The 54,501-nt window shown below is 70.0% G+C and carries 50 protein-coding genes and 1 pseudogene; 9 read left to right on the top strand and 42 right to left on the bottom strand.

Features of this window, described 5'->3' with window-relative positions; genetic code table 11:
- From VGV06_18700 to mmsB, 11 genes are all read right to left on the bottom strand, one after another.
- Positions 1–445, bottom strand: a 445-nt coding sequence (locus tag VGV06_18700) for an aldo/keto reductase (protein ID HEV2057174.1), incomplete at its 3' end; no start/stop codon positions are given.
- Positions 446–461: 16 nt separating this feature from the next.
- Complete coding sequence (locus tag VGV06_18695) at positions 462–848, bottom strand: copper resistance CopC family protein (GenBank protein HEV2057173.1); 387 nt, start codon at positions 846–848, stop codon at positions 462–464.
- 13 nt (positions 849–861) lie between these two features.
- Complete coding sequence (locus tag VGV06_18690; protein HEV2057172.1) at positions 862–1,878, bottom strand: GNAT family N-acetyltransferase; 1,017 nt, start codon at positions 1,876–1,878, stop codon at positions 862–864.
- An 8-nt stretch (positions 1,879–1,886) separates the two neighbouring features.
- A complete protein-coding gene (locus VGV06_18685) occupies positions 1,887–2,777 on the bottom strand; it encodes a 2-hydroxy-3-oxopropionate reductase (GenBank protein HEV2057171.1) in 891 nt (296 codons plus the stop codon).
- A gap of 131 nt (positions 2,778–2,908) precedes the next feature.
- Entirely contained in the window at positions 2,909–3,478 is a 570-nt protein-coding gene (locus tag VGV06_18680) for a DUF2939 domain-containing protein (protein ID HEV2057170.1), read from the bottom strand.
- Positions 3,478–3,804 carry a MoaD/ThiS family protein gene (locus tag VGV06_18675; protein ID HEV2057169.1) on the bottom strand — a complete coding sequence of 109 codons (327 nt, stop codon included), beginning with the start codon at positions 3,802–3,804 and terminating at the stop codon, positions 3,478–3,480. The genes VGV06_18680 and VGV06_18675 overlap by 1 nt, the downstream gene beginning before the upstream one ends.
- Positions 3,792–5,702 carry an aldehyde ferredoxin oxidoreductase C-terminal domain-containing protein gene (locus tag VGV06_18670; GenBank protein HEV2057168.1) on the bottom strand — a complete coding sequence of 637 codons (1,911 nt, stop codon included), beginning with the start codon at positions 5,700–5,702 and terminating at the stop codon, positions 3,792–3,794. Before VGV06_18670 ends, VGV06_18675 begins: the two co-directional genes overlap by 13 nt.
- Positions 5,699–7,042: an FAD-dependent oxidoreductase gene (locus VGV06_18665; protein HEV2057167.1), complete on the bottom strand. Its 1,344-nt coding sequence runs from the start codon at positions 7,040–7,042 to the stop codon at positions 5,699–5,701. The genes VGV06_18670 and VGV06_18665 overlap by 4 nt, the downstream gene beginning before the upstream one ends.
- Complete coding sequence (locus VGV06_18660) at positions 7,042–7,515, bottom strand: 4Fe-4S dicluster domain-containing protein (GenBank protein HEV2057166.1); 474 nt, start codon at positions 7,513–7,515, stop codon at positions 7,042–7,044. Before VGV06_18660 ends, VGV06_18665 begins: the two co-directional genes overlap by 1 nt.
- Positions 7,516–7,538: 23 nt before the next feature.
- Entirely contained in the window at positions 7,539–10,514 is a 2,976-nt protein-coding gene (locus VGV06_18655; GenBank protein HEV2057165.1) for a DUF748 domain-containing protein, read from the bottom strand.
- A 9-nt stretch (positions 10,515–10,523) separates the two neighbouring features.
- Positions 10,524–11,540, bottom strand: a complete 1,017-nt coding sequence (gene mmsB, locus VGV06_18650; GenBank protein ID HEV2057164.1) for a 3-hydroxyisobutyrate dehydrogenase — start codon at positions 11,538–11,540, stop codon at positions 10,524–10,526.
- On the opposite strand from mmsB, the gene VGV06_18645 reads away from it, so the two are divergent.
- The gene (locus VGV06_18645; GenBank protein HEV2057163.1) at positions 11,491–12,432 is read left to right on the top strand and encodes an EamA family transporter; all 942 of its coding nucleotides are present in this window, start codon (positions 11,491–11,493) and stop codon (positions 12,430–12,432) included. The two genes, mmsB and VGV06_18645, sit on opposite strands and share 50 nt — an antisense overlap.
- Here the strand turns inward: VGV06_18645 and VGV06_18640 are convergent.
- From VGV06_18640 to VGV06_18620, 5 genes are read right to left on the bottom strand one after another with little or no spacing between them, the layout of a single operon-like run.
- The gene (locus VGV06_18640; protein HEV2057162.1) at positions 12,415–14,826 is read right to left on the bottom strand and encodes an adenylate/guanylate cyclase domain-containing protein; all 2,412 of its coding nucleotides are present in this window, start codon (positions 14,824–14,826) and stop codon (positions 12,415–12,417) included. The genes VGV06_18645 and VGV06_18640 overlap by 18 nt on opposite strands.
- 44 nt (positions 14,827–14,870) lie before the next feature.
- Complete coding sequence (locus tag VGV06_18635; protein ID HEV2057161.1) at positions 14,871–15,932, bottom strand: hypothetical protein; 1,062 nt, start codon at positions 15,930–15,932, stop codon at positions 14,871–14,873.
- Between the two features lie 47 nt (positions 15,933–15,979).
- Positions 15,980–16,183 (bottom strand): hypothetical protein, encoded by a 204-nt coding sequence (locus VGV06_18630; protein ID HEV2057160.1) that lies wholly within the window; start codon positions 16,181–16,183, stop codon positions 15,980–15,982.
- A gap of 39 nt (positions 16,184–16,222) precedes the next feature.
- A complete protein-coding gene (locus VGV06_18625; protein ID HEV2057159.1) occupies positions 16,223–16,510 on the bottom strand; it encodes a hypothetical protein in 288 nt (95 codons plus the stop codon).
- A 19-nt stretch (positions 16,511–16,529) separates the two neighbouring features.
- Positions 16,530–16,742: a hypothetical protein gene (locus VGV06_18620; GenBank protein HEV2057158.1), complete on the bottom strand. Its 213-nt coding sequence runs from the start codon at positions 16,740–16,742 to the stop codon at positions 16,530–16,532.
- A gap of 77 nt (positions 16,743–16,819) precedes the next feature.
- Between VGV06_18620 and VGV06_18615 the strand changes: the two genes are divergently transcribed.
- Positions 16,820–17,767: an FGGY family carbohydrate kinase gene (locus VGV06_18615; GenBank protein HEV2057157.1), complete on the top strand. Its 948-nt coding sequence runs from the start codon at positions 16,820–16,822 to the stop codon at positions 17,765–17,767.
- Between the two features lie 33 nt (positions 17,768–17,800).
- The gene (rpiB, locus tag VGV06_18610) at positions 17,801–20,185 is read left to right on the top strand and encodes a ribose 5-phosphate isomerase B (GenBank protein ID HEV2057156.1); all 2,385 of its coding nucleotides are present in this window, start codon (positions 17,801–17,803) and stop codon (positions 20,183–20,185) included.
- 62 nt (positions 20,186–20,247) lie between these two features.
- Here the strand turns inward: rpiB and VGV06_18605 are convergent, their stop codons facing one another.
- Positions 20,248–20,652, bottom strand: coding sequence for a hypothetical protein (locus VGV06_18605; protein HEV2057155.1), 405 nt, complete (start codon positions 20,650–20,652; stop codon positions 20,248–20,250).
- On the opposite strand from VGV06_18605, the gene VGV06_18600 reads away from it, so the two are divergent.
- Both VGV06_18600 and VGV06_18595 read left to right on the top strand, forming a co-directional pair.
- Entirely contained in the window at positions 20,651–21,967 is a 1,317-nt protein-coding gene (locus tag VGV06_18600) for a tetratricopeptide repeat protein (protein HEV2057154.1), read from the top strand. The two genes, VGV06_18605 and VGV06_18600, sit on opposite strands and share 2 nt — an antisense overlap.
- Complete coding sequence (locus VGV06_18595) at positions 21,964–22,617, top strand: YdcF family protein (protein HEV2057153.1); 654 nt, start codon at positions 21,964–21,966, stop codon at positions 22,615–22,617. The genes VGV06_18600 and VGV06_18595 overlap by 4 nt, the downstream gene beginning before the upstream one ends.
- 13 nt (positions 22,618–22,630) lie before the next feature.
- On the opposite strand, the gene VGV06_18590 is transcribed toward VGV06_18595, so the two are convergent.
- The 14 genes from VGV06_18590 to VGV06_18525 form a co-directional block, all read right to left on the bottom strand.
- The gene (locus tag VGV06_18590) at positions 22,631–23,059 is read right to left on the bottom strand and encodes a phosphomannose isomerase type II C-terminal cupin domain (protein ID HEV2057152.1); all 429 of its coding nucleotides are present in this window, start codon (positions 23,057–23,059) and stop codon (positions 22,631–22,633) included.
- Positions 23,056–24,651, bottom strand: a complete 1,596-nt coding sequence (gene serA / locus VGV06_18585; protein ID HEV2057151.1) for a phosphoglycerate dehydrogenase — start codon at positions 24,649–24,651, stop codon at positions 23,056–23,058. The genes VGV06_18590 and serA overlap by 4 nt, the downstream gene beginning before the upstream one ends.
- A 66-nt stretch (positions 24,652–24,717) precedes the next feature.
- Entirely contained in the window at positions 24,718–26,196 is a 1,479-nt protein-coding gene (gene hpnJ, locus VGV06_18580; GenBank protein HEV2057150.1) for a hopanoid biosynthesis associated radical SAM protein HpnJ, read from the bottom strand.
- Between the two features lie 50 nt (positions 26,197–26,246).
- A complete protein-coding gene (locus VGV06_18575) occupies positions 26,247–28,010 on the bottom strand; it encodes a glycosyltransferase family 39 protein (GenBank protein HEV2057149.1) in 1,764 nt (587 codons plus the stop codon).
- A complete protein-coding gene (locus VGV06_18570) occupies positions 28,007–28,705 on the bottom strand; it encodes an ABC transporter ATP-binding protein (protein HEV2057148.1) in 699 nt (232 codons plus the stop codon). The genes VGV06_18575 and VGV06_18570 overlap by 4 nt, the downstream gene beginning before the upstream one ends.
- A 79-nt stretch (positions 28,706–28,784) precedes the next feature.
- Positions 28,785–29,969, bottom strand: a complete 1,185-nt coding sequence (locus tag VGV06_18565) for an ABC transporter permease (protein ID HEV2057147.1) — start codon at positions 29,967–29,969, stop codon at positions 28,785–28,787.
- Positions 29,966–32,296 (bottom strand): tryptophan 7-halogenase, encoded by a 2,331-nt coding sequence (locus tag VGV06_18560; GenBank protein ID HEV2057146.1) that lies wholly within the window; start codon positions 32,294–32,296, stop codon positions 29,966–29,968. The genes VGV06_18565 and VGV06_18560 overlap by 4 nt, the downstream gene beginning before the upstream one ends.
- Entirely contained in the window at positions 32,293–33,423 is a 1,131-nt protein-coding gene (locus tag VGV06_18555; protein ID HEV2057145.1) for a beta-ketoacyl synthase N-terminal-like domain-containing protein, read from the bottom strand. The genes VGV06_18560 and VGV06_18555 overlap by 4 nt, the downstream gene beginning before the upstream one ends.
- Complete coding sequence (locus VGV06_18550; GenBank protein ID HEV2057144.1) at positions 33,420–34,607, bottom strand: beta-ketoacyl-[acyl-carrier-protein] synthase family protein; 1,188 nt, start codon at positions 34,605–34,607, stop codon at positions 33,420–33,422. Before VGV06_18550 ends, VGV06_18555 begins: the two co-directional genes overlap by 4 nt.
- Positions 34,604–34,873, bottom strand: a complete 270-nt coding sequence (locus tag VGV06_18545) for an acyl carrier protein (protein HEV2057143.1) — start codon at positions 34,871–34,873, stop codon at positions 34,604–34,606. Before VGV06_18545 ends, VGV06_18550 begins: the two co-directional genes overlap by 4 nt.
- Entirely contained in the window at positions 34,870–35,706 is an 837-nt protein-coding gene (locus VGV06_18540; GenBank protein HEV2057142.1) for a beta-ketoacyl synthase N-terminal-like domain-containing protein, read from the bottom strand. The genes VGV06_18545 and VGV06_18540 overlap by 4 nt, the downstream gene beginning before the upstream one ends.
- Positions 35,706–36,881 (bottom strand): beta-ketoacyl-[acyl-carrier-protein] synthase family protein, encoded by a 1,176-nt coding sequence (locus VGV06_18535; GenBank protein HEV2057141.1) that lies wholly within the window; start codon positions 36,879–36,881, stop codon positions 35,706–35,708. The genes VGV06_18540 and VGV06_18535 overlap by 1 nt, the downstream gene beginning before the upstream one ends.
- Before the next feature lies 1 nt (position 36,882).
- Positions 36,883–37,659 (bottom strand): hypothetical protein, encoded by a 777-nt coding sequence (locus tag VGV06_18530; GenBank protein HEV2057140.1) that lies wholly within the window; start codon positions 37,657–37,659, stop codon positions 36,883–36,885.
- 20 nt (positions 37,660–37,679) lie between these two features.
- The gene (locus VGV06_18525) at positions 37,680–38,444 is read right to left on the bottom strand and encodes a glucose 1-dehydrogenase (GenBank protein HEV2057139.1); all 765 of its coding nucleotides are present in this window, start codon (positions 38,442–38,444) and stop codon (positions 37,680–37,682) included.
- 134 nt (positions 38,445–38,578) lie between these two features.
- Between VGV06_18525 and VGV06_18520 the strand changes: the two genes are divergently transcribed.
- Both VGV06_18520 and VGV06_18515 read left to right on the top strand, forming a co-directional pair.
- Positions 38,579–39,043 (top strand): MOSC domain-containing protein, encoded by a 465-nt coding sequence (locus tag VGV06_18520; protein ID HEV2057138.1) that lies wholly within the window; start codon positions 38,579–38,581, stop codon positions 39,041–39,043.
- A 16-nt stretch (positions 39,044–39,059) separates the two neighbouring features.
- Positions 39,060–39,893 (top strand): metal-dependent hydrolase, encoded by an 834-nt coding sequence (locus VGV06_18515; protein ID HEV2057137.1) that lies wholly within the window; start codon positions 39,060–39,062, stop codon positions 39,891–39,893.
- Positions 39,894–39,960: 67 nt separating this feature from the next.
- Here VGV06_18515 and VGV06_18510 read toward each other — a convergent pair whose 3' ends face one another.
- From VGV06_18510 to VGV06_18495, 4 genes are all read right to left on the bottom strand, one after another.
- Complete coding sequence (locus VGV06_18510; protein ID HEV2057136.1) at positions 39,961–40,749, bottom strand: DUF169 domain-containing protein; 789 nt, start codon at positions 40,747–40,749, stop codon at positions 39,961–39,963.
- Positions 40,750–40,810: 61 nt separating this feature from the next.
- On the bottom strand, positions 40,811–41,764 hold the full coding sequence (locus tag VGV06_18505; protein HEV2057135.1) for a hypothetical protein: 954 nt from the start codon (positions 41,762–41,764) through the stop codon (positions 40,811–40,813).
- 103 nt (positions 41,765–41,867) lie between these two features.
- Positions 41,868–42,902, bottom strand: coding sequence for an NADP-dependent oxidoreductase (locus VGV06_18500; GenBank protein HEV2057134.1), 1,035 nt, complete (start codon positions 42,900–42,902; stop codon positions 41,868–41,870).
- Positions 42,899–44,029: an HRDC domain-containing protein gene (locus tag VGV06_18495; protein ID HEV2057133.1), complete on the bottom strand. Its 1,131-nt coding sequence runs from the start codon at positions 44,027–44,029 to the stop codon at positions 42,899–42,901. The genes VGV06_18500 and VGV06_18495 overlap by 4 nt, the downstream gene beginning before the upstream one ends.
- Before the next feature lie 56 nt (positions 44,030–44,085).
- Between VGV06_18495 and VGV06_18490 the strand changes: the two genes are divergently transcribed.
- Positions 44,086–44,853, top strand: coding sequence for a 3-hydroxyacyl-CoA dehydrogenase (locus VGV06_18490; protein HEV2057132.1), 768 nt, complete (start codon positions 44,086–44,088; stop codon positions 44,851–44,853).
- Positions 44,854–44,867: 14 nt separating this feature from the next.
- Here the strand turns inward: VGV06_18490 and VGV06_18485 are convergent, their stop codons facing one another.
- Positions 44,868–45,266 (bottom strand): type II toxin-antitoxin system VapC family toxin, encoded by a 399-nt coding sequence (locus tag VGV06_18485; GenBank protein HEV2057131.1) that lies wholly within the window; start codon positions 45,264–45,266, stop codon positions 44,868–44,870.
- The gene (locus VGV06_18480) at positions 45,263–45,550 is read right to left on the bottom strand and encodes a prevent-host-death family protein (protein ID HEV2057130.1); all 288 of its coding nucleotides are present in this window, start codon (positions 45,548–45,550) and stop codon (positions 45,263–45,265) included. The genes VGV06_18485 and VGV06_18480 overlap by 4 nt, the downstream gene beginning before the upstream one ends.
- Before the next feature lie 32 nt (positions 45,551–45,582).
- On the opposite strand from VGV06_18480, the pseudogene VGV06_18475 reads away from it, so the two are divergent.
- Positions 45,583–45,750 (top strand): annotated as a pseudogene (locus VGV06_18475) (3-hydroxyacyl-CoA dehydrogenase).
- A 12-nt stretch (positions 45,751–45,762) separates the two neighbouring features.
- Here the strand turns inward: VGV06_18475 and VGV06_18470 are convergent.
- From VGV06_18470 to VGV06_18450, 5 genes are all read right to left on the bottom strand, one after another.
- The gene (locus tag VGV06_18470; protein ID HEV2057129.1) at positions 45,763–49,146 is read right to left on the bottom strand and encodes an adenylate/guanylate cyclase domain-containing protein; all 3,384 of its coding nucleotides are present in this window, start codon (positions 49,144–49,146) and stop codon (positions 45,763–45,765) included.
- 43 nt (positions 49,147–49,189) lie between these two features.
- A complete protein-coding gene (locus tag VGV06_18465; GenBank protein HEV2057128.1) occupies positions 49,190–49,600 on the bottom strand; it encodes a HEPN domain-containing protein in 411 nt (136 codons plus the stop codon).
- The gene (locus VGV06_18460) at positions 49,597–50,097 is read right to left on the bottom strand and encodes a nucleotidyltransferase domain-containing protein (GenBank protein HEV2057127.1); all 501 of its coding nucleotides are present in this window, start codon (positions 50,095–50,097) and stop codon (positions 49,597–49,599) included. The genes VGV06_18465 and VGV06_18460 overlap by 4 nt, the downstream gene beginning before the upstream one ends.
- A 41-nt stretch (positions 50,098–50,138) precedes the next feature.
- On the bottom strand, positions 50,139–53,321 hold the full coding sequence (locus VGV06_18455; GenBank protein HEV2057126.1) for a tetratricopeptide repeat protein: 3,183 nt from the start codon (positions 53,319–53,321) through the stop codon (positions 50,139–50,141).
- Between the two features lie 226 nt (positions 53,322–53,547).
- The coding region (locus VGV06_18450) for an FAD-binding oxidoreductase (GenBank protein HEV2057125.1) at positions 53,548–54,501 on the bottom strand (954 nt) is incomplete at its 5' end.

The raw sequence follows: 54,501 nt of genomic DNA, 5'->3' as shown, positions 1-54,501 counted from the left end.
CCCGGCTGCGCTCGATCTGGTCCTCCAGATAGCGCGGCGTCATGCAGTGGCAGCCGGCGACGAGATCGCCGGGCCTCAGCAACCCCGGCGGCGCGGGCCCGTCGAAGGGCAAGAAGCCGCCCTTTGTCGCGACCACGACGCCCTCGCGCGCCGCGCTGCCGGCGCGCACGAGGCGGCCGAGCGCCCGGCCGACAGCGCGCTCGCTCCGCTGGCGCCGATAGTTGACCGCGGAGTCGACGACATTGATCCCCGACGCGACGGCCTGGTCGACGGCGGCCTCGTACAGCGCGTCCGTGGCGTCGTCGTCAGGGCCCAGGTAGGTCCCGATACCGACCGAGGAGAGCGACAGTCCGCGCCACTCGCGGAAGTGGTCGTCTGCCGCCCCGGCGCCCTGGGCCGCGCGATAGGCCGCGGTGCCCTCGGACGTCGCCCTGCCCTTGAGCATCGGGAACTCTCCGTCGCTACTTCGGCTCGAGCACGGTGAAGCGCAGGGCGCCCTCCGTGATGTGACCGTCGGCTGCGAGAACCTTGTAGCGGACCACGTAGGCGCCGGGGCGGAGCGACCCGAGCGGCAGCACGATCCGGTCCGGCTTCTCGCTGCCGTCGGCCTTGACGGCCACGGGCACCGGCCGGCCGTCTGCGGCGGTGAGCGTGACGTGGCTGAGGCGCTTCTCGATCTTGCTGTTGAAGCGGAGGTAGATGCGCGTGGGCGGGTCCGCGACCTTCGCGCCTGCCGCGGGATCGGACTCGAGGATGATGGCATGCGCCCCCGCGGCCCCGGGATTCTGCGCGAGCAACGCGGCGCAGAGCGCCCAGGCGCGCAGGGTCGCGTCGCGTCCGCAGATCACCCGCCTCAATGCGCTAGCGCCAGTCGTCGAGCACCAGGCCGTCCGGGTGCTCGTAGTCTTCCTGCTTGCCCCGCTTCATCCGGACCATGGTGAAGTCCGGATGGTAGCCGCGCTCGAGGAGCGTCTGGTACGCGGTCCAGTAGTACGTATAGACCGGCGCCACCACGCGCTGAAGCTGGGCCGCATGCGCCATCTCTTCGACGGCCGCGAGCAGAGCGTGCAGGTTCTCGGGCTTGCGCTGCCGGGAGTCGACCGCGAGGAACTTGACGTAGACGCTGCCGTGCGGCGCCTCGCTGACACCGGGCATGTGGACGATGGCAAAGCCGATGACGTCGCGCCCCTTCTCCAACAACAGGGTGTCGCCGAGCGCCAGGCCGTCGACGATCTCGACCTCTTTGCCCAGGTCCATGCCGCGCCAGATGCCGTTGGTGATGCGCCGCACGCGGAGCATGGCGGCCTTCTTCCTGGCCTCCTCGAGCGAGGAGTAGCGACGCACGGCGAGGCCGGGCCTGGGGGGCCGCGTCGCCTGGACGATCTCGCGCCGGTCCATGGGCTTCGCGGCGATCACCACGAGCCCCTTGGGCTTGTAGCCGAACTTTTGGTACAGGGTGATGTGCTTCGGGCTGTACGGGTAGGTCGATACGCCTTCGAGTGTCGCCTTGTTCTCGCTGAAGAAGCCCTGGCAGGCCGTCAGCAGCTGCTGGCCGATGTCCTGGTTCTGGTAGTTGGTCAGCACGGCGAGAGGACCGACGAGCCCGACCGTGCCCCACATCACCGCCAGCGCCGCGCCGACGATCTTGCCGTCACCCTCCTCGGCGACGAAGCAGCCCCACGGCTCCATGAGCCAGCGGTGATGGACGTACTGGGCGCCGCCGAAGACCTGGCGCGGCCGCGTGCCCATCTGCCGCTCGAAGAAGTCGCCGAAGGCCTGCTCGATGACGTCGCGGACCTTTGCGAGATCGCCCTTGCGCACGCGGCGGATCTTGATGAGCGGCGTGCGTCCCTGGTTGTCGAGCCCGGGCCGATCCACGGTCGCCCTCATGACCGGGTCGGGAGCCCTGCCAGCTCCTCGAGAAGTGTGATCACGCCCGAGTGATCGAGGCCGCCCTTGCCCTTGACTCTCATCGCGTTGAACAGCTCCTGGACGACCGCCGTGCACGGCAGCGGGACGCCGAGCGCCCGCGACGATTCCATGATGAGGCCCAGGTCCTTGAAGTGCAGGTCGATCTTGAAACCGGGGTTGTAGGTGCCAGAAACGTAGTTCGGGCTCTTCTGGTCGAGGCACTTGGAGCCAGCGAGCCCGCCGCCGAGCGCCTTGAGCGTGAGCGCGCGATCGAGGCCGGCCTTCTTTGCGAGCGTCAGGGCCTCGCCGAGCGCCGTCAGGTTGACCGCGACGATGATCTGGTTGGCGAGCTTGGTGAAGCCGCCCGCGCCCAGCGGCCCCAGGAGCGTGATCGTCTTGCCGAGCGCCTGGAAGACGGGCAGCGCCGCGTCGAAGTCGTCCTTCTCGCCTCCCACCATGATGCTGAGCGCGGCGTCGATGGCGCCCTTCTCGCCGCCCGACACCGGCGCGTCGAGCATCCTCACCCCCTTGGCGCCGAGGGTATGCCCGACCTTCTGCGACACGAGGGGAGAGATCGTGGACATGTCGAGGTAGAGCAGGCCCTTCCTGGCGCCCTCGACTATTCCGTCCCGGCCCAGCGCCACCAGCTCCACGTCGGGAGAGTTGGGCAGCATGGTGATGAGCACATCCACCTGCCCCGCTACGTCCTTGGGAGAAGCGGCCGCCTTGGCCCCGGCGTCGACCAGCTCCTGCACGGGTCCCTGGCTCCGGCTGTGGACAACCAGTGGGTAGCCGGCCTTGAGGAGGTTCTTGGCCATGGGGCGGCCCATGATTCCAAGCCCAATCATTCCAACGGTTTGCGCCATGGTCACCCTCGCGCGGGGAAGAGAATGGGGAATTGCGTCGAGCCCGCAACGCGTCAAATAACACGGGTCGTCGCAGTGAGTCAAGCCAGATCTGCCAAAAACGCCTGAAAACGCGGGTTTGAGCGCGGGGACTATCCCGCTGAACCGTCCTTCAGGTGGTGCCGGACCCACGCAGGGTCAAACTCCGTAATCCTCCACGAGCGGTCCGGCTGCTGGCTCATCCTGAACCTGGTCTGTCCACGGCGCGGGTCCGTGTAGGTCAGCCAGGCATCCGCCGCGTTCCGCTCGACGGCGAACTCGCGGAAGGCCACAACCATGCCGGCAGGCAGCACCAGAACACCGGGGCCCAGCCCGCCGGTCTCGGCCATCTTCCGGATCTCGCTGCGCACGCGGGCGGCCACCAGGGGCTTCATCGCCTGCCCCGCCACGGAGCGCGCCGCGCCCTGCCCGAGGCCCTCGATGGCGTTCGCGGCCTTGGCATTCGACCGGAGGTACTCCGCGACGATCACGTCGCTGGCGGCAAGGGCGACGCGGTCGACGTCGACGAAGCGCTCCGCCGCCGCCGCGTCGTGAGCGTCGATCGCGAGTGCGAAGCGGTAGAGCGAGTACTGCGGGGCGCCCATCAGGTAGTACCAGACGAGGAGCAAGGCGAGAACGAGCGTGGCCGCGGCCAGCAGGCCGCAAAGGGCTCTGCTCGACACTAGCCGCCCATGAACTGGCCGAGCAGCGTGATGCGGTCGCCGTTCTTCAGCGGGGAGTCAAGCCCGTGCGTGACGCCCAGCACGGCATCGTTGACCACGACCTCGAGATGCTCGCCCAACTCGGTGCGGTCCGGGCTCCAGAGCGCCGCGTCGAGCTCGGGGAAGCGCGCAGAACAGCGCCGCAGGACGTCCCGCACTGTCTCCCCCGGCGCGAAGGTCTCGGTGAAGACCTTGCTGCCGGAGCCGTCACCGCCCACGTGCTTCGTCACCCACGTGGTGACCTCCACGGTAACGCTGAGCGCAGGCGTCGAGCCTACTTGCGCCACAGATCCTTCGCGAGGGAGTCAAGACCGAGCGTCTTGAGCGTCTCGCGCGTGGGCTTGCCGGTCTTGATGTCGTAGCCGACCGTCTCGTACCAGACCTCGCGCATGCGCTCCCACTGGTCCATGACGTTGTGCTCTTTCGCCGGGCCGTCCACGGGCCTGGAGCCGTAGCGCGCCGAGGGGTACTCGACATCCGTGCCGATGCCGCAGCGCAGGTTGAAGGCCCGCAGGATCGCGGCCGTCCGCCGGCCCATCCGCATCGCGTCGGCCAGCGTGTAGGTCCAACCCGTCGCGGCCGAGAGCGCGCGCGCCAGGTTCTCGATCCGCGTGCGGAAGGTGAAGATGCAGCCGCCGAGGGAGTCCTCGAAGTGCTTCCGCCCTAGGATGCCGCCGACCATCCGCGCCACTTCCTCGCCGTTGAAGGGGTTGATGCGCCCGGGCAGGCCGATCTCGGTCTGGTGCGTCGCATTCGCGCTCTCCATGGTGCCGTTAGAGGAGGTACAGGTGTCCAGCATCTCCTCCCACCGGGCCCGGTGGTCGTGGCCGCGCGGCGAGGCGCCTTTCTTGGTGTAGACGGCGCACTTGGCGGCCTCGCCGCCGATCTTTTCGGACGCGCGCTTGACGCCCTCCGCCAGCAGGTCGCCGAACCCCTCGCGGTGGCTGATCATCTGGAGTAGGCGGTACGCGCCGTCCACGTCGCCCCACGCGAGCTTGAAGCCGACCTGCTTCTCGGTGAGATGGCCCTTCTCCATGCACTCCATCACCCAGCCGCAGACCCAGCCGAACTCGTTGACGTCCACGCAGGCGCGGTCGAGGCGCGTATTGAGCCAGGTGATGGCTTCCTTGTCGGTCAGGCCGATCTGCCAGCCGGCGCCGGACCAGCCTTCGTATTCCGGTTCGTCGACCAACTCGCCGGCCTTCGGCCCCTTGCCGATCACCTGGATGTGACAGTGGTGCATGCCGCAGGCATTGCACTGGTGTCCCCGGTGGTCGAAGCCCGCGCGGAGCTTGGCGGGCTCCCACGTCGTCATGTCCACCGTCGTCAGGTTCGTCGTGTAATTCTTGATCGGCAGGATGCCCAGCTTGTACAGGTTGGAGACGCCGGGAAGCGTTCCCCATCGGTAGAGCGTCGAGGTCGCCGGATCCGTCTTCAGGTCATGCGCGATATCGTCCGCCGCCTGGACGAGCCCGCGCGGGTCATGGGGCGTGAGCGCCTTGGTGCCGCGCACGATGCACACGGCCTTGAGCTTCTTCTTGCCCATGACGGCGCCGCAGCCGTTCTTGGAGGCGACGTGACCGTAGTCACCCTGGATCGCCGCGAAGCGGACGAGGTTCTCGCCGGCGGGGCCGATCGAGTAGACGGAAAGCCGGTGCCCCGAGAGCGCGTGCTCGGCCTCGAGCGCTTCCTGGGTCTCCCAGGTGTCCTTGCCCTTGAGGTGCGCTGCGTCGCGGATCTCCACGACGTCGTCGTTGATGTAGAGGTAGGAGAGCTTCTTGGCCTGGCCTTGGGCCACGATCGCGTCATAGCCCGAATACTTGAGCGCGGCGCCGAAGAAGCCGTTAGCCTGGGTCGAGGTCGCGCCGTCGGTCTGCGCGCCTCGCGTGACCACGGTCAGCCCGCCCGTGCCCCAGACCGGCAGTCCCGCCAGCGGTCCCGTGGCCAGGACGAGCCGGTTGTCCGGATGGTCCCAGTGGACCTTGGGGCCGACTTCCTCGTAGAGGATCTTCGCCCCGAGACCAACGCCGCCGAGATACTCGCGCATAACCGAAGCCCAGGGCTCTGTCCAGATCTTGCCCGTCGAGAGGTTGACCCGCAGGAGCTTGCCCGCATACCCGGGCACCGAGGCGGGAACAGCCGCGGGTTTCTTGGCTGGACGACTTGCCGTCGCTGTCGGGCTCATTGGACCATCACCGAGTGGGGAAGCTGGGGTGATTGGGAGGCCCGCCCGAGGACCGTCTGCGGCAGAAGCTTCCCGGCCGTGTGGGTCGCGAGGTAGGCGGGCTTGATGTCGAAGGGGTTTTTCTTCAGGTGCACTTTCCAGCGGGAGAGGTCCGCGCCCGAGTAGACGAGGCCCTTGAGCATCCCGACGTCGTTCGTGGCCCAGATTTCGGCCGCAGGGCCGCAGATCATGGCGCCGTTGAGCTTGCCGCCGCGGAAGAGGAGCTTGCGGTACTGCGAGCGGTCGGCCTGCGTCGCCGTGAAGACGTCGGCCTTCGGATCGTCCCACTGGCCGAAGGAGGCGACGTCGAGGTGGCACACCTCGACGATGTTCATGATGAGGCTGCCGCGGTACGCGAGGTCGCGGCCTGCCATGTTGGCGCCGACCACGCGTCCATGCTCCTGGGCGGTCGGCTCGATCGCGTGGACCTCGAGGGTGCCCGTGAGCAGGTTCGGTCCGCGCGCGACGTCCCCAGCCGCGTACACGCTCTTGACGCTCGAGCGCAGATGGTCATCCACGAGGATGCCGCCGCCGGGCTCGGCCGAGACCTCGATGCCCGAGCCCTCGAGCCACTCGAGGTTGGTCCTGATGCCGGTCGCCATGATGACGACGTCGGCGAAGATCGGCTCGCCCTTCTTAAAGGAGAGCTTCCGCTTGCCCTTCCATTCCTCGATCTTCGTCATCGTCGCGCCGACTCGCAGCGTCACGCCGTGGCGCTCGAGCCAGCCGGCGACGATTCGGGCGCAGGCCGGGTCCACCATGCGCGGCAGGATCCGCGGCGCGACCTCGACGATGGTGAGCGAGGCGCCGCGGGCCAGGATGGCGTTCAGGATCGTGAACGAGATGAAGCCTGCGCCGACCATGACGACCTTCGTGCCGGGCTGGACGCCCGCGATGACGGCCCGCGCCTCGTCGAGCGTCCAGAAGGAGTGGACACCGGGCCCCTCGGCGCCCGGGATGGGCGGCCGCGCCGCGCGCGAGCCGGTCGCGATCAGGCAGTCGTCGTACTCGACCGCCGATCCGTCGTCGAGCGTCAGCTTCCGGGCCGCGGTATCGAGCGACTTGGCGCGGCGGCCGAGCGTGGCCTTGACCTTCCACGCGGCGAGCGAGGCGGGCGTGGCGGTGTAGACATGGGACTCGGCGATGGTGGCGCCGAGGTAGTACGGCAGGACCATGCGGGAATAGGGGCGTTCGGCCGACACGAGGGTGATCTCGGAGGCGCCGCCGTCCTCTTCCCGGATGGTCCGGATCGCGTTGAGGCCCGCTGTGCCGCCGCCGATGATCAGATGGCGGGGGGCCATCACACGGCCTCGCGGGCCAGGACGCGGGTGGTCCGCTCGGCGGCGAAGTCGCCGATCCAGTCCGCCGTCTCACCCTCGACGAAGGTGATCGCCTCCGTCGGGCACGCCTCGGCGCAGGCCGGGTGCCCCTCGCAGAGGTTGCACTTGTAGGCCTTGGTGGTGTCCGGGTCGTAGAACATCGTCCCGTAGGGACACGCGATCGTGCACAGCTTGCAGCCGACACACTTGTCGTCCACGACGTCCTTGGCGCCCGCGGCGTTGATCCGGATCGCCCCCACCGGGCAGGCCGTCATGCACCAACCCTCCGCGCACTGCGTGCACGTGTAGGGAGCGTAGGACGTGTAACCCTCGAAGGGCGAGACGCGGATCACGGACTTGGACGGCTGGTAGGTGCCCGTCTGCATGTAGGAGCAGGCCAGCTCGCACCGGAGACAGCCGGTGCACCTGTCGGGGTGAAGCGCGAGGACTCTCATGGCGCGGGATTATAGCAGAGAATTTACTCCTCGCCCTCGCCGATGGCGAACTCGACGCCGCCCTCACCGGTGGCGGACCTCTTGGCCGCGCCCCCCGGCAGCCGCTTCTCCTGGATGCCCTCCTTCTTGACCAGGCGCTCTTTCGTCACGGCGAGCCGTTTATCCTCGAGCTCCTTGACCTTGGCCTCCGGTACGGGCTCGCGGTCCCGCAGGAGCGCCAGCTGGGCATCGGGCGTCGTCGGCAGCTTCTCGCTCGGCAGCCGGACGGCGAAGTAGCCGCGGATGGCCATCACCTGCTCGGCGATGCCGCGCTCCTTCGCGAACTGCTGGACCTTGGCCGCCACGGCTTCGGCCTTGATCGCGTCGAGGTCGCCCGGCACCACCACCGGGTGCAGGGTCAGCGCGATATAGGGCGTCTGTCGCATGAAATCGGCCACTCGCAGGAGGTGCTGCTCCATCGACGGCGCGAGCACGGCGCTGCCCGCCGGGAAGGTGACGGGGTTGACCTTCGGCTCCTCGATCTTGTCCTCGCTCGAAAAGAGCCGCCCGATCAGCCGAAATGGCGAGGCCAGCACGTTGACGAGGACGTTCTTGATGGCGGACCAGATGGTCTCGGACAGGTCGAACTTGGGATCCTTGAGCGAGCCGGAGACCGGGACCTTCACCGCGATGTTGCCGTTGCCGTCCTTGATGAGCGCGACGATGAGACCGAGCGGCAGCCCGAGCCGCGCCTTGACGTTGTCGTCGGGCCGGCTCGACTTGGCCACGCGGAGCTTCTCCACGAGAACCTCGTTCATGGCGGTGATCTGGTCGTTCTCGATTTTGAGGTTGAACTTGTACTTGAGGTTCCCCTGCTGGATCAGCCATGCCATAGTCTGGTCGGAGTACGGGTTGACGATCGGGAGCTTGAGGTCGCGGATCTCTCCGACCAGGTCCAGATAGAGCGGAGCCCCGATGGCGCCCAGATCGCCCCGGATGTCCAGCTTCCCATCAGCGCCGATCAGGCTCGTGAAAACGAGCTTCGCGCGCTGGTCGGGCTTGTTCCCCAACCCCGTCACCTGGAGATCCATGTTCGAGAGGTCCTCGGAGAAGGCAGGCTCTGTCGACCGGTCGAGGAAGCGCACGCCGCCCTCTTCGAGACGAATCTCGCCGAATTGGAATTCCATCGTGTCGAGCAGTCCCTTGGGCTTGGGAGCCGGCGCTGGGCCAAGCGTCGGTGCTGGGTCAGCCGCGGACGGCGCGGGCGCCGTCTGGGCGGGAGCGGCTCCCCCGGCCGGCGCCGGCGGGCCACCGAACAGCTTCACGATGTCGAGGCGGCCGTCCTTGCCGCGCTCGATCTCGGCCTGCAGCTGCCGGAAGCCCGCCTTGGCAACCTTCGCGCGATTCGGCCAGTCGAGGTCGATGCTGACAAGCTCCATCCGCTCGATCGTGAGCGAGGGGCGCTCGGCGCCCGGGAATCGCGCCTCGAACTTATCCGCCCAGCTGGTGCCGGTCGACGTCAGGATCATCTTCCCGCCCTTGAGCGCGACGCGGTTCTTGCTGTCGCCGTTGTAGCGGCCCGAAAAGCGGGCCGGTACCGGCATGTAGGATTGATAGGGCTCGATCGGCGCATCACGCACGGACATGGTCCAGGTCATGTCCAGCGGTTGCGGAATCAGCGAGCCCCTCATCTCCACCCGCCCGCTGCCGGGCAGCCCGGCGCCAACCGAGAGCTTGGCGGGGCCGACCACGGGCCAGGCCACACTCTCAAGCGAGAGCGTGAGGTCGCTGAGCGCCAACGTCGCGGGCGGCGACACCATCTCGTCGACGAAGGTGAGCGTCCCCTTGCTGAGCGCCAGCTTCTCGAGCAGGAATTTGAAGGCCGGCCCGGTCCTGTCATCCGGAGCCTGCGGCGCTGGCGGAGCCTGCGGCGCCGGGGGAGCCTGCGGCGCCGGGGGGGCCGGTGGCGCGGGCCGGGCCGCCGCGGGCGGCTGAGCGCCCGCGGCAGCCGGCGGGGTCGCGGCGGCCTGGAGCAGATCGATGACGCCGCTCTTGTCGCGCAGCGCCTGCCCCTTCAGTCCCACGATCTCCACGTCGGACACGACGATGAGGCGGGAGATGAGATCGGCCTCCTTGAGGCGCAGGCCCAGGTGCGGCACCGTCATGAACGGCGCCTTGCCCCCGGGGCGGATCAGCTGCAGGTCATCGAGGCTCATGTCCCCCGACACCACCGCCCGCGTGACACCTTCCGCCCCGCGCTCGATGCCGATTTTGATATTGAAGCCGAGGCGGCCGCCGTAGGGGCCGGCCGGAGCAGTAGGCGGCACATAGGGCAGGACCTGGGTCAGGTCGAAATTCTTGATCCCGAGCCCCAGCGACACCGCGCCCGGAGCCAGGCGGATCTCGTTCGAGCTCAGCTCGAATGGCGAGTCGCCGACCTTGGATTTTATGGCCAGACGGCCTGCCGGCTGCCCAGCGCGCGTGGTCAGATCGCCCGCCTCGATGGTCAGCCCCTGAATGCGCCACGTCGCGGGCGGCGAGACGGCCTCGTCGCGGATGACGATGCTCCCCAAGACGAGGCCGAGCCGCTCCATGGTGAACTTCCACCGCGACGGCTTGGCCTTGGGATCGGCAGGCGGGATCAGGCCGAGAAGGTCGGAGAAGTTGAACTCGCGCGGACCCGTGCGGGCGAGCTGCACCGTGGGCGAGACCAGTGTGACATCTTTGAGGCGTATGTGCGCCGCCAGGAGCGACGGCCAGGACCATCGCGCCTCGAGACGCTCGAACTCGACGAAGGCCTTCTGCGGGTCCCGCTCGGCCAGCCGGAAGTTCTTGACGACGAGCCGGCCGGTGAAGAGGTTGAGGTCGATGTCCCCGATGCTCGCGGCGCGGCCCGTAATCTTGGGGATCTGCGTCACAGCCTGGCGGCGGATCAGCTCGGGCAGCGCCCAGAGGAAGGCGCCGCCCAGCACCAGCAGGACCGCGGCGACGACCAGCCAGATCGTGCGGCGCCGGCTCATGGGCCGCCCCTACACCGGCGCCTGGTCGGACGACGGCTTGAGGAAGGTGAAGACGCTGGTGAAATCCTTGCGGCCGAGGCCGTGAGAGGATGCCAGGCGGTAGACCTGCTGGGCCGCGGGAGCCACGAAGAGCGGGATGCGCAGGTTGCGCGCCGCGTCCACCGCGAGCCCGACGTCCTTGCACATGAGGTCGGTCATGAAGCCGGGCGCGTAGCCGTTGGTCGAAGCGGCGCGCGCCACGATGCCCGGCACCGGATGCATCTGCTCCATCAGCCACGTGTTGCCCGATGACTTCGAGATGACCTCGGTCACAACCTTCAAGTCCACGCCGAAGCCCTCGGCGATGCGAAAGGCCTCGCTCACCGCCACGGCAGCCACGCCGGCGATAAGGTTGTTGCAGAGCTTGGCGACCTCGCCGCTGCCGACGGGGCCGACGTGGATCACGTTGGCGCCCATGGCCTGCAGCGCCGGCAGCGCCGCCTTGAAATCCTCCGGCGAGCCGCCCACCATGATGGCAAGCGTGCCGTCCGTGGCGCGCGGCGTGCCGCCGGAGACCGGCGCGTCGATGAAGCGGATGCCGCGCTCGCCCGCCGCAGCGGCGACGCGGCGCGAGGCAGCCGGGTCGATCGTGGACATGTCCACGCAGAGCGTGCCCTTGCGCGCCGCGTTGATGACGCCGCCGTCGTCCCCGTAGGCGGCCTCGACGTGGGGCGAGGAGGGCAGCATCGTGATCACGAGGTCGGCGCCGGCGACGGCCTCCGCCGCCGAGGCGGCGGCCGTCATGCCCGCGGAGGCCGCCGCCTTGACGGCCTCGGGGTTGAGGTCGTAGGCCGTGACCGCGAAGCCCTTCTTGACGAGGTTCGTGGCCATGGGCAGTCCCATGGTGCCGACGCCGATGAAGCCGATGCGGGTCATGTGAGATCTCCTGGTGTGGACCGCAGTTCGATGCCTGCCGCTCCCGTATACTACCGGCGCAATGCTGCTCGGTTTCGTCCTCGTCTGCCTGGCCGCGGTGTCGTGGGGCACCACGGGCTCCGTGATGGCCCTGCTGGCAAGGGAGGGGACACCGAGCCCGCTCCTGGTCGGCTGGGCCCGCATGGCCGGCGCCGCGCCCTGCCTTCTCCTCGCAATCGCGCTCGTACCGCCCGGGACTACCGCGCGCGGCGAATGGCAGCCGCGCGATTGGGCGAAGGCCGCGCTCCTCGGCGCCGCCATGGCCGCGTATCAAGTGTGCTACTTCTGGGCCGTGCCGCGCACGGGCGTGGCGCTGACGGCGCTGCTCGCCATCTGCTCAGCACCGCTCATGATCGCGGCCGGCGCGGCGCTCACCCTGAAGGAGCGCCCGAGCCCGGCCACGCTCGCGGCGCTGCTGCTGTCCATCGCGGGCACCGCCATGGTCCTGGCCGGCCCGCGCGCGGACGGCGCCGCGGCTTCCGGGTTCACCGCGGGCGGGTTCACCGCGGGCACCTTCGCTGCGGGTGCGTTCGCCGCGCTCGGCGCCGGGTTATCTTACGCCGTGTACGCGGTGATCGCCAAGGGGCTTCTCGCCCGCATCGCGCCACTGCCGCTCGCCGCGCTGACATTCACGCTGGCCGCCCTCCTGCTGACTCCCGTGCTCGTGCTGGAGCGCGGCGCGCCGGCGCAGCTTGCCGCGGGCTGGCCGCTGCTCCTGTACCTGGGCGTCGTCCCGACGGCCGCGGCCTACGTGGTCTTCGGCGCGGGGCTCCGCCGCGTGACGGTCACGACCGCGGGCATCGCAACCCTGCTGGAGCCGTTGACCGCGGCGGCGCTCGGTGTCCTGCTCTTCGGCGAGCGCCTGGGCGCCGTCGGGTGGGCCGGCGCCGCGCTGCTGCTCGGGGCGCTCGGGCTCCTCGCGTGGGCGGGCTCAGACAGCCCCAGCTCAGACCGCCCCAGCTGAGACCGCCAAAGTCGGCAGCCCCGCCGAGAGACGGAAGACGCGCACCGGCTCTTCGACGTTCTTGAGCAACCGCTCGCCCAGGTCCTCGAGGTCGAGCCAGCCGGAGAGCCGCCGGGCGGTCTCCGGCCCGATGAAAACGGAGTCGCCCGCCCCGAGCGCCGCAAGCCGGGCGGCGACGTTGGTCACGGCGCCCGAGGCCGTGTAGGTCCAGCGGGTGCCGGCTGTGCCCTCGATCTTGGTGGCGCCCACGGCGGCCGCGCCGGAGTTCACGCCCACGTGGAGGCGGATCGGCTCGTCGACGGCGCCCGCCTCGCCGTTGATCTCGTCCGTCCGGCGCAAGATACCGAGCGCCGCATGGGCGGCGTTGCGCGCGTGGCGCTCCGGGTCTTCGTCCTGGAAGATCACCATGAGCCCGTCACCCGCGGTCTCGTTCACGTCGCCGCCGTTGCGCAGGACCTCGTCGAGGAAGGCGCCGAAGTAGCGCTCGACGACGAAGTTGAGGCGATCGGGGTCGTGGCGCTCCGACAGCCGCGTGTAGCCGGCGATGTCCACGAACAGGACCGACACGTCCATCTCGCGCTTGGCGAGCTCCGGCGCCTCCGGCGCCTGCTCGATCAACTCCTGGACCCGGCGCGGCACGAACTTGGACAGACTCGCCCGGATGGACTCGAGGATTTCGACGCGGCGGAGTGTGTCGGCGAGCCGCCGGTTGGCGGCCTCGAGCGCCGTGTAAGCCCGGGCGTTCTCGAGCGCGACGGCGCTCTGGTTGACGAGGACGCGCAGCAGGCGCAGGTCGTCCGTCGTATAGGAGGCGCCCGAGCGTTTCTCGCCGAGGGCGAGAAGACCAGTGACGCGATCGCCGAAGAGCACCGGCATTACCAGCTCGGCGCCGAGGGCACGCATCTGAGCGAGGCAGGTGTTCCGGCAAGAGGCCATGTCCGGGTCGGCTTCGTGCTGAACCCGTGTGAGCGGTTGGCGCTCCTTGCCCAGGTGCAGAGCCAGCGACGACTCGGCGGCGATGAGACCGCCCGCGCCCATGGGCCCGGCGCTGCCGACGACGACACGGTAGCGCCCCTGCCCCTCGTCGAGCAGCGCGAGCGTCAGCCGCGTCGGATGGAAGGCCTCGTCCACCGTCCGGCTGATGAGGCCCGCGATGCGGTCGAGGTCGAGGACCGTCGTCATGGTGCCGGCGAGCCGCTCGATGGAGCGCTGGACGTCGAGGCGCTGGCGGAAGAAGACCCGGTCCACCACACGCTGGGCGCGGACGTAGACGGGGTTGAGGAACAGCACGACGGCGAGCGCCAGCACCACGGCCGTGGCGAGCGGGCTCGCGCCCATCCCGAGCCGGGTGAAGACCACGTTGAGCAGCGTGATGGCCAAGGCGTAGGCCGCGATCACGACACCGGTGACGAGCCCGTAGATGGTGCCGAGGCGGACGACGGCTCGCACGTCGAAGAGGTCGTAGCGCACCATGGCGTATGCCACGGCCACCGGGAAGAGGACGTTGAGCTTCCAGAGCAGGTTGAGGTGCGGCACCGCCATGCCCGTCACGGCCTCGAGGGCCGTGCCCATCACGGGAGCGAGCTGGCCCACGGCGAACCCCGCGAGCAACACCCGGGCGCGCTGGCGGCCAAGCGGGGTCGAGCCACGCAGCGCCGTCGTCGCGAGCGCCGCGATCAGGAGGACGAGGGACGAGACCCAGTACACTGCGGCCGCGGTCGGGATCAGCACGAACTCGCTCGGCGGGACGCCGGCGTGGCGGATCTGGAGGAGAACGGCCAGGAGCGCCGAGACGCCGTAGGCGAACCAGATGACGCGCGGGTGGCGCAGTGACCACGGGCGCCGCTCGGGAAAGCTCTGCGCCAGGTGCAGGTAGAGCGCGGGCGAGAACGCCCAGGCGGTGAGGAAGATGGCGTCGAAGCGGTACGTGCTGACGGCGTCGCGGTAGAGGACGGCCGTCACGAACCAGATGAGACAGAAGAGCAGGAAGACCCGCGCGTCCGGGGCGCCGGGCTTGAGGACGAGGACGGCGGCGCCCAGCCCCAGGAAGAGCAGCCCCGGCAGCAGCCCCTCGAGCACGAACCGCACGAAGTCGCGGACGGGCTCGACCTTGCTCGTGATGTCCGCCTCGACCAGGCTACCGCGACGGTTGACGAGGTAGTGGAACTTCGTGCCCGGCGGGTGGCGGCGGACCTCGTCGTGGATCTGGCTGCCGGAGGCGAGGAGGCGGCCGTCCATGGCGCGCACGAAGTCGAACGGCTCGAGCCCGCCGCGCTCGACCCCGAGCCCCACCAGGAGGTTGTCCATCACCGAGAAACCCGCGTAGGGCTGATCGACGCAGCGCCAAGCGTCGAGCGTCGCCCAGGCGCCGACCCAGAGGGCCAGCGCCAGCACCGCCCACCAGAGCCGCTTCTCGCGCAGCGGAGTCCCCTCGTCCCCTAAGGCCGCAGCTCGACGGCCTTGCTCACCGCGCGGCTGAAGGTGCAGTTGGGCACGACGCACGAGTGCTTGCCCGGGCCGCCGGCGACCATGACGTAGACGTCCTCTGGGGTCGGCACCATGGGCAGGAGCGCCTGCTCGTCGGTGACCTTCTGCATCCAGAGCGGCCAGTCGTGCATGCCCCACATGCCGCCGAGCTTGAGCCTGCCTAGTGGGATGCGGGCGTGCTCGAAGACGAAGCGCTGGACATCCGAACACGAGAACCCGTCGGCGGCAACGGTTGCCGCGTGCTCGGGCCCCAGCACCACGAGGAGCTGGCTCTGGGCCATGTACCAGCCGACATTGGAGCCGAGCGTGGCCGCGACGTCCGAGACGTTGTTGAGGATGCCCGCCGCCGCGGTCGAGACGTGGTCGTTGACGTTGTGGGGTGCCTCGCCGCCGAAGACCGTCACCACGCTTTGCTCGGCCGCGAACCCGAACCGCGCGTGGAGCGGAGGCCACGGCGAGACGTCCTCCCGCTCGGCGATGGCGTAGGAGAACTTGGCCGGACTGCCCTGGGTCGCCATGTCGTGGCGCCCGGGCCAGCCTCCGCCCACGTTCATCAGGATGAGCCGGATAGCGCGGCCGATGGTCGCGTTGGCGCGGAAGCCAGGACCGAAGAGGCCGGCGCCCGCGTGCATGCCGACGGCAAGCGCGACGGGGCCGCTGACGATGACGAGCGGGGCGACAGGGTGCGTGGTCGCCTGGACGCCATAGAGGTTGAAGGCGGGCTCGAGTATGGCCGCGACAGCCGCGAGAACGACCGGGAAGCAGGCGGGCTCGCAGCCGGCCATGACGGCGTTGACGGCGAGCTTTTCGACGCTTGCCTCGCGCCAGAGCGGCGGCATGAGGCCGAGCACCCGAGCCGGATCCTCCCCGCCGGCCGCGACCATCGCCCGCACCCGCTCCGGCGTGGGGGGCACGATGGGCAGCCCGTCGCACCAGTCGCGCTTGACGAATTCCGCGTAGACATCCTCCTCGGGCAACTGGAGCTCACGGAAAGCGGAACTGGCGTCGGGCAAGGTGTCCTCCTGGCGTGAGATGACGGCCTACCGGGACAGTGTACCGCTCACGCGCGGCCGAGCAGGCTCGCCAGCTGCTCCACCGCCTGCAGCGCGCGCCTACTCACGGCCTCGGGCTTCTCACCGCCCAGCGGGTGCTGGATCACGATGAGCGGCAGCCCCGTGGCTCCGAGCGCCGCCATCTCGCTCACGGCGAGGTTTTGGAACACGGTGGTCCCGATCAGCCCGGACGGCGTCCCGCGCTTGGCCACCTCCAGCGAGTCGTGGAGACTCCACGACGTGCAGGAGCCTCAGTCGCCTGAGCCGGCGAAGACGAGGTCGCAGTCCTTCGCGAGTCCCTCGATGATCTCGTCGGAGGCGGCGGTCGAGGCGTTGGCCTTCCTCCGGTGCACCACCGCCTTGACGCCGAAACGCTCCTTGAGGAGCGCGCCCATCTCCTGCACCAGCAGGTCGAAGTTGTGCTTCGTGTTGTCCACGAACCCCACGGTGAGGCCGCGAAGGTCGGCCGGCAGCGGCGGCACAGCCAGGGTCGCCTGGCGCTGCTCGCCGACCGGAGTCAAGACGGTGATCGTGGCCATCGGGGCTCCTTGTTCAAGGCTAGCGGGTGTACCGCGTGGACCGGGCGAGCAAGCGCTTGAGGGTGCCCGACATCTCCTCGAGCACGCTCCGCTTGACGCGGACCTGCACCTGCTCGACGGGCTCGGCGCTGCCGGCCCGGTGGATGACGAACGTTCCGACGAATTCGGCCGCGCGCTCGTCCGTCATGCCGAGCCCGCGCACCGTGAGCAGCTCCCACTCGGGTTCAGCCATACGCTCCTCTCGGTCGCCCGGCCGGTCGAAAACATGCCCCACGGAAGCCGGGGCGTCGAGGAGAATATACCGCACCCATGTGGATCCTCGCGCTGGATGTCGGCACGAGCTCGATCCGGGCCATCGGCTACGATGCCCTGGGACGGCCCCTGCCCGGCGCCGACGCGCGAGTCAGCTGCGAGCCCACCGCCACTCCCGACGGGGGCTCCCATCTGGATCCGGAGGAGCTCGTGGCCGCGACGGCCTCGGCCATCGACCGCTGCGTTGCCTCCCCGGCCGGCCCACCGGCGGCCGTGGGCGCCTCGGTCTTCTGCCACAGCCTGTTGGCGCTCAACGCCGAGGGCCGCCCGCTCACCGGCGTCATGACTTGGACGGACACGCGGAGCGCTGGGGCGGCCAAGGCGCTCCGGGCCCGCCTGGACGGACCGGCAGTGCACGCCCGCACCGGCGCGCCGCTGCACTCGACCTTCTTCCCGGCCAAGCTCACCTGGCTGCGCGAGGCCAAGCCCGACGTCTTCGCCCGCGCGGCCACGTGGTGCGGCTTCGCCGAATACCTGCTGCTGCGCCTCACCGGCCGCCTGCGCGCGAGCGGAGCCCTGGCTGGCGCGGCGACGCGCAGGCGGCGGTGGCTGGCATCTCGCTCGCCACAACCGCGCCGCAGATCCTCCGCGCCCTGGTCGAAGCCGTCGCATATCGCCTCGCGGCGGTCTACGACCGGCTCGCGCCGGTGGCGTCGCCGGACCACGCGGTCATCGCCTCGGGCGGCGCGTTCGGGCACTCCCGCGTCTTCGCACAGGTCCTGGCCGACGCGCTGGGGGTGCCCCTTGAGGTGCGCGAGGGCACAGAGGCTTCGAGCCGCGGCGCGGCGCTCCTGGCCCTGGGTGCGCTCGGCCGCCCGAGCGCCCTCGCCCGAGCCGTCGGGGTCTCAGGTGCGCCCCGACCCCCGCCGTCGCGACACCCACGCCGCCGCGCGAGCTCGCCAGGGTCGCCTGTACGAGAGCGTTGTGGGGCCCCGCGTATCTTGAGAGAATAGGGAGCCGTCAGGAGACCCCCGACCCATGCGAATCGCGATCGGCTGTGACGACACTGGTTTTCCGCTGAAGGAGCAGGTGGCGGCGGCGCTCGAAGCGAGCGGCCACGACCTCCTTGACCTCGGCACCTTCTCCACGGACCCGGTGGACCATCCGGACTACGCGCGCGCGGTCGGGCAGGCCGTGCTCCGCGGCTTCGTGAACGCGGGCGTGCTGATCTGCGGCAGCGGCGCCGGCGCCTCCATCGCTGCAAACAAGATCCGCGGCGTCCGGGCCTCGCTCTGTCACGACCCGTCGGCGGCGCGTCTCTCCCGCGAGGAGGACGACGCCAACGTCCTGTGCCTGGGCGCCCGCGAGGTGGACGTCGCGAGGGCGGTCGAGATCGCGTCGGCATGGCTTGCCGCCTCCTTCTCCGGCGAGGAGCGCTTTGTGCGCAAGGTCTCCAAGGTCGCGCTCCTCGAGGGCGGCCTGGCGCCCACGGAGAAAGGCACGACGCGCCAGCCGGCTCCGTCGCAGCAGGAGCGCCCGCCGGCGGCCGCAGACAAGGGCAAGCCGGCCGCTGCCCGCGCGGCGGCGCCCGACAAGCGCGACACCTGGGAAGAGGTGCCGGTCGAGGCCATAGGCCGGGCGCTCCAGGAGGCACCGGCCGATGCCCCCGGGGAGCCGGTCACGGCGGGCACGATCGAGATGGAGACGCCGGTGGCCGCGCAGGCGAAGGCGCAGGCGCGCCCCGCAGACGAGGCCTTCAAGCTGCCGGCCGTTCAGGAGACCATGGACGCCCTCGAGAGCCAGGACTTCATGGACCGTCTCTGGGTCAAGGACGCGTCCCTGTGGAAGGGCGAGACCGCGGCGATCCGCAACCGTCTCGGCTGGCTGACCTCGCCGACCATCATGCGCGGCCACGCGGACGAGATCAAAGGTTTCGCGGACGAGATCCGGAGGCTTCAGTTCACGCAGGTCGTGCTGCTGGGCATGGGGGGCTCGTCGCTCTGCGGCGACGTCTTCAACCTCATCTTCGGCTCCAAGATGGGCTACCCAGACCTCCTGATGCTCGACTCGACCGATCCCGCGGCGATCAAGCACACGCTCGACCGGCTCAACCTGACGCGCACACTCTTCATCGTCGCCACGAAGTCCGGCACCACGACCGAGACCCTGTCCCTGTACCAGTACTTCCGCGGACAGCTCGCGGCCTCCTCGGTGCCGCGCGCGGGTATCCACTTCGTCGCCATCACCGACCCCGGCGGGCCGCTCGACAAGCTCGCAACCGAGTCGGGCTTCCGCCGCACCTTCCTCAACCCGGGCTCGATCGGCGGACGCTACTCGGCCCTGTCCTTCTTCGGCCTCGTGCCCGCGGCGCTGATCGGCATCGACATCAAGGCGCTGCTCGACCGCGCCCACGCTATGGTCGAGGCGTGCGGGAACGCGGTCGGCGCCCGCGACAATGCCGCGGTCCGGCTCGGCGCCGCGCTCGCGGGGCTGGCCAAGGCCGGCCGCGACAAGGTGACGCTCGTGCTCTCGCGCAAGCTCCGCGGTCTCGGCCCCTGGATCGAGCAGCTCCTGGCGGAGTCGCTCGGCAAGGACGGCAAGGGCCTCGTGCCCGTGGACGACGAGCCGCTCGGCCCGCCCGCGGTCTACGGCGAGGACCGCGTCTTCGTGGCCGTCACGCTCGAGGGCGACCTTAGCCACGACGCCGCGCTCAACGCGCTCGAGGACGCGGGGCATCCCGTGATCCGCATCGCGCTCCGGGAGCCGCTGGAGGTCGGGGCCGAGTTCGTCCGCTGGGAGCTGGCGACGGCCGCCGCCGGCGTCGCGATGGGCGTCAACCCCTTCGACGAGCCCGACGTCACGCGCGCCAAGGAGAACACGGCGTCGCTGCTCGGGGCGTGGAAGAAGAGCAAGAAGCTGCCGGAATGGCCGGCCGACGCCGAGGAGAACGGCCTCGTGCTCATGACGAACTCAGGCAAGAAGCCGGCCGGAGTGTCGCAGGGGCTCCAGGAATTTCTGGGGCAGGCTGAGGCGGGCGACTACATCGCCATCCAGGCGTACTTGGCGCCCACGGCGGACACGTGGAGCCGACTGCAGGAGCTCCGAACGCTCCTGCGTGATCACCTCAAGCTCGCGACCACGGTGGCCTTCGGCCCGCGCTACCTGCACTCGACGGGGCAGCTGCACAAGGGCGGACGCCCCAACGGCGTGTTCATTCAGCTCACGGGCGAGGACAAGGAGGACATGGCCATCCCGGGCGCGGGCTACGGCTTCTCGACGCTCAAAGCCGCCCAGGCCCTGGGCGACCTCCAGGCCCTGCGGGACGCGGGACGCCGGGTGGTGCGCGTGCACATGACGGGGAAGCAGACGCAGGGGGTCGAGCAGCTGGTCCAGGTGCTGCAGAAGGCGATCAAGAAGAGGTGACCCGCGGCGCGCCCGCGATCGACCGCCCGCACCCGGGGCCCGGACGGCGCACTGAGCCCAGCCTACTTCGGCTGACCGTTCGAAGTGATCGCCCGGGTGGCAGACATCTCGACCCAGGTGTCGTACCAGCCCTCGTAGATCAGCACCTGCAGCGAGCTGCCGGTCTTCTCGTAGATCTGGGTGATACCCTTGTCGGAGGCAGTCGTGGCCGAGATGTTCCGCCAGCCATTGGCCTCGAGAGTCGTCCGGAAAGCCAGGGCCAGGCTTTCGATCTCGACCCGCCCCTTGTAGAACAGGCGGGCGGCCTTGACCGTCGGAGACTCGATGATCGTGGACTTGTTGAGGTCGACGGTGAGACCCTTGGGAACGGGAATGTCTTCGAACTCGCTGCGCTGGACGCGCGGCGGGTTGGACGCGCAAGCCGTCGCGGCCAGCAGGCAGAGTGACAGAGCAAGGATACGACGCATGGCTAGCACCTCCTGGCGGTCATCGTACAACCGGTGGGGGTGGTCTACCAAGTTTTGGGCCTGGACCCTGGTCACGGTCCTCTTGGCCGGGTGCGCCTCGACCAGCGTCCCCCCCATGGGCTACCAGGGCAAGCCCTTCAGCCCGGAGCCCGACGAGCGGCAGCTCTGGAGCGACGCCGAGAAGGAGGAGGAGAAGCTCGGCAAGCTCGGCAAGACCCACGACGATCCCCTCCTGGAAGACTACCTGTCCGGCGTTGCGGCCACGCTCGTGCCCGACGAGGCGCAGAAGGCGGGCGCGCCCGCCCCCCGCATTGCCGTCTTCCGCGACCCGACGCTCAATGCCTTCGCCATGCCGAACGGCAAGGTGTACATCCACACCGGGCTCCTCAGCCGTGTCGAGAACGAAGCGCAGCTGTCCATGATCCTCGGCCACGAGCTGACGCACGTGACGAACCGCCACGCGCTCATGTTCAACCGCGACGCGCAGAACAAGCAGATCTGGTTCACCGCGCTGGCCATCGCCGCCTCGCTCGGGGTCGCGGTCGCGGCCGGCACCCAGGCTGGGAAAGGCAACTACGTCTCCGCCGAGGTGCTGCGGACGACGTCGAACATCTTCCTCGGGCTCGGCCTCCAGCTCGCCTTCATCGCGTCCGTCAACGGCTTCGGGCGCGACCTCGAGCGCGAGGCGGACCGCGAGGGGATGGAGCGCATGGTCAAGGCCGGCTACGACCCGGCCGAGGCGCCGCGCGTGTTCGAGCTCCTCAAGGACGACCACGGCGACGGGAGCAAGCTCGAAAACTTCTTCTTCGGCAACCACCCGCGGCTCGACGAGCGGATCGCCAACACCCTGGATCTGCTGAAGACGAAGTACGCGGCGACGGAGACGGCCGGGGGCGTCCGGAACACGGACGAGTTCGCGATGCGCACCCGCACCATCGTGCGCGAGAACGCCGCGCTCGACATCCGCGCCGGCCGCTTCGGGCTGGCCAAGGCCCAGCTCGACCGCGTGCTGCCGCTAGCGCCCAAGGACCCGACGACCCATCTCTACTACGGCGACCTCTACCGCCTCCAGGCCCAGCGCGCCAAGAACCCCGCCGACAAGCCGGCGCTCGTCGCCCAGGCGCTCCAGGCCTACGACCGCGCGGCCGCCCTCGACCCGACCTACCCCGACCCGTTCCGACAGATGGGCTTCCTCTACTACCAGAGCAAGCAGACGGAGAAGTCCAAGGAAGCGTTCCGGAAGTACCTCGCCCTCAAGCCGGACGCGCCGGACGCCCGCAGGATCAAGGAGTACCTGGTCGAGCTGGAGCGGTGACGCCGCGCGCGCGCCGCTGGCTCGCCGTCGCCGCCCTACTAGCGGCGGCGCTGGTGGTTCTGGCCGCGGCCGCTCACCGGCCGGCGCTCCGCCTCGTCGGCCGGGCCCTCGTCGTGGAGGACGCGCTGGCGCCCGCCGACGCCGTCGTCATCATGGCGGGCGGCATCCCAATCCGTGAGGCCACCGCCGCCGGACTCTACCGCAAGGGTTGGGCGCCGCGGATCGTCCTCTCCAACGACTTCACGCCCGACCGGGTCCGCGAGCTCATCGCGCTCGGCGTGCGCCGCCTCGACTACCAGGGTGAATCCCGCCTCGTCCTCGAAAAGCATGGCGTGCCGCCCGACGCCATCGTCCTCCTCTCCATCCCGGTCAAGACCACGGAGGCAGAGCTCAGGGTCGTGGCTGAGACGGCGCGGGCTCGTCGCTGGCGGCGGGTCATCCTGGTCACGTCGCCCCAGCACTCGCGGCGAGTGAAGCTCGTGTGGACGCGAGAAGCCTCCGGAAACATCGAGGGCCTGATCGCGCTCGTGATGGAAGATGACTTCCCCAGAGACGGCTGGTGGCGGAAGCGCCGCCAGGCCGAAGCCGTCCTGCACGAGTACCTTAGCCTGGCGGCGATCTATCTCGGAGTGTCGAAGTACCTGAACTAGGCGGGATCCGACGCTAGCGCGAACGGGGCCGGGTGACACCGTCCGCGCGGCCATAGTCGTCGTGGCGGCGGACGATGTCGCGTTCATCGAGATGCGATCCGTGCTGGACCTCGATGATGACCACCGGGCGCCGGCCGGGGTTCTCGATCCGGTGCCAGGCGCCGCGGGGCACATCGACGGTGGCGGGGGGCTTGAGCCGCCGCGCCCTGCCCTCGATGACGACGCGCGGGGCGCCGGCCACGACCACCCAGTGCTCCGCGCGGAATCGGTGGCGCTGGAGGCTGATGCGGTGGCCCGGCTGGACCACCAGGCGCTTGACCTTGTAGCCCGCGCCCACCTGGAGGGTCTCGAACCCTCCCCAGGGGCGCCGCTCGAAGCCGCGCGCGGCGCGCCGCGTGCGCAATGGGGCGGCGGCCGCGCGCTTCGACGCAGCGGCCATCATCGCGCCCCCAGCCGGATGACGCGGGCGAAATCGGCCTCGACGGCCTTCGAGACTTCCTCCATGACCTCGGGCGCGACGTCCTCGTCGAGGAGCAGCACGACGATGGCGCGCCCTCGCTTCGTGCGGCGCCCGACGTGCATCGAGGCGATGTTCACGTTGTGACGGCCGAGGATGGAGCCGATTTTACCGACCATACCGGGCCGGTCCTCGTACGAGAGCACGAGGACATGCCCTTCGGGAATGAACTCGATGTGAAGGTCCCGGAGCCGCACGATCCTCGGCGCCCCGTCGAAGACAGTGCCCGCGATGATCTTCCGCCCGATTCCGGCTTGGGTGGTGACGGTGACGAGGTTCGTGTAACCCGACGGCGCCGCCTCGTCGGTCCGGATCACGACCTCGAGCCCGCGCTCCCGCGCCACGAGCCGCGCGTTCACGAGGTTGACCGTCTGGGCGGTGACGCCGTCGAGGAGGCCCTTCAGCACGGCGCGGCCGATCAGCTCCGGGTCCCGCCTGGCGACCAGCCCCGCGACGTCCACCTCGACGCGCTCGACATTGTCCTTCTCGAGCTGGAGGCAGAAGCGGCCGAGGATCTCCGCCAGCGTCACGAACGGCCGGATCTCGGCCATGCTCTCGCGGTCGCCCACCGGCACGTTGACCGCGTGCTCGAGCAGCTCGCCGTCGCGGAACGCCGCCAGCTGCCGCGCCACGTCCACGGCGACGTTGACCTGCGCCTCCTGCGTATTGGCCCCCAGGTGCGGCGTCACGATCACGCGCGGGTGCTGGACCAGGCGCTTGACGAGCGGCGAGACCGGCGGCTCTTCCGTCCAGACATCCACCGCCGCCCCGGCGACGTGCCTCGACTCGAGCGCGGCCAGGAGGTCGGGCTCGCTGACGATGCCGCCGCGCGCGCAGTTGACGATGCGGACGCCCGGCTTCATCAGCGCGATCTCGCGCGCCGCCAGCATGTTCTCCGTCTCGTCCGAGAGCGGCACGTGCACCGTGACGATGTCGGCCTGGGTCAGCAGCGTCTGGAGATCGGTCAGCCGCACGCCCAGATCCCGCGCGCGGCCCTCGGGGATGTACGGGTCGTAGACCAGAACGTCCATGTCGAAGGCGCGCAGTCGCGCGGCGACCCGCGAGCCGACCTTGCCGAGGCCGATCACGCCGGCGGTCTTCCGGAACAGCTCGGAGCCGTAGATGCCGCGATCCCACTCGAGCCGCTTGAGCGCCTCGTGGGCGGACGGGATCTTCCGCACGAGGGCCAGGAGCATGCCGACCGTGTGCTCGGCGGCCGACACCACGTTGCCATAGGGGGCATTGGCGACCACCACGCCCTGGCGGGAGCAGGCCTCGACGTCGATATTGTCCACGCCCACGCCCGCCCGCCCGAGGAAGCGCAGGCGCCGCGCGTGGCCGAGGAACTCGGCATTCACCGTGGTGGACGAGCGGGTGATGATGGCCTCGTAGCCCGCGATCTTCTCGAAGAGCTCCGCCCGCGGAATCTTGGACGAGACCTGTTCGACCTCGAACCCGCGCTCCGCGAGAAAGGCGATCCCCTCCTGCGCGATCGCGTCGATGACGAGGACTTTCATACCGATATGCTAACACACGGGTTCCGCCCGACCGCCGGAGGGCGGGCGGCGCGCGGGGCGGGGTGACTAACCGGCAGGCGCCGTCTCCCGGTGCTTGCGGAGAAAGCGCAGGAACTCGCGCCCCTCGGAGAGGCGGCGCCGCATGACCTCGCGATTGCGCAGCATCTCGGCGCCGAGCGAGATCATCTTGCGCGGGCGGAAGTAGAAGCGCCGGTACACCTCATCCACCGAGCGGTAGATCTCGGCTCGCGGGAGATGCGGGTAGCCGATGGTGCTCAGCTGCACTCCCGTGTCGTCCACCAGCTCCTCGGCTTCGATCCAGCCGTTGCGCCGCGCCTCGGCATACAGCGACGTCCCCGGATAGGGCGCGGCCAGCGAGACCTGGATGGTGGTCGGGTCGATCTCGCACGCGAACCGGATGGTCTCCTGGATGGTGTCGCGGGTCTCGCCCGGCAGGCCCAGGATGAAGGTGCCGTGGATGGCGATGCCGAGCGCCTTGCAGTCGCGGGTAAAACGCCGCGCGACGTCGAGGCGGACACCCTTCTTGATATTGTTCAGGATCTGCTGGTTGCCGGATTCGTAACCGACGAGCAGGAGCCGGAGCCCGTTGTCCTTCAACACCTTGAGCGTCGCGTACGGGACATTGGCCTTGGCGTTGACCGACCAGGTGATGCCGAGCCTGCCCAGGCGCGCGGCGATGGCCTCGGCCCTCGGCAGGTCGTCGGTGAACGTGTCATCGTCGAAGAAGAACTCCTTGACCTGCGGGAACAGTCGCTGCGCCATCGCCATCTCCTCGGCGACGTGCTCCACGCTCCGCGTCCGGTAGCGCTGGCCGCCGACCGTCTGGGGCCAGAGGCAGAAGGTGCACTTGGAGCGGCACCCGCGTCCCGTGTAGAGGGAGACATACGGGTGCTTGAGATAGCCGATGGCGTAGTGCTCGACCGTGAGGTCACGCTTGTAGACAGGCGTGACGAACGGCAGGAGATCCATGTTCTCGAGGATGGGCCGGGCGGGCGTGTGCGCGACTCGCCCGTTGACGCGGTACGAGAGGCCCTTCACATCCCGGAGCGGGCGCCCATGGGCCACCTCCTGGATGGTGAAGTCGAACTCGCTGCCCGCCACGAAATCGAGCGCCCCACCCGCCGCGAGGCAGGCCTCCGGCGCCACGGCCACCGCCGCGCCGACCATGCCGATCATCAGGCGCGGGTTCTCGGCCTTGAGCGCCTCGGCGACCGCGATGTCGCCGGGGAAGGACGGCGTGCTCGTGTGCATGACGCAGAGGTCGTACTGGCGCGCCAGCGGCCGGATATCGTCCAGCGTGAGACCGTCCGGAGGGGCGTCGACCAGTCTCGAGCCCGGGACCAGCGCCGCGGGCTGGGCGAGCCAGGTTGGATACCAGAAGGAGCGGATCTCCCGTTTCGCCTGGTAGCGCGAGCCGGCGCCACCGTCGAAACCCTCCCGCGAGGGGGGGTGGAGGAACAGGGTGCGGAGATAGTCGGCCGCCATGTCCGGCCCACCATAGCAAAACGCGGCCGGACGGACCATCTCTACCTGCGGGCCATCTCTACCTGCGGGCTACCTCCACGTTCGGGCGGCTAGCGCGTCGCCGCGGCGGTAGGCGGAACCGGGGCATAGAGCCAGCGGCCGTTCTCGGCGCGAAGCAGCCTCACGCGGTCGGAGGGCAGCGTTGAGACCCCACTCCGCCGAGGCTCGCGCGACGTCACTAACAGGATGGGGCGGCCCGACAACCACGCCGCGGCGAGCTCGTCGGCCGTCCAGAACGTACCCGCGGCATCCGGAAAGGTCGCGCCGATGCCCAGCACGCTGCGCCGAGCGTCCACGAGCACCGGGCGGCGACCCGAGTAGAACTCGAGCGCGCCCGAGTTCTCGATTGCGCCCTCGTGGGCCAGCAGCGCGCCCAGCGCCGCGAGGCGCCGCACCTCGGCCGCCATGCCGGTCACGGCGCGGGCGCCGGCGACGAGGTCGAGGGCGCGGGTCGCAGCCGGCATCACGGCCAGCATGGTCGTGGCCACGACGGCCCCAGTCCACCGCCCGGCGCGGCGCCATGCGATCACGCCAAGGGTGACCGCTCCCGCCCCAATAACCAGCGCAGTCCGGGCCACCAGCGGCTGGAGCGCGGACCAGGGCGGCAGCGGAGAAGCCTGGGCGGCGGTGGCGCCTTTGCGGGTGTTGACGTCGACAGCGGAGAAGACTGTGTCCAGGAAGCCCTTGCCGTCGCCGACGGCCACCAGGCCGAGCCCCACGGCGATGAGCGCGAAGAGCCCCGCGTGGACGAGGGCCGGCGCGCGGCCGCGCTCCCCGCGCTCGGTCCACCAGCGCGCGGCCAGCAGCGCGATGGCCGGGTACGCCGGTAGACCGTAGTGGGGCAGCTTGAAGGCCGAGAGCGTGAAGAGGCCCCAGAGCCCGATGATCCACACGGCGAGGGCAACCCAGGGCGTCTCCTCGGGATCTCGCCAGGCCCGCCTGCGGTAGAGCGACACCATCACGAGCCCGGCGGGAATGATCCACGGAAAAGCGCCGAGCGCGGCCACGGCAAGGAACTCCCCGGTGGCAAGCGGGACATCTTCATCCGGAAAATGGCGGAGCCCGACCGCGTTGAGGAGATGGTTGTCCACGACGGCGTACCAGAGAAAGCCCGGATGCCGGAGCGCGCTCCAGGCATACCAGCCGAGACCCACCAGCAGCATGAGCGCCACTCCCGCCCACGGCAGCCACCGACGGACAGGCCGCAGGCGCCCACAGGCCGCGAGCGCGGCGGCGACCGCGGCCAGTGGCGCGATGAGCCCGAGCGGGTCCTTGGCGAGCGACGCAGCGCCGAGCGCGGCGCAGCCCGCGACGGCCCAGCGCCTGGCGCGCCGCCCGTCGCCCGTCACGCCCAGCAGGAGCCCCGTCAGTCCGATCTGGATGGCGGCCGCGAAGAGCGTCTCGGGACGAACGTAGCGGCCGAAGACCGCAAAGAGCGCGCAGGACAAGAGCGCTGCGGCGGCGAGGAGCCCGGCGCCCGGGCCGAGGAGACGCGCGCCGAGGAACGCCGTCGCCGCGGCGGCGGCGGCGGCTCCCGCGACAGAGGGCAGCCGTGCGGCCCACTCGGACGGGTCCCAAACGCGGAAGTCGAGCGCGATCAGCCAGTACAGGAGCGGCGGCTTGTCGAAGTAGCGGACACCGTTAAGTCTCAAGTCGAGCAGATCGCCGGAGGCCCAGGCCTCGCGCGCGATCTCGGCATGCTGTCCCTCGCCCGGATCGTCGAAGGGCGCTCGCCCGAGGCCGGGCAGCAGAAGGGAGAGCGCCAGGAGCGCCGCAAGGGCCGCAACGGCCCATGACGCCGCCGGGCGCGTCACGCTGCGGGCGCGGCGGGCCCCGGCGCGAGGCGGCCGTCGCGGAGCCGCAGCACGCGATCGGCACCGGCCTGCGTCTCGGGACGGTGGGTGACGAGTACCACGGCCGTGCCGCGCTCCGCCGTTGAGGCGCGAAGCTCGGCCAGGATCACCCGCGCGTGCTCGTCGTCGAGATTGCCGGTCGGCTCGTCGGCCAGCACCAGCGGCGGACGATTGAGGATCGCGCGGCAGTAGGCGACGCGCTGCTGCTCCCCGCCCGAGAGCTGGGCCGGGTAGTGGTCCTTGCGGTGCGCGACGCCCATCCGCTCGAGAAGGTCCAGCGCCTCGCGCCGCGCCACGGCGCGGTCCCGGCCGACGTAGCGCGCGGCGAGCATCACGTTGTCGAGCGCGGTCAGCCCGGAGAGCAGCATGAAGGACTGGAACACATAGCCGATGGAGGCGCCGCGCACCCGCGCTTGCGCGCGGCGGCCGAGGTGGCTCACGCGCTCCTCGCCAAGCCAGACCTCGCCCGCGGACGCCGGCTCGAGCAGCCCCAGGAGATTCAGCAGGGTGGATTTGCCCGACCCCGACGAACCTGTCACCGCCACGAACTCGGCCCTCCTGACCTCGAAATCGATGTCGTGGAGCACCGGCACGGGAGCGCCGCCCGGGCCGGCGTAGGTCTTGGAGAGCCCCGTCGCCCTGAGCAAGGGGATCAATTCAGCCCTCGCATTCTACTCAGCCCTCGCCTCGCCATGCTCGTGCCTGCGGCAGCTCGGCCATGTCTCGGCTCGAACATCAACTGCCGCGCCGGATCGCTTCGGCGGGTGAGAGCCGCGCGATCCGGAGCGTCGCGTAGCCGGCCGCCAGCGCCCCCAGCGCGAGCGAGAAGCCGATGGCGAACGCGAGCAGCCGAGGCGAGAAGAGGAAGAGCTGCTGCCCGTCGCGGAGCACGCGCGCGTCCACCGCGGTGCCGATGCTCCACGCCAGCAGCACGCCGGCCGCCCCGCCCCAGAGGCTCACGCGGATTCCCTCGCCCAGCACCTCGCCGAGAAGATCGAGATCCGTGGCGCCCAGCGCGCGCTTGATGCCGAAGTCTCGAATGCGCTCGAAGACGGCCGCCGTCACCGTGTTGGCGAGCGACAGGCCTCCGATGAGAAGCCCAAGGGCACCGATCCCGAGCAGGAGCGCGGAGAAGAAAGCGGTCGACTGTCGCAGGAGGCGGCTCAACTCGCCGGGAATCGTGACGTTGAGGCCGGCCACCGTCGCCTGGATGCGGCGGGCCAGAGCGTCCGGGTCTAGGCCGTCGCTCCAGCCGACGGCCGCACCGGTGTTGAGGTCTCCGCGGCGCAGGGAGCCTCCGCCGAAGACCTGGACGAGGAGCGGGTCCCGCCGGAGCCACAGCTCGCGAGCGTCCTCGATGGGGACGAGCGCGAAGCGGTCGGGGGCCGTGAAGGTCTTCTCGAGGATGCCGACGACGGCGAAGTCCTGGCCGCCGAGCGTCACGGAGGCGCCGGCGCTGAGGTGCCGCGAGGCGGCGAAGTCCGCGCCCAGCACCGTGGCCCGCCGATCGGCCGGGCGGAGCGGCCGCCCCGCGGCGACCGGCAGCTCGCGGTAGTGGCGGTTGGGGATGGGCACGCTCACGTCCATGCCCATGATCAGCTCCTGGGTCAGCGTGAGAAAGTGCGACGTGCTGGTATTGAGCGGCAGCATCACCTGCGCCTGGACGCCGGAGACTCCGGGCACGGCGGCGATCTCGCGGATCTTGGCCGCGGTGAGGAGCCCGCCGGCGGTGAAGCCCGTACCCATGCCCATCCCCTCGCCCGCGACGGAGATCTGGCCCAGCACGAAGCGGTCGCCGCCCTCGATGAAGCGCGTGATGCGCTCGGCCATGGCGCCCAGCGACACCAGCCCCGCCACCCCAACGGCGATGCCGACGACCGTAAAGGAGTAGCCCCGGGGCAAAAGCTCCGGAAGCCTCACCAGCCGAGCCTCGACTCCACGGGCCGGCCGCGCCAGCGACGCAGCCAGCGGTTGACGCGCACGATCGCGAAGAAGACGGTGAGCGAGCCCCGCATGCGAAGCCGCATGCGCAGAAAGGCACCGCCCGCCAGGACGCCCAGGACGCTGTCGAGGATCCCCAGCCGGTCTCGCGGCTGGAGAAAGACCTCGAGGAAGGCGGGCTCGTAGTAGCGACGGATGAAGCGGACGAACGGGCTCAGGCCGCGATGGACGCGCCGCAGGTACGAGTTGAAGCGCCGCGCCTCGAAGCGGTCCTCGGCGAAGGCGGCGAGGATCTCTGCGGCCGCCATCTCGCCCGTCTGCATGGCGATGTAGACGCCCGAGGAGAAAATGGGATCCACGAAGGCCAGCGTGTCCCCGACGCAGAGGAAGCGGTCGCCTGCCACCGGGTGCGTCCGGTAGGAGAAGTTCGCCGCACTCCGCACGGGTGTGACGCGGCGGGCCTCGCGGAGACCCTCCGCGACCCGGCGGCAGCGAAAGATCATCTCCTCGTACAGCGCTTCGAGCGAGCCCTCCCGCCCCCGCGCCGTCTTCGCGTGGAGGACGCAGCCGATGCTCGTCAGGCCTCCCGCGAACGGGATCCACCAGAACCAGCCGTCCTCGAAGATGTAGAGGCGGATCAACCCCTCGTCGCGCCCGTGCCAGCGCGGCGCGCCCTCGTAGTGGGCGAAGAGGGCGACCTTGCCGAGGCCCGGGATGGGAGCGCGCCGACCCACGCGGCGCGAGGCGAGGAAGCCGTCCCGGCCGCTGGCGTCCACGACGAAGCGCGCGCGAAGCGTCCGCGACTCGCCGCCCTCGCGGATCCCGACGGTCGCGCCGTCCGCGTCGAATTCGACCCGCTCCACCGTAGCCGGCTGGAGCACGCTCGCGCCCGGCTCCTTGGCGGCGTGCTCGAAGAGGATCTGGTCGAACTCCGCCCGAGGGACCTCGTAGCTGTAGTTCGGCCACGGCTGGCCCTCGCGGAAGTAAAAGCGGTACTCGAGATCGGACTCCTGGTCGTGGAAGGCCGCCCCGTACTTGACGAGGAAGCCGTGGCGCTCGATCCGCTCGCGGACGCCGAGCCGGTCGAGCAGCGGCATCATGGCCGGCAGGAGCGATTCGCCGACGTGAAAGCGCGGGAAGGCCTCGCGCTCCGCGATCGCCACGCGCAGGCCCCCGCGGGCGAGGAAGGTCGCGGCTGTCGAACCGGCCGGCCCGCCGCCCACGACGAGGACATCATAGTCCGCCGGCGGTGACTCAGGCCATGCGGCGCTCGGCAGGAATGCGGCCAGCCGTTCCTGTGAGAATATCCGCCGCACGAGGGGCGAAACGAGGTCAAGGCCCGAGCGCCGTCTGAGCCTGAGCGCCCCCTGCGTCGCCGCTGCCGCCGCCAGCACGGGCAGCGCCGCGGTTGCCAGGGCCGCGCGGCGCATGACGCGAGCCCGCGGGTCCCACCACCAACCCCGCCAGCTTTGGGCGATGCGGTCGAGGATGAAAGCACCCATCGCCATCGCATAGGCCCCGTAGTTGTAGCGGTACGGCGTCGCGAAGCGGTGCATCTCGAGGTGACGCTGCTTGAAGCGCGCGGGGGTGAACGGCCTCAGGAGCACCGCCGCGACGAGCCCCGCATCCCGCACCCAGCGTCGGATGCCGCAGGCTATGAGATACGTCGCCACGGCGGTGCCGTCGCGGAGCGGCCGGAAGTGGCTCGGCCGTCCCGCCCCGAGCCCCGGCGTCACCGGGACCTCGCGGATGGCGAAGCCCGCCGCGGCGGCCCGCAAGAGCATCTCGCTCTCGAGCACAAAGCCGCCGCGCCGCGGCGTCACCGCCTCGAGCAGCTTCCGCTGGTACACGCGGAACCCTGACTGCGTGTCGGCGACGGCCTGCCCGGTCAGCCAGTTGATGAAGAAACCGCTGATGCGCTGCGCGTTCAGGCGGGCGGGCTCCATGGAGGCGCCGCCATCGGCGAGCCGGCTGCCGATGACGAGCGTTCCCGGCAGGGCGGCGGACGCCGCGAGCAGCTGCGGAATGTCATCGGGATCGTGCTGCCCGTCTCCGTCGAGTGTCAGCACGCGCTCGGCGCCGCGGGAGAGCGCCTCGGCGAAGCCCGCGCGCAGCGCCCCGCCTTTGCCGCGGCGGCTGGCGAGGCGGAGCACGGCGGCGCCGGCGGCCGCGGCGGCATCGGCGCTGCCGTCCGACGAGCCGTCGTCCACCACAAGAACGGGGCCATGACGCGCCGCGCGCGCCACGAGAGCGCCGATCGTCGGGGCCTCGTTGAAGACCGGGATGACGGCGACGTGGTCGCTCATGCCGCTTGCCCGATGACGAGGGCCGTGCGGCAGCCGCCGCGGGCGATCCCGTGCACCAGCGCGGGCGCGCGACCCGCCCGCGCGTCGAGCGCTGCAGCGGCGACACGGAGGACGCCGAGACCCCCATGCTGACCGAAGAGCGGCGCCAGCGACTCCGGATCCCGCACGCCGTCGGCCGCGAGCAGCCGCTGCTCCCAATCATCGAGCGCCGGGTCGCCGTTGCCCGAGCCGTAGCAGCGCGCCAGAGACCCGGCCTCGACGCCCGCCTGGCCGAGCGCCCGACGCGCGATGGCGCGCTTGTCGCGCCGGCCGGCAGGGGCCGTGTGCGGAGCCACCGGGATGGCGCCCCAGGCGGCACCGAGGACCTCGGCATGGATGGCGGCGCCGCGGGCCCGCGCCGCCTCCCTCTCCTCGAGGACCAGGAAGGTGGCGCCCTCGCCCAGCACGGGCCCGTTGTGATCGGGCGCGTAGGGGCGGCAGCCTTCGGGAGCGTCGCCGCCCATCGGGGAGAGCGCGCCCAGTCGGGCCAGGCTCAGGTAGACGTTGCTGAAAAGCTCGTCCACGCCGCCGGCGACCACGGCCTCCGCCCGCCCGGCGGCGATGAGCGCGGCCGCCCGCGCCACGGCCAGGTCGCCGGCCACCGTCGCCTGGTTGAGCGTCACGGAGGACGCCTTGGCGTCGATGGCGATGGCCACCACGGCGGCCATGCTGTTCATCACCGTGCTCGGGAACACCATCGGCGAGAGCCCCGCCGGCCCGCGGCGGAGGAAGCCGTCGAAGAACTCCGCGCCTGAGCGGAAGTCGCCGAATTCGCTGCCGACGACGAGCCCGAGCCTCGCGCCGCCTTCGAGCCCGGCCTCGTCGACCGCCAGGCGGCAGGCGGCCAGGGTCATGCGGCAGATCCGCGAGAGCCTGCGGACGCTGTCGGGATCGAGCAGCGCCATGAAGCGCGCCTCGTCGACCTCCGCCGCCAGGCGGCTGGTGCACCCGTCGACGTCGAAGGCTTGGAGCGGCGCGATGGTGCACGGCCGCCGCTCGAGCGCCTCGGCCACAACCGCCGTGCCGCCGGCTCCGGCCGCGCTGACCGAGCCCATCCCCGTGATCACGACCCGGCGCCCGGACATCATCGGCCGAAGATCAGGCTCACGTTGTGGCCGCCGAAGCCGAAGGAGTTGGACAGCGCGGCGCGCACCTCGGCGGGGCGCGCCGTCTGAGCGACGCAGTCGAAGGGCACGTCCGGGTCCGGATCGATCAGGTTGGCGGTCGGCGGAATCAGCCCGTGCTGCAGCGCGAGGAGGGTCGCCACCGCCTCCACGCTGCCCGCCGCCGCCATGGTGTGGCCGACGAGCGACTTGGTCGAGCTCACCAGCACGCGGCCCTCCCCGAAGACGCGCGTCATGGCCAGGGCCTCGACACGGTCGTTCTGCGGCGTCCCCGTGCCGTGCGCGTTGACGTAGCCGATGTCGCCCGGCTCGCGCCCTGCCGCGGCGAGGGCCTCACGCATGGCTCGGATCATCCCCTCGCCCTCCGGGTGCGGCGCCGTGACGTGGTGGGCGTCCGTCGTGACGCCGGCGCCCAGCAGCTCGCCGAACGTGCGCCCGCCGCGCCGGCGGCAGTGCTCGGAGTCTTCGAGCACGACAAACGCGGCCGCTTCGCCGATGGACATGCCGCGCCGCCCGCGGTCGAAGGGCCGGCACGGCTCGGGGTCGAGCAGCTTGAGCGCATTGAAGCCCATGAAGCAGATGCGCGTGATGGCATCCACGCCCCCCGCGAGCGCCAGCGGGGTCGCGCCGGAGCGGATGAGGTCGGCGCCGAAGGCTATGGAGGCCGCGCCGGAGGCGCAGGCCATGATCACGGTCTCCCTGGGCCCGCCGAGCCCCAGCCGCCAGCCGAGCATCTCCGCGTGGCTCGCCGGCAGGATGGAGCGGAGCGCCCTGATCCTTGGCGAGGGCCGCAGGCGAAGCGCCTCTTCACAGTACCAACCCTCGCCCTCGAGCATCCCGCCGCCCACGGCCCCGACGAAAAGCGCCATGTCCGTCCGGTCGCGCGTCGCGAGGTCGGCGTCGGCCAGCGCCTCGCGGGCCGCGGCGAGGGCCAGGCGGTCTGCGCGGGAGCGTCGACGAGAAGCGCCGAGGGCACCGACGACCTCGGCGGGCACCTCCGCCGCGATGCGCGACCGGAAGCCCGCCGTGTCGATGACGGTCAGCGGCCGGATGGCGCACTCGCCCGAGGCCAGGCCGGCCCAGAACGTCTTGACGCCGGCGCCGTAGGGGCTGACGACGCCCAGGCCGCTGACGACGACACGCGTCATTTCACCTTCGAGAGGATGAAGCGGGAGAGGGTCTCGAGGGAGAGAAAATCGTCGGCCAGATTTTCGGCCTCGTCGATGACGATGCCGAAGCGCTCTTCCATGGCGACGGAGAGCTCGATGAAGTCCAGCGAGTCGAGGCCGAGCGAGCCCTCGACGCCCTTGGGCAGTGTGGTCTCGAGCGTCATCTCGGCCGCGCGGCGCGGATCGAACTTCAGACGCTCGACGATCAGCGTTTTGAGCTCGTCCAGGATCTCCTTCTGCATCATGCGATCCGCCTCCGCCGGGGCCGCTCCGCCCCGCGCATCCGGTATGGACTCTGGCTCCACGCGAGCCGCACCGTCTCGCCTCTCCATGCGCCCTGTACGCGCAGCGGTCCCGTGGCGCCGCCGTCGCGCGCGAGGGCCAGGGCCGCCACGGGCTCGCAGGCCAGCATCTCTCCGAGGCGCTGCCGCGCGCCTCCCGTCTCCCGCCGCCCGCCACGCTTCTGCTCAAAGCTGAGCGTTCCCTCGCCCGGCTCGAGCCAGAGGCAGCCGGCCGCCTCCACCAGCGGACGCGCGAGGCGCCCCCGCGCTCGCGCGAAGAGATCCGCACACTCCTCGAAGATCTCGACAGCCAGGACAAGCGCGCGGTCGCAGGCTCCCGATTCCAGGAGCGCCGCCCCGCGCGCGACGGCCCGCATCGTCGCCGTGGGCCCGCCGATCAGGATCTCGTACGGGCCGGTGAGCCCGAACTCAATGGCGACCTCGGCCGGCACCGCGGCGGCCGCCGTGTAGGGGAAGTACATGCCGCCGATCCGCGCCTCGATGAACTGGCGGTTGGAGGCCGCGTACGCGGCAGCGGTGGCGAAGAGAAACGCGGTCCGCTCTCCCGCGATGGCCTCGGCCCCTACCCCGGCATCTTCCAGCATGGCGCCCACGGCCGCAACCCCCAGCAGACATTCGCGCCGCGAGCGGCGGAAGCGCTCGTGGGTGAAGGCGGGCGGCTCGAGCTTCAGGACGGCGCGTCCCGCGGCGGCCGCTGCGGCATCCGCTGGCACGGCCGCCGCGCCAGGTCCCCAGCCCGACAGGAGCCCCACGGCCCGGATCGCCGGAGCGCGCATCAGGCGCTCTCGATCACGAGGGCCGCGTTGCAGCCGCCGAAGCCGAGCGACGTGGACAAGCTCACGCGCGGCCGTACGGCGCGCGGCGAGCCCTGGACGCAGTCGAGGTCGCAGGCCGGGTCGCGTTCCTCGAGGCCGAGCGTGGCCGGCACCTGGCCGTAGCGCCCGGCGAGGAGGCAGACGATGGCTTCGAGCGCGGCCGCGGCGCCCATGGTGTGGCCGAGCGCGCCCTTGATCGAATTGACGGGCACAGTACCTCCGCGAGGGCCGAGCACGCGCCGGAGCGCGGCCGCCTCGATGGGGTCGTTCAGCGGCGTCGCCGTGCCGTGGGCGCTGACGAAGTCGATAGCGTCAGGGCCGACCCCGGCGTCCGCCAGCGCCCTACGCATGGCGCGCTCGATGCCGCGGCCCTCCGGGTCGGGCGCCGCGATGTGGGCGGCGTCGCTGGCGCTGCCGTAGCCGAGGAGCGTGCCGAGCCGCCGGGCGCCGGCCTCCCGCTCCCGCCGAAGCAGGAGCAGCCCCGCGGCCTCGCCCAGGAGGAGCCCGCTCCGGCGCCGGTCGAAGGGCCGCACGCGCTCGCGCGTGAGCGAGCGGAGGCCGTCGAAACCGCGCATGACGAAGCGGCAGAGGATGTCGTAGCCGCCGGCGACGACGGCGTCGGCCTCGCCGCGGCGGAGCATGTCGGCCCCGACTCCGAGCGCGGTGGCGCCCGAGGCGCAGGCCGTCGAGACCGTGACAGCGGGACCACGGGCGCCCAACCAGCGCGCGAGCCGGTGGGCCGGCGCGTCATAGAGCGCGGCGCGGAGACGCCTCGCCCCACCGCCGCACAGGGCGCGCTCGCCCTCTTCCACCCCGCCGAGCGCCGTGCCCACGACGACCGCGAGGCGCTCGGGTTCGACGTCCAGCGGCCGCTCGCCGGCTTGGACGCAGAGGTCGTCGGCGGCCGAGACGAGCAGCCGTGTCGCGCGGCAGTCGGGGACGCGCCGCCAGTCCACCGCGCGCGTGAGCTTCTTGATCTCGCCGCCGCGCCCCACGCGCAGATCCCCCACCGGAAAACGCTCCACGGCCGAGGTACCGTCGGCGCCCGTGAGCAGCCCCGACCAGAAGGTGTCGAGGTCCTGTCCGATGGGCGTGACCACACCGGCGGCCACGATGGCAATGCGCTCGGCTGGCATATTAAAGGAAGGGGGAGTAGTACATGCGGAAGGCACGTATCGCGCCGGGCTCGGTGTCGTAGACGCCGGAGGCGAAGAAGCTGCGCTCGGCCCGATCGAAGGCGACCCGGCCCGGCTCTTCGGGCTCGTTTGGGTCGTAGACGATGAACTCGATGAACCGGCCCTCGTAGATCCGGTAGTCGTAGGCGATGACGGTGTGGTTCAGCTCGACCTTGGGCAGGTTGGTCACGAGAAGCTGTACCATGCGCCCCGCGTCGAGCTCGGCCAGGGTTTCCCGCGCCACGCGCTCCTGCTGCCCGCCCGTTACGGGGAAGACCACGCGCCAGTTGGTCCAGTGGATGAAGGTCCAGACGAACCCGCCAAGCCCGGCTTTCACGGCCGCCTCGTGCGCCGCGGAGAGCTCGTGGAGAGACGCATAACCGGGAATCACGACCCGTTCCGCGGGAGGGAGCGGATCCTCCCACGGCGCCCGCGCCACGACCTCGCTTACGAGGCGGGTGTAGACGGGAAGCTCGACACGCGGCAGCTCCGGGGCGAAGCGCGCGAAGCGATGGAACTGTGTCACGGCGCGCGCCATGACAAAACAGTAGTTGGCGTACATGTCGGTCTTGCCCGGATTCTTCCAGCGGATGTCGTTGCGGAAGGCGAACGTATCCACGCCGAACCGGAGGGCGGCGCCCGACGTGGGCCGCGGCGCGCTCCGTTCGATCGGGGGCGCGGTCGCGCATCCGTCGAAAACCAGCATAAGGCAGAGCAATCGCGCAACACGGCGCATCATCGTTAGACGAGTCTACCCCGTCAGCCCTGAATGGAATAGCCCCCATCAACCGGGATGGCCGCGCCCGTGACGAAATCGGAAGCGGGACTGGCGAGAAAGACGGCCACGCCGGCCATGTCCTGCTCCACACCCCAGCGCTTCGCCGGCGTGCGCATGAGCACGCTCTCGTGCAGCCCCTCGATCTGCTGGCGCGCACGCTGCGTCAGCTCCGTGTCGATCCAGCCGGGCAGCACCGCGTTGACCTGGATGTTGTCCGCCGCCCACCCCGCGGCCATGGCCTTGGTCAGCTGGACCATGCCGCCCTTGGAGGCCGCGTAGGCCGGCGCGAACGAGGCGCCGAAGATGGACATCATGGAGCCGATGTTGATGACCTTGCCGCCGCCCTGCTTCTTCATCACGGGGTGGCAGGCGCGGCTCGCGAGGAAGGCGCTGGTCAGGTTGATGTCGATGACCTGGCGCCACTCCCCGAGCGCCAGGCTCTCGACGGGCTTGCGGATGTTCATGCCGGCGTTATTGACGAGGATGTCAAGCCTGCCGAAGCGCGCGACGGTCGCCTTGACGAGCGCCTCGACCGACGCCTCATCGGCGACGTCCACCTCGATGGCCTCCGCCTCGCCACCGAGCCCGCGCAGCTCAGCGACAGCCCGCGCGCTCTTCTCGCGATTGCGCGCCGCCACCACGACAGCCGCGCCCGCCTCCGCGAGCCCGCGCCCCATGCCGAGCCCGATGCCGCCGTTACCGCCCGTGACCACCGCCACGCGACCCTTCAGATCGAAAGCGCCCACGGTCGGGTTCCCCCTTGGAGTCGACGGATGTGCTAAAGGTGAGGGGCAGTGTACCCGGTCGGGGGGCTCCTGTGAAGCGCTCCCGCCGGGTCGCCCGCTTGATTCAGGGGGCCGCCTCGCTTAGCATGGCGGCCATGTGGCAAGGCTCAGTGGTCTCGATCCACATCACGTCCGCGGCGGGACAGCCGATGGAAGCCGTGCCGGAGGCCCGCGCCGTCCCCGGCCGCGGGCTCGAGGGCGACCGCTACTTCGCCGGCACCGGCTATTACTCGGACAAGCCCAGTGAGGGCGGACGCGAACTGACGCTGATCGAGACCGAGACCCTCGAGGCGCTTCCCGCCCTCGGCGTCAAGCTCTCGGCGGCCGAGAGCCGCCGCAACGTCGCGACCGTGGGCGTTCCCCTCAACCACCTGGTCGGCCGCGAGTTCCGGGTCGGCGCGGTCCGGCTTCGCGGCACCCGACTGTGCGAGCCCTGCAAGCACCTCGACGGTCTGACGCAAGCGGGAGCCATGGCGGCCCTGATCCACCGCGGGGGCCTGCGCGCCCAGATCCTCAACGACGGTCTCATCCGTGTCGGCGACACCATCACGCTGTCCTAACCACTGGGAGGGGATCATGGAGATGGAACGGCGCGACTTCCTCAAGCTCGGCGCGGGAGCCCTCACCTTCAGCCTTGCCGCCGAAGCGGCGTGGGCGCAGACCAACAAGATCGAGGTCCAGTGGCTCGGGCAGGCGACGACGAAGATCACCACGCTCACAGGCAAGGTGATCGTGATCGATCCGTTCATGGTCAACAACCCCAAGACACCGGTGGGATACAAGAACCTCGACGCCATCGGCAAGGTGGACGTGATTCTCGTGACGCACGGCCACAGTGACCACACGGGCGACGTGTCGGAGCTGGCCAAGCGCACCGGGGCGACGGTGCTGGGGGACGGTGGGCTCATGCAGACCCTCATGGACCTGGGCTGGGTGCCGGCCGACAAGGCCGTCCGCTTCGGCAAGGGCGGCAAGGTCCAGCCCGCAGGGCCGCAGATCACCATCACCCAGACGCACGCCGAGCACTCCTCGGAAGTCACCGTGACCGACCCGGCGACGAAGAAGAGCACGACCTACCCCGGCGGCCAGCCCGCGGGCTTCATCGTGGAGATGGAGAACGGCTTCAAGCTCTACCACATGGGCGACACGGGTCTCTTCGGCGACATGCGACTCATCGGCGAATACTATAAGCCCGACCTCATCATGATCCCGATCGGCGGGCACTTCGTGATGGACCCGAAGGACGCGGCGTACGCGACCAATCAGATGCTCAAGCCGAAGTACTCGATCCCGTTCCACTACGGCACGTTCCCCGTGCTCAAGGGCACGCCGCAGGAGTACCAGGCGGCGCTCGGCCAAACCACAACGCAGGTCTTCCCGATCAGCCCAGGAGACAAACTCCAGTTCTAGTCCGAGGCGGGCGCACGCGCCGGCGGGTCCGGGGAGGGCACCCCAGGCCCCGCCCGTCGACGGTCCGTTAGATCTTCTTCTTGTCCTTGTCCGAGTACGACACGGCGAGGCCCGCCCCGGCGTCGCCCTGGATGCCGTAGGGCGGGACTGGATAGCGGAGGCCGTTCTTTGAAAGCGCTGCCAAGCCGTCGACCATCTTCGGCAGGTAGCGCGGCGGCAGCGCCATCAGGAGCTCGTCGTCGGCCACGCCGCCGTAGCGACGCTCCGCGTAGCAGGGAATCGTCAGCGCGGGCTCGCCGGTCTTGAGCGCCTTGCCCCACGAGTCGGCGCAGGCCGACTCACCCACCGACGTGAAGGACATCTTCTTGTAGCCCGACCACTGAAGCCCATTGATCATGAAGATCATCTGCCCCGGCGTGCCGTAGAGCAGGCAGATGTCGGGCGGGTCGAGCCTGCCCGAAGCAAGCGGCGCCACCGCCATCGCGCTGTAGCGGCCGAACGGCACGCAGTCCATCGCGTGCTGGTGCAGGCTCGCGTCCTCCTGCGTCTTGAACCACACGCCGGCCATGCGATGCCCCGAGAGCCATTCCTCGTTCTGAGGATGCAGCCCGATGACCGCGCCGCACTGCGCGCCGACCAGGTCGTCCATGGTGATGCCCACGGTCCAGCCGAGCTGGCGCGCCTGCGCGACGATCTGGTCCGTCGTATGCTTGACCTTCGGCCGCCTGATCTTGGGGATCGCCTCCATCTCGGCCGCGCTCTCGAAGAGCTTCATGCCGATCGGGATGCTGCGCAGCCGCAGATACTCATTGAGCCCGCCGATGATCGCGTCCCAGTCGTACGTCTCAGTGGTCACGCTCGTCTCCTCGCGCTTGGTGTCGCTACCCTACCCGCGGCGAGCGTACCACAGCGCCCGCTCACTGCCGCGCGTGCAGGAACGCCCGCCACGCCACGCGGTGCCCGCGCAGGAAGTAGCCCAGCATCACGCCGGACGCCAGGAGATTGCCCGCGAGGATGGTCCACCACGCGATGGCCTCGAGCAGCCACTGGGCGAGCGCCTCGATCATGACGAAGGTGAACACCTCGAAACAGCAGAAGAGCATGATGAAGGCGAAGAGCAGGGTCGGCTCTCTGTCGGCCAGCGCGAGCAGTGACGCCGCGGCCCAGCCGAAGAAGACAAAGGCCAGGCCGTGGAAGGCCGTGTACTCGGCGACGAGCGGCATGCTGATCGCGAGCGCCGACGGGTCGCGCAGGCCGTGGAAGAGCGCGGCGCCCAGGAGCGCGGGCGTGCGAAGCGGCACGCCCGCCGCGACGTCGTAGAGGAGAAACCACACCGCGACCACCCCCGCTCCGAGCAACCCCGAGACGAGCCCTTCGCGGGCGATGCGAGTCCAGGGGCCGAGCAGCATCCGGCCGAGCGAGCGGTAACCCACGAAGAAGTAGACGAGCATGCCTCCCGCCGCGAGCGCGTTCGCGATCAGGATCGCCCACCATCCCAACTCGGTGACGACCGGGTGAGCCCACCACGTCAGGACGGCAAGGGAGGCGACCTCGAAGGACATGAGCGCGATGAACACCATGAGCAAGCGGCTCGGCTGGCTCTGCGCGGAGACGATCAGGTAGGCGATCAGGACGCCGAAGAGCGCAAAGATCACGCCGTGGAGCACGGTGTACTGCACGACCAGCCCCGGCGAGACCGTGACGGCCGACGGATCGCGGAGGCCCTGCAGCGCCGCCGCGCCGAGCAGCGCCGGTGTGCGGAGCGGCTGGCCGCGCGCGGCATCGTAGATGAGGAACCAGGCGGCAACGATGGCCGCCCCGATGAGACCGGCGATGATGCCTTCGCGGAGATATGGGGATCGGGAATCCATGGGAGGCCTCCTCTCCAATCGATCAGGCCGCGGGGCTGCTGACCCTTGGCCCCGGGTGTACCACCGCCGGGGGTGGAAGGCAACCGGGGTGTGCGGCCGCGCGCTACTTCGGATCAGAGGCCGGGGGGTCGGGGGCCAGGCGCACGACCATCTTGCCCAGGTTGTCGCCGGAGAAGAGGCCGAGGAAGGCTTTGGGCGCGTTCTCGATGCCCTCGACCACGGTTTCTTCGGATTTGATGCTCCGTTGCTTCAGCCAGCCGCCCACCTCGCCGACGAATTCTCCGTAGCGGTCGAAGTGGTCGGAGATGATGAAGCCCTGCATGAGGGTGCGGTTAGCGATCATCGAGAAGAGGTAGCGCGGGCCGGGGTCGGGGATCTCCAGGTTGTACTGCGAGATCATGCCGCAGAGCGGGATGCGCGAGGACGGGTTGAGCAGGCGCAGCACGGCGTCGAGGATCGGCCCTCCCACGTTCTCGAAGTAGATGTCGACGCCCTTGGGGCAGGCTTGGCGGAGCGCGTCGACGCAGTCGCCGGCCGTCTTGTAGTTGATGGCGGCGTCCGCCCCAAGCTCGCGCGTGAGATAGGCGCACTTCTCGTCGGTGCCGGCCGTGCCCACGACGCGGCAGCCCAGGATCTTGCCCATCTGGACGACGAGCGAGCCCGTCGCGCCGGCGGCGCCGGAGACCACGAGCGTCTCGCCGGCCTTGGGCTTGCCGATCTCCTTGAGCCCGTACCAGCCCGTGAAACCGGGGACACCGAGGACGCCAAGGTAGGCCGGCAGCGGCAGCGAAGCATCGACCTGGGAGACGCCCTCGCCCGCCGAGACGAAGTACTCGCGCCACCCCTGCATGTTGCTGACGACGGCGCCTTCCTTGAGCTTGGGATGATTCGACTTCAGCACCTGCCCCACGGCGCGGCCGTCGAGCGGCTTGCCGACTTCGAACGGCGGCGAGTACGACTTGCGGTCGTTCATGCGCCCGCGCATGTACGGGTCCACCGACATCCAGATGTTGCGCACGAGGATCTGGCCTGGCCCCGGCTCGGGCACGGGCGTCGTCTCGAGCCTGAAGTCGGTGGCCTTCGCCATGCCCGCGGGGCGGGCCGCGAGGACGATCTGCCGGTTCACGGGTGCGGTCATCCGAGCCTCCTCAAGAGTTCGGCGCCGAAGAGCTCGGCGCGCCAGCGCCCGATGCCTTCCACTCGCGCGAGGGCGTCCTGATCGCGCGGCGGATCCTGGGCCAGCCTGTCGATCAACCGCTGCGGGAAGATCACACCCGCGTCGAGCTCCACGAGCTTGGCGGCCTCGACACGCCAGGCGCGGAGCGCCTCGCTCCGCCGCTGGACGGCGCCGGAGGCGCGGGGCCGCGGGTTCGGTCGCCGTACGGGCAGCTCGGCGTCCGGCAAGGTCAGGCCGCGCTCGACCGCCGCCAGGATAGCTCCGCCCGCGCGCCGCACGACGTTGATCGTGCATCCCTTGATCGTGAGGATCGAGTTGCTGTCGCGAGGCTTAAGCACCGCCAGCGCCGCCAGCACCTCGTTGCCCAGAATCATGAAGGGCGGTCGGTCGAGCTTGATCGCCAGGGTCTCGCGCGCGTGGTGGAGCTCGCGCAGCACGGCGAGCCCGCGGCCGTCGAGGTCCTTGGCGCCCTTGAGCTTCATGTAGGTGTCGGGGTCGGCGGCCTTCTCGGGAGCGGGCATGGCGGCGATCAACGCGCACTCTTCCTCGACCCAGAGCTCGCGCCCCTTGGCGCGCAAAGCCTCCAACAGCTTCTCTCGCAAAGGTATCAGGTGGAGCACGTCGTTGAGCGCGTAGGTCTCCTGGGCGGGGCTGAGCGGACGCTTGGACCAGTCGTCTTTCTGGCGCGAGGGACCCGGGTCCACGCCGATGAAGTCGTGCAGGAGCCCGTCGAGCGACAGCGACGTCACGCCGAGAAAGCGCGCGGCGATGGCCGTGTCGAAGATATTGGCGACGGAGAATCCGTAGAGCCGCTTGAGATAGCCGAGATCGTTGTCGGCTGCGTGCAGCACCTTGACCACGCCCGCGTCCGCGAAGAAGGGCCCGAGCGGCTGGAGCGTGGGCAGCGCGAGGGGATCCACCAGGTGTCCCCGGCCCTGGTCGTCGGCCACCTGCACCAGGCAGAGCTTGACCGGGTGGTGGTGGAGGCCGTCGGCCTCGGTGTCGATGCAGAGCGTCTTGGTCCGTCGCAGGGACACAACGAGCGCGTCGAGCTCCTCGGGCGTCCGTATCCAGAGCGGGGCGGCCATGGGTGTCGGTTATACTACCGCGGCAGTCGAGACCCCTGCCGAGGAGGATTCGATCGATGAAGATCGCGGGATCCGTTGCGGTGATCACGGGCGGCGCGTCGGGGCTGGGCCGGGCGACGGCCGAGCGGCTGCTCGCGGGCGGAGGCAAGGTCGCGCTCCTCGACCTGCCCAAGTCCGCCGGCGTCGAGGTGGCCAAGAGCATGGGCGGCAACGCCTTCTTCTCGGCCTGCGACGTCACCAGCGCCGACGAGGTGGCGGCGGCGCTCGAAGCCGCCGTGGTGAAGCTGGGCGCCGTCCACGTGCTGGTCAACTGCGCCGGCATCGGCGCGGCAGAGAAGGCCTACGGCAAGCGCGGCCCGGCCGATCTCGGCGTCTTCACGCGGGTCATCCAGGTCAACCTGATCGGCACCTTCAACTGCATCAGGCTGGCCGCCGCGCACATGGCGAAGAACCAGCCAAACGAAGACGGCGAGCGGGGTGTCGTGGTCAACACAGCCTCCGTCGCCGCCTTCGACGGCCAGATCGGCCAGGCGGCCTACTCGGCCTCAAAGGGCGGCATCGTCGGCATGACGCTGCCCATCGCCCGCGACCTCGCGGAGCTGGGCATCCGCGTCTGCACCATCGCGCCCGGGCTCTTCGACACCCCGCTCCTGGCGGGGCTGCCGGAGCCCGTGCGCATCGCGCTCGGCAAGCAGGTACCCTTCCCGCCCCGCCTCGGCCGCCCGGCCGAGTACGGCGCGCTCGCCGCCCACATCGTCGAGAACACCATGCTCAACGGCGAGACGATCCGGCTGGACGGGGCGATCCGGATGCAGCCGCGCTAACCCCGATTCTTCAGTCAACTCGGCGCGCTGACCTCAAGGTGCACGCGCTCGGCGGCGCCCGCGAGCCGCCTATCATAGGTGACGAGCGCCGCGAGGTCCTCGCGGACGGCCAGCGCCGTGGCGAGGTGGATAGCGTCGAGCGTCCGGAGCGCGGGCGGGTCCAGAGCGGCGGCAGCTGCGAGGATCCGCCGATCCACGTCCACGAGAGCGATCCGCGCCATCACCTCGCGCGCTCGGCGGCGCTCGCTCACGCCGAATCCGGCCCGGCGCAGCGCGCGCGGGACTTCCGCGAGCACCACGGCGCTCGACACGCGGTCGGACTGGCTCCTCAGGAACTCCATGAGCGCCGAGGACTCCGGTTCGGTCACGACGAGCTTGACCAGGGCCGACGAGTCCAGGTAGACGACGGTCACCGAGACTCGTCGCGGAGCTTGGCGAGGGCGCGGCTGGCCCGTCGCGATGACCGACGACCGAGGGGCGCTCCGAGCTTCAGGACGTCGCCGACAGCCGGCGTCGCCCGCCCCGCGGCGACGAGTCGCTCGAGTGCCGACGCCTTCGTGCCGGCCGGCGCAAGCATTGCGACCCGATGCCCGCGCTCCCTAACCTCCAAGGTCTCACCGGCCTTGACGCGCCGGAGGTAGACGCTCAGATTCTGTCTCAGCTCGCGGACACCGATCTCTCCCGCGCGGTATCGCATGTAGCACATTGTAGCACATCTTCACCTATGAGGGGTTACCGGAGCCGGCGCAGGTGTCGCTCGGCAAGCAGGTGCCCTTCCCGCCGCGCCTCGGCCGTCCCGCCGAGTACGGCGGACTCGCAGCCCACATCGTCGAGAACGCCATGCTCAACGGCGAGACAATCCGCCTCGACGGAGCAATCCGCATGCAGCCGCGCTGAGAGGGGCGAATCTCATCCCAACTCCCGCATCTCTGCCTCCGCCCGCGCCAGCCAGAACCGCAAGTCCATCTCGCGGTACATCGTCGTCGCGAGGGTGAGGTGCTCCTGCGCTTGCTGGCGCTTGCCCGTACGACGGTAGAGCTTGCCGAGGCCGAGGTGGCAGTGCGCGACGAGCGGGCGCATTCCGCGCGGTTCGGCGAGTGCCAGCGCCTTGCGGTAGTGGGCCTCGCCCCTCTCGGCATCGAACCGGTCGAGATGGGTCGCGATGTCGCCGAGCAGGTGCAGCGCATGGGCCGCGAACCCGGGCTGAGACAGAGAGGATTCGACCGCGCGGTCGCCCAGGTTCTGCGCCTCGTCGAGGCGGCCGAGCAGTAGACACGCGCGACCCAGCGAGTGGTAGGTCCAGCCGAGTTGGCCGATCGGCCCCCTCGCGGTCTGACGCTCGACGAGCTGCTCGCCTTCCCGGAGCCGGTTCAGCGCCTCGCCCGGCTCGCCCAGTTGCGCCAGCGCCCAGGCGGAGGAAGCGACCGCGAGGGGAAGCATGAAAACGACGTTCCCCGTCCGCGCCACCGAGATCCAGTGCTCGACCAGTGAGCGCGCCTTCGCCCAGTCGCCCTTGAGGAGGTGAAGCGTGCCCGCGGCCCAGTGGGCCAGACCGACAGTGTGGGCATGATGCGTCGGCTCGGCGAGCCGGATCGCCTCGGCCGCGTACTCGGCCGCCTCGGCGAATCTGCCGAGTTGGGCGAGGCTCAGGACCAGCCGGCAGCGATCGAAGACCGATACCGGTGCGGCAAGTCCGAAACGCTCGTAGACCGAGTCGGCGGGCAACGCCGCGAGGTTGTCGGTGGCCAGCTCGACCACGCGCTCGTACTCGCCCCGGTAGTAATGCGCCTGCTCGAGATAGCTCGTGGTGCCGATGCGGAGTCTCAAGTCCCCGAGGCGCCCGGCGATCTCCAGCGCGCGGGTGCCGGTCACGAGCGCCTCGTCCAGCTCGCCGAGCAGCGAGTGGGTGTTCGTCATGACAGCGCAGACCCGGGCTCGCCGACGGTCGTCGTTCAACCGCTCGGCGAGGGCCTCGGCCTCGCGCAGGCGATCGAGCGAGCGCCGAACCTCACCGAGCTGGGTCAGCACCAGCCGCAGCTCGAGGCGGATCTCGAAGGCCTCTTCCAGCGTGGACCGACTCTCCGGCAGCGCCGCGAGGACACCCAGCGCCTGCTCGAACCAGACCCGGGCGTCCTGGAGCGCCGACCGCGTGAACGCCTTGAGTCCGGCCTGGCGGAGATAGTCGACTGCCTTCTCCCGTAACTCGCCCCGGAGGGCGTGATGGGCGAGCCGCTCGGTGTGCTCGCCGAGGCGATCCCGGTGGAGCGTCTCGATCGCATCGACGGTCCGCGCGTTCAGCTCGCGGCGACGCTCCTGCAGCAGGCCCCCGTACGTGACCTCATGCGTGAGCGCGTGCTTGAAGGTGTACTCGAGATCCGGGAAGAGGCTTGTCTCGTAGAGGAGCTCGGCGGCCTGGAGATGAGCGAGCCCACGCCGCAGGTCTTCTTCGCCCAGCTCGGCAATGGCGAGCAGGAGCGCGAACGGCACGTCCTTGCCGATGACCGAGGCCGCCTGGAGCAGCCGCTTGTCCTCGGGTGCCAGGCGGTCGATTCGCGCCGCGAGGATCGCCTGGACCGTCGCCGGCACCTGGATCGTCGTGGCGTCTTGCGCCAGCCCGTAGGCCCCCCGTTCACCGACCAGCGCCTTGCTTTCCGCGAGGGTCCGCACGCTCTCCTCGAGGAACAGCGGGTTGCCCTCCGTCCGTTCAATGAGGGTGCGCTTGAGCGAGTCCAGGTTCTGGTCGGTCCCGAGCAGGCTCGTGAGGAGATCGTCCGCGCTCTCCGCCGGCAACGGGTCGATGCGGAGCTGCCGGTAGTAGGTCTTGCTGCCCCACAGGTGCTGGTATTCAGGGCGGTAGTTGGCGAGCAGCAGCAGCCGGGCCGTCGGCAGGCTCTCGACGAGGCTATCCAGTAGGGCCTGGGTCTCGGCGTCGATCCAGTGCAAGTCCTCGACGAGCAGCATGAGCGGCTGGACCTGGCTCTCCCGCAGCAGCAGACGCTTCACAGCGTCCAGCGTCCGTTGCCGGCGCTGCGGGGGATCGAGCCGCCCCCACGCCTCATCCTCCACCTGGACCTCCAGGAGCGAGAGCATCGCCGACAGGGAGGGCTCGAGGCCACGGTCGAGGGACAGGACCTTGCCGGTCACCTTCTCGCGGATGTTCCGCGTATCGTCTCGCCCCTCGATGTGGAAGTACGCCTTGAGGAGATCGATGACGGGGAGATAGACCGTGGCCTTGCCGTAGGAGACGGAGCCGGATTCCAGAATGAGCCAGCCTTGGGCGCGATGGGAGTGGGTGAACTCCCAGTAGAGGCGGGACTTGCCGACGCCCGGCTCGCCGACCACCGCGACGAGCTGGCCGTGCCCGGCCTGGGCCCGCTCAAGGGCCTGGCGGAGCTGATCCAGCTCGCTGTCGCGGCCGACAAAGCGGGTCAGCCCCCGGGCGGCGGCGGCGTGAAGCCGGGAGCGCACGGCCCCGGCGCCGACGAGCTCATAGACCTCCACCGGCGCGGGCAGGCCCTTCACGGGCAGGGGGCCGAGGGCCTTCACCTCGACGTAGCCTTCAGCCAGCTCCAGCGTGGACGGGCTGAGGAGAATGCTGCCCGGCTCAGCGAGCTGCTCCATCCTGGCGGCGAGATGGGTGGTCTGGCCGACCGCCGTGTAGTCCATGTGGAGATCGCTCCCGATGGCGCGCACGACCACCTCGCCCGAATTGAGCCCGACCCGGATCTTGACCACCGCCGCGTGCGAGCGTCGCACCTCGTCCGCGTACTTCTTCACGCTCTCCTGCATCCGGAGCGCCGCGTAGCAGGCGCGCACCGCGTGGTCCTCGTGGGCCAACGGCGCGCCGAAGAGGGCCATGATCCCGTCGCCCATCACTTGGTTCACCGTGCCCTCATACCGATGCACCGCCTCCATCATGTGCTCGAGGACGGGGTCTAGAAGCTTGCGCGCCTCTTCGGGATCACGGTCGGCGAGCAGCTCCATCGATCCCTTCAGGTCGGCGAAGAGCACGGTCACCTGCTTGCGCTCGCCTTCGAGCGCGGCCTTGGAGGTCAGGATCTTCTCGGCGAGGTGCCTGGGGGTGTAGATCTCTGGAACGTCGAACCTCGTCCGGCGAGGGTCGGCTGCCGGACCAGGCTCGGCTAGCCGCTGGCCACACTTCTTGCAAAACTTGGCGCCCAGCTGGTTCGTGGCGCTGCAAGCCGGGCAGGGCGTCTCAAGGCGTGACCCGCATTCCTGGCAAAAGGCTGCGTCAGCGGGGTTCTGGTGCTGGCACCGAGGACACGCGATCATGCGCGGCTCAGCCCAAGTTCCGAACGCGACGACACGGCATGCCCTACAGTGCCCTCCGCAATCGCCTGAGCAGGTCCTCGCCGAAGTGAAGGGCGCGCTCGACGCGCTGGACCCAGTCCCGCGCCTGGGCCTCGGTGACGAGGGTCTCCTGGTAGAAGGCTGGGCTCCTGACCTTGGCAAGCTCCTGCGAGAGGGCCGTCAGGGAGTCCAGAACACCGGCGTCGACATCGATGCCACGGATCCGGACCGCGTGGGCGAAGACTGGAGCGGGATCGTGGGTCTTCGGGTAGTCCACGCTCATCTCGTTGAGCAACGCCTTGATCGCCATCTCCAACACTTCCTGAGCACGACGAGTGGCCAGGTTCCATGCCTCGTCGTCGAGGGCTCTTTTCATCTCACCGGCGATCTGTCGGGCCTCACCGATAAGACGATCGGCCCGCTCGCCGTTGGTCACAGGTCGACGACCTCGCCGGGACGCCAGTCGGGCTTGAGGTCCCAGTACCAGCTCCCGTCCGGCAGCTCGACGCGCGTGGAGCCCAGCGCGGCCATGCGTTGGCGCACGGCGTCCAGCTCCCGCTCGAGGACGGACGCGGGATCATACAGGATCACGCCGTGGTGAGCGATGTCGAGCAGGATCCACGGATGTCGGACCAGCTCGTCCACCGAGTGCGGGACAGGTGACGGTGTGGGCTGGTACCCCGCGCGGACGAGCGCCTGGTACTCCGGGCTCGCGTCGATGCGGTCCCACATCCCGTGCAGGCGGGAGTCCCCGAGGCTCGTCCTCCGCGTCACCACGTAGAGGTCGAGGTCGCTGTCAGGCCGGGCCCGGCCACGTGCCACCGATCCGAACAGTGCGACGGCCACCAGGTCGTCGCCGATGGCGGCGCGATACTCGGCGACGACCCGGCCGGCCAGGGCGCTCCACTCGGGCGAGAGCGGCGGAGAGGTCATCGCCCGATCTTATCCCAGCACTGCACACAAGGAGCCACGCATTAGCTCACCGATCTCAGCTCTGCCTCTGCCTGCTCCAGCCAGAACCTCATGTCCATATCGCGGTACATCGTCGTCGCGGTGGTGAGGTGCTCCTGGGCCTGCTCGCGCTTGCCGGTTCGCCGGTACAGCTTGCCGAGGCCGAGGTGGCAGTGGGCGACGAGGGGGTGCATGCCGCGCGGCTCCGCGAGCGCCAAGGCCTCCCGATAGCTTGTCTCGGCCTGCTGGACATCGGGAGGACCCGCATCCGCGTGGATGGCGCCCAGAGCAAACAGCGCGGCCGCCTCTTCCCCACGCGCCTTCTGCTGACGGGCCAAGTCGAGCGCCTGGCGTGCGTGCGGCCGAGCCTCGTCGAGACGTCCGGCGAGCCGATAGGCAGCGCTGAGCCGCCTAACGATCAAGCGAAGGTTGGCGCCCCTTTGCAAAGTGTCCCTGAGCGTCTCCTCCAAGAGCGCCAGGCCTTCGGCGAGGCGTCCCGTGCGTGCATACGCCTCACCCAGCGCGCCAGCGATACTGAATGCCCAAGCCCTGTCGTCGGCGGCGCGACCGAGGGCCAGGCCCTGCTCGAGCACCCGGACGGCCGCCTCCAAGTTTCCTTGGGCGAGATACAGCAGGCCGAGGCACCCGTGGGCAATGATCGGTGACGGCCCTTGCCTCACCATGGCGAGGCGGACGGCCTCTTCACCATGGCGGCGACCCTCGTCGAACTCCCCGAGCGTGGCTAGAACATTCGCCAGCCATGCCCGTGAGTTAATCCAGAGCGCAAGGCGTGCTGGATCGGGCGCACCAGGTGCCAGCCTCTCGACGTTCCCCCGGAACAACTCGGCGGCCCGGCCGAAGTCGCCCGCCGAAGCGAACGCCTGCCCCAGGCGATAGGACGCGACGGCCTGCGCGTAGGGATCGTTGAGGACGATCGCTATCTCCAGAGACTGGCTCGCCGCCGCCATGGCGCCATCCAGGTCCCCCATGTCCCTGCGCGCCCAGCTCATGGTGGCCAGCACGCGGGCCATGGGAGCACGATCGTCGAGTTGTCGGGCCAGTGCCTCGGCTTCGTCCAACAGGGTGAAGCTTCTCTGATACTGTCCACGATTCGTTAGCACGTTCGCTAGCAAGCGGCGAAGCTCAACTGCCAACGGCCTGGTGTCGGGATTCTCAGGGAGGTGCCTGAGTGCCTCGAGGGCCTGCTCGTAAGCCGTCACCGCCTCGTGGTACGCTCGGCGGTCGAAATCCTTGTGCCCCACCAGCTGATAGTAGTGCAGAGCCTTGTCCCACACCTCACCGCGCATGGCGTGGCCGGCGAGTCCATTGACCTGCTCGGCCAGCCGATCGGGATAACGCGTTTCGATGGCCTCGATGATCCGAGCGTGAAGGGTGCGGCGTCGCTCTTGAAGCATGCCGCCGTAGGCCACCTCGTGGGTCAGCGCATGCTTGAAGGTGTACTCGGCCTCCGGGAACAACTGGACCTCGTACAGAAACTCCGCGGCCTGGAGACGGGCGAGGCTGGCCCGCAAGGCCGTCTCGTCCTCCGCGGCGATAGCCTGCAGCAGCGAATACGGCACGTCCTTGCCAACGACTGCGGCGGTCTGAACGAGCCGCTTGTCTTCGGGCGCGAGGCGGTCGATGCGCGCTGCCAGGATGGTCTGGACGGTGGCCGGCATGTTGAGCGCCTCCGGCGACTTCACCAGCCGGTAGGCGCCGCGTTCCCCGGCAAGCGCCCCGGTCTCGACGAGACTCTGCACGCTCTCTTCGAGGAAAAATGGATTGCCCTCGGTCCGGACGATCAAGAGTGGCCTGAGAGCGATGACGGACGGATCGTGGCCGAGCAAGGCACCAAGGAGCTGGTCGGCGCTGGCGGGCGACAGCGGGTCGATGCGGAGTTGGCGGTAGTAGCTCTTGCTGCCCCAGTCGTGACGGTATTCCGGGCGGTAGTTCACGAGCAGGAGGAGCCGCGCCGTTGGCAGGCTCTCCATGAGATAGTCCAGGAAGGCTTGGGTCTCCCCGTCGATCCAGTGCAAATCCTCGAAGACCAGCACCAGCGGCTGCACCTGGCTCTCCCGCAAGACCAGACGGCGCAGGCCGTCCAGCAGTCGCTGCCGCTGCAGCGAGGGGTCCAGGCGTTTCCAGTCCGCATCCTCCACCGGCGCGTCGAGCATCCAGAGCACCGGGGCAATGCAGCTCTCGAGCGCTCGGTCCAGCGAGAACAGCTTCCCCGTGACCTTCTCGCTGATCTTTCGCGTATCGTCCCGGGGCTCGATCTGAAAGTAGTCCTTGAGGAGGTCGATCACCGGCAGGAAGGTCGTCGCCTTGCCGTAGGACACCGAGGCTGCCTCCAGCACAAGGCATCCCTGCGTCCGGTGCGAGTGCGTGAACTCCCAGAAGAGTCGCGACTTCCCCACGCCGGGCTCGCCGACCACAGCGACGACCTGGCCCTTGCCCGCTTTCGCCTGCTCGAGTGCGGTGAACAAGGTGTCCATCTCGGCGTCGCGGCCGACGAAGGTAGTGAGGCCTCTGGCCGCGGCGGCTTGCAGGCGCGAGCGCACGGGGCTCGCTCCGGTCAGCTCGAAGATCTCGGCGGGAGCCGCCAGCCCCTTGACTGCGACCGTTCCGAGCGAGCGCACCTGGACGAAGCCCTCCGCCAGGTGCAGCGTGTCGGAGGTGAGCAGAATCGCGCCCGGATCGGCCATCTGCTCCATCCGCGCGGCCAGGTGTGTGGTCTGACCCACGGCGGTGTAGTCCATGTGGAGGTCCGAGCCGATCGACCGGACCACGACCTCGCCCGAGTTGAGACCAACGCGAATGCGGACGGGAACGCCGTAGGTGCGGAAGATCCCCTCGGCGTACCGCTTCACGCTCTCCTGCATCCGTAGTGCCGCGTAGCAGGCGCGCACCGCGTGGTCCTCGTGGGCCAACGGCGCGCCGAAGAGCGCCATGATCCCATCGCCCATGACCTGATTCACCGTGCCCTCGTACCGGTGCACGGCCTCCATCATGTGCTCCAGCACCGGGTCGAGGAGCTTTCGCGCCTCCTCGGGATCGCGGTCGGCGAGCAGTTCCATCGAGCCCTTGAGATCGGCGAACAGTACGGTGACTTGCTTGCGCTCTCCTTCAAGCGCGCTCTTTGAGGTGAGGATCTTCTCGGCGAGGTGCTTCGGCGTGTAGCTGTCGGGCGCACGCGCCGGTACCACCGCACCGCCAAGCGGCTGACCGCAGCCGTTACAAAAGCCGCTTGCTGGTGGATTTGCGTGCCCGCACCGGGCGCAGACCGTCTCCAGCCGACCGCCACACCCGTTACAGAATCGCGCGCCGGCGGGGTTCTCGTGAGAGCACTGGGGACAGAGCATCAGCTCAGCGTTAGCCTCATGGCGCGCTACTCTGCCACACCCGGGGTGGGCGGGCAATCTGGTCAGGAGGCTAGAAGCGGCTGAGGCGAAGGTCGGTGATGTCCAGGCTGGTCGTGCCGGTCGTCAGGAGCTCCGCGACCATCTCGCCGGCCGCCGGGGAATGCTGGAAGCCGTGGCCACAGAAGCCGATGGCGAGATAGAGCCCCTCGATGCCCGGCGCCCAGTCGAGAATGCCGCGCCCGTCGGGCGTGAGCGGCCGCAGTCCCGCCCAGGCGTGGCGGATCTGGGCGTGCTCGAGCGCCGGCATGCGGCGCACCGCCTTCTCCACCGTCTGCTCCAGCACGCCCCAGTCCACGCTCGCCGTGTACTCCGTGTGCGCTCCGATGTCGCCCGGGCTCATCAGGATCGCGCCCTGCTCGCTCCGGCAGTAGAAGCCCGACGTGATGTCGGTCACGAGCGGCATCGGATGCCTGATCTCGCTGAAGCTGTCCGTAACGAAGATGTGGCGCCGCCGAGGGTCGACGGGCAGCTCCAGCCCCACCATTTTCCCGACCAGGGGCGCCTGGGGCCCGGCGGCGTTGATCACGAGACGCGTCTCGATCCGGCCCGCAGGCGTCACGACGGCGCTCACTTTCCTGGCGTCGTCGAGCTCGATGCCGGTCACCGGCGTGTCCTCGAAGAACCTGACCCCGCCCGCCCGGGCGCGGGCTGCGTAGGCCTGGACCACGTCGTTGGGTGAGGCGTAGCCGTCCGTCGGTCCCCAGACGGCCGCGACCGTATCGTCCACGCGAAGCCCCGGCACGATGGCCTTCGCGTCATCGGAAGCGATCAGCCTGACGTCGGCGCCCATGCTTTGCTGGAGCGCCACGTTCGTGCGGAAGCGGGCGACGTCCTTGTCATTCGACAGGATGAAGAGGTAGCCCTCCTGGCGGAAGTCGCACGGCACGCCCATCTCGTCCTCGAAGCGCTTGAAGAAGGCGATGCCCCGCAGGGAGAACTCGATCTCGACGCGCGTGGCGAACTG

It is taken from the genome of Candidatus Methylomirabilota bacterium (assembly GCA_035936835.1).
In the GTDB taxonomy this organism is placed as follows: Bacteria; Methylomirabilota; Methylomirabilia; order Rokubacteriales; family CSP1-6; genus AR37.
The sequence above is the reverse complement of the archived record's forward strand: the minus strand, read 5'-3'. Positions and strand labels throughout refer to the sequence as shown.

Coding starts and splice junctions, on each gene's coding strand:
- VGV06_18515 (HEV2057137.1), top strand. CDS start 39,060: ATGGAGATGGAACGGCGCGACTTCCTCAAGCTCGGCGCGGGAGCCCTC.
- VGV06_18500 (HEV2057134.1), bottom strand. CDS start 42,902: ATGACCGCACCCGTGAACCGGCAGATCGTCCTCGCGGCCCGCCCCGCG.
- VGV06_18660 (HEV2057166.1), bottom strand. CDS start 7,515: ATGAGAGTCCTCGCGCTTCACCCCGACAGGTGCACCGGCTGTCTCCGG.
- VGV06_18560 (HEV2057146.1), bottom strand. CDS start 32,296: ATGAGCGACCACGTCGCCGTCATCCCGGTCTTCAACGAGGCCCCGACG.
- hpnJ (HEV2057150.1), bottom strand. CDS start 26,196: ATGGTCCGTCCGGCCGCGTTTTGCTATGGTGGGCCGGACATGGCGGCC.
- VGV06_18685 (HEV2057171.1), bottom strand. CDS start 2,777: ATGGCGCAAACCGTTGGAATGATTGGGCTTGGAATCATGGGCCGCCCC.
- VGV06_18505 (HEV2057135.1), bottom strand. CDS start 41,764: ATGGATTCCCGATCCCCATATCTCCGCGAAGGCATCATCGCCGGTCTC.
- VGV06_18545 (HEV2057143.1), bottom strand. CDS start 34,873: ATGATGCAGAAGGAGATCCTGGACGAGCTCAAAACGCTGATCGTCGAG.
- VGV06_18605 (HEV2057155.1), bottom strand. CDS start 20,652: ATGCGTCGTATCCTTGCTCTGTCACTCTGCCTGCTGGCCGCGACGGCT.
- VGV06_18520 (HEV2057138.1), top strand. CDS start 38,579: ATGTGGCAAGGCTCAGTGGTCTCGATCCACATCACGTCCGCGGCGGGA.
- rpiB (HEV2057156.1), top strand. CDS start 17,801: ATGCGAATCGCGATCGGCTGTGACGACACTGGTTTTCCGCTGAAGGAG.
- VGV06_18600 (HEV2057154.1), top strand. CDS start 20,651: ATGGCTAGCACCTCCTGGCGGTCATCGTACAACCGGTGGGGGTGGTCT.
- VGV06_18555 (HEV2057145.1), bottom strand. CDS start 33,423: ATGATGTCCGGGCGCCGGGTCGTGATCACGGGGATGGGCTCGGTCAGC.
- VGV06_18665 (HEV2057167.1), bottom strand. CDS start 7,042: ATGGCCCCCCGCCATCTGATCATCGGCGGCGGCACAGCGGGCCTCAAC.
- VGV06_18535 (HEV2057141.1), bottom strand. CDS start 36,881: ATGCCAGCCGAGCGCATTGCCATCGTGGCCGCCGGTGTGGTCACGCCC.
- VGV06_18530 (HEV2057140.1), bottom strand. CDS start 37,659: ATGATGCGCCGTGTTGCGCGATTGCTCTGCCTTATGCTGGTTTTCGAC.
- VGV06_18540 (HEV2057142.1), bottom strand. CDS start 35,706: ATGCGCGCTCCGGCGATCCGGGCCGTGGGGCTCCTGTCGGGCTGGGGA.
- VGV06_18480 (HEV2057130.1), bottom strand. CDS start 45,550: ATGCGATACCGCGCGGGAGAGATCGGTGTCCGCGAGCTGAGACAGAAT.
- VGV06_18655 (HEV2057165.1), bottom strand. CDS start 10,514: ATGAGCCGGCGCCGCACGATCTGGCTGGTCGTCGCCGCGGTCCTGCTG.
- VGV06_18590 (HEV2057152.1), bottom strand. CDS start 23,059: ATGATGGCCGCTGCGTCGAAGCGCGCGGCCGCCGCCCCATTGCGCACG.
- VGV06_18625 (HEV2057159.1), bottom strand. CDS start 16,510: ATGGCCACGATCACCGTCTTGACTCCGGTCGGCGAGCAGCGCCAGGCG.
- VGV06_18670 (HEV2057168.1), bottom strand. CDS start 5,702: ATGAGCCCGACAGCGACGGCAAGTCGTCCAGCCAAGAAACCCGCGGCT.
- VGV06_18620 (HEV2057158.1), bottom strand. CDS start 16,742: ATGGCTGAACCCGAGTGGGAGCTGCTCACGGTGCGCGGGCTCGGCATG.
- VGV06_18615 (HEV2057157.1), top strand. CDS start 16,820: ATGTGGATCCTCGCGCTGGATGTCGGCACGAGCTCGATCCGGGCCATC.
- VGV06_18460 (HEV2057127.1), bottom strand. CDS start 50,097: ATGACCTCTCCGCCGCTCTCGCCCGAGTGGAGCGCCCTGGCCGGCCGG.
- serA (HEV2057151.1), bottom strand. CDS start 24,651: ATGAAAGTCCTCGTCATCGACGCGATCGCGCAGGAGGGGATCGCCTTT.
- VGV06_18495 (HEV2057133.1), bottom strand. CDS start 44,029: ATGGCCGCCCCGCTCTGGATACGGACGCCCGAGGAGCTCGACGCGCTC.
- VGV06_18550 (HEV2057144.1), bottom strand. CDS start 34,607: ATGACGCGTGTCGTCGTCAGCGGCCTGGGCGTCGTCAGCCCCTACGGC.
- VGV06_18470 (HEV2057129.1), bottom strand. CDS start 49,146: ATGATCGCGTGTCCTCGGTGCCAGCACCAGAACCCCGCTGACGCAGCC.
- VGV06_18645 (HEV2057163.1), top strand. CDS start 11,491: ATGCTGCTCGGTTTCGTCCTCGTCTGCCTGGCCGCGGTGTCGTGGGGC.
- VGV06_18490 (HEV2057132.1), top strand. CDS start 44,086: ATGAAGATCGCGGGATCCGTTGCGGTGATCACGGGCGGCGCGTCGGGG.